51 protein-coding genes (2 of these 51 only partly in view) are annotated in these 57,236 nt (G+C 63.0%); 26 read left to right on the forward strand and 25 right to left on the reverse strand.

Annotated features, from left to right (window positions below; translation table 11 throughout):
- From KPG71_RS11650 to KPG71_RS11680, 7 genes are all read right to left on the reverse strand, one after another.
- Positions 1-573 carry the 5' portion of a hypothetical protein gene (locus KPG71_RS11650; protein WP_216338233.1) on the reverse strand. It extends 483 nt beyond the left edge of the window, so the window shows 573 of its 1,056 coding nt (coding positions 1-573); the start codon lies at positions 571-573; its stop codon lies off the left edge, out of view.
- A 106-nt stretch (positions 574-679) separates the two neighbouring features.
- Entirely contained in the window at positions 680-988 is a 309-nt protein-coding gene (locus KPG71_RS11655) for a type II toxin-antitoxin system RelE/ParE family toxin (protein ID WP_216338234.1), read from the reverse strand.
- Positions 985-1,242: a type II toxin-antitoxin system ParD family antitoxin gene (locus tag KPG71_RS11660; RefSeq protein WP_216338235.1), complete on the reverse strand. Its 258-nt coding sequence runs from the start codon at positions 1,240-1,242 to the stop codon at positions 985-987. The genes KPG71_RS11655 and KPG71_RS11660 overlap by 4 nt, the downstream gene beginning before the upstream one ends.
- 86 nt (positions 1,243-1,328) lie before the next feature.
- Entirely contained in the window at positions 1,329-1,748 is a 420-nt protein-coding gene (gene arfB, locus KPG71_RS11665) for an alternative ribosome rescue aminoacyl-tRNA hydrolase ArfB (protein WP_216338236.1), read from the reverse strand.
- A 366-nt stretch (positions 1,749-2,114) separates the two neighbouring features.
- Positions 2,115-3,044 carry a penicillin-insensitive murein endopeptidase gene (gene mepA, locus KPG71_RS11670; RefSeq protein WP_216338237.1) on the reverse strand — a complete coding sequence of 310 codons (930 nt, stop codon included), beginning with the start codon at positions 3,042-3,044 and terminating at the stop codon, positions 2,115-2,117.
- Positions 3,023-4,408: an MFS transporter gene (locus KPG71_RS11675; protein WP_216338238.1), complete on the reverse strand. Its 1,386-nt coding sequence runs from the start codon at positions 4,406-4,408 to the stop codon at positions 3,023-3,025. The genes mepA and KPG71_RS11675 overlap by 22 nt, the downstream gene beginning before the upstream one ends.
- Before the next feature lie 53 nt (positions 4,409-4,461).
- The gene (locus KPG71_RS11680) at positions 4,462-4,998 is read right to left on the reverse strand and encodes an acyl-CoA thioesterase (protein ID WP_216338239.1); all 537 of its coding nucleotides are present in this window, start codon (positions 4,996-4,998) and stop codon (positions 4,462-4,464) included.
- 129 nt (positions 4,999-5,127) lie between these two features.
- Between KPG71_RS11680 and KPG71_RS11685 the strand changes: the two genes are divergently transcribed.
- The 3 genes from KPG71_RS11685 (at position 5,128) to yaaA (ending at position 8,331) form a co-directional block, all read left to right on the forward strand.
- A complete protein-coding gene (locus tag KPG71_RS11685; RefSeq protein WP_216338240.1) occupies positions 5,128-5,415 on the forward strand; it encodes a YggT family protein in 288 nt (95 codons plus the stop codon).
- A gap of 81 nt (positions 5,416-5,496) precedes the next feature.
- Positions 5,497-7,536, forward strand: a complete 2,040-nt coding sequence (gene recQ / locus KPG71_RS11690; RefSeq protein WP_216338241.1) for a DNA helicase RecQ — start codon at positions 5,497-5,499, stop codon at positions 7,534-7,536.
- Positions 7,537-7,569: 33 nt separating this feature from the next.
- Complete coding sequence (gene yaaA, locus KPG71_RS11695) at positions 7,570-8,331, forward strand: peroxide stress protein YaaA (RefSeq protein WP_216338242.1); 762 nt, start codon at positions 7,570-7,572, stop codon at positions 8,329-8,331.
- Here the strand turns inward: yaaA and KPG71_RS11700 are convergent.
- The 5 genes from KPG71_RS11700 to KPG71_RS11720 all read right to left on the reverse strand — a co-directional run bounded on the left by KPG71_RS11700 (position 8,271) and on the right by KPG71_RS11720 (position 15,555).
- Positions 8,271-10,502: a response regulator gene (locus tag KPG71_RS11700; protein ID WP_216338243.1), complete on the reverse strand. Its 2,232-nt coding sequence runs from the start codon at positions 10,500-10,502 to the stop codon at positions 8,271-8,273. The two genes, yaaA and KPG71_RS11700, sit on opposite strands and share 61 nt — an antisense overlap.
- Positions 10,503-10,604: 102 nt before the next feature.
- Positions 10,605-11,780: an acetyl-CoA C-acyltransferase family protein gene (locus tag KPG71_RS11705; RefSeq protein ID WP_216338244.1), complete on the reverse strand. Its 1,176-nt coding sequence runs from the start codon at positions 11,778-11,780 to the stop codon at positions 10,605-10,607.
- A gap of 80 nt (positions 11,781-11,860) precedes the next feature.
- On the reverse strand, positions 11,861-12,586 hold the full coding sequence (locus KPG71_RS11710; RefSeq protein WP_216338245.1) for a metallophosphoesterase: 726 nt from the start codon (positions 12,584-12,586) through the stop codon (positions 11,861-11,863).
- A 120-nt stretch (positions 12,587-12,706) separates the two neighbouring features.
- The gene (gene serA / locus KPG71_RS11715; protein ID WP_216338246.1) at positions 12,707-14,302 is read right to left on the reverse strand and encodes a phosphoglycerate dehydrogenase; all 1,596 of its coding nucleotides are present in this window, start codon (positions 14,300-14,302) and stop codon (positions 12,707-12,709) included.
- A 98-nt stretch (positions 14,303-14,400) separates the two neighbouring features.
- Positions 14,401-15,555: a phosphoserine transaminase gene (locus tag KPG71_RS11720; protein WP_216338247.1), complete on the reverse strand. Its 1,155-nt coding sequence runs from the start codon at positions 15,553-15,555 to the stop codon at positions 14,401-14,403.
- Between the two features lie 158 nt (positions 15,556-15,713).
- Here KPG71_RS11720 and serB point away from each other — a divergent pair, with 158 nt between their 5' ends.
- The 3 genes from serB to KPG71_RS11735 all read left to right on the forward strand — a co-directional run bounded on the left by serB (position 15,714) and on the right by KPG71_RS11735 (position 18,584).
- Positions 15,714-16,586, forward strand: a complete 873-nt coding sequence (serB, locus tag KPG71_RS11725) for a phosphoserine phosphatase SerB (RefSeq protein ID WP_216338248.1) — start codon at positions 15,714-15,716, stop codon at positions 16,584-16,586.
- 90 nt (positions 16,587-16,676) lie between these two features.
- Positions 16,677-17,684: a Hint domain-containing protein gene (locus tag KPG71_RS19840; RefSeq protein WP_367397349.1), complete on the forward strand. Its 1,008-nt coding sequence runs from the start codon at positions 16,677-16,679 to the stop codon at positions 17,682-17,684.
- Between the two features lie 126 nt (positions 17,685-17,810).
- A complete protein-coding gene (locus tag KPG71_RS11735) occupies positions 17,811-18,584 on the forward strand; it encodes an ion transporter (RefSeq protein WP_216338362.1) in 774 nt (257 codons plus the stop codon).
- A 449-nt stretch (positions 18,585-19,033) separates the two neighbouring features.
- Here the strand turns inward: KPG71_RS11735 and KPG71_RS11740 are convergent, their stop codons facing one another.
- Complete coding sequence (locus KPG71_RS11740; protein ID WP_216338249.1) at positions 19,034-19,963, reverse strand: ABC transporter ATP-binding protein; 930 nt, start codon at positions 19,961-19,963, stop codon at positions 19,034-19,036.
- A gap of 74 nt (positions 19,964-20,037) precedes the next feature.
- On the opposite strand from KPG71_RS11740, the gene KPG71_RS11745 reads away from it, so the two are divergent.
- Positions 20,038-20,226, forward strand: coding sequence for a zinc-finger domain-containing protein (locus KPG71_RS11745; RefSeq protein WP_216338250.1), 189 nt, complete (start codon positions 20,038-20,040; stop codon positions 20,224-20,226).
- Positions 20,227-20,260: 34 nt separating this feature from the next.
- Positions 20,261-20,995, forward strand: coding sequence for a DsbA family protein (locus tag KPG71_RS11750; RefSeq protein ID WP_216338251.1), 735 nt, complete (start codon positions 20,261-20,263; stop codon positions 20,993-20,995).
- 4 nt (positions 20,996-20,999) lie between these two features.
- Here the strand turns inward: KPG71_RS11750 and KPG71_RS11755 are convergent, their stop codons facing one another.
- Complete coding sequence (locus KPG71_RS11755; protein WP_216338252.1) at positions 21,000-21,380, reverse strand: VOC family protein; 381 nt, start codon at positions 21,378-21,380, stop codon at positions 21,000-21,002.
- Positions 21,381-21,531: 151 nt separating this feature from the next.
- Here KPG71_RS11755 and polA point away from each other — a divergent pair, with 151 nt between their 5' ends.
- On the forward strand, positions 21,532-24,342 hold the full coding sequence (polA, locus tag KPG71_RS11760) for a DNA polymerase I (RefSeq protein ID WP_216338253.1): 2,811 nt from the start codon (positions 21,532-21,534) through the stop codon (positions 24,340-24,342).
- Positions 24,343-24,625: 283 nt separating this feature from the next.
- On the forward strand, positions 24,626-25,039 hold the full coding sequence (locus KPG71_RS11765; RefSeq protein ID WP_216338254.1) for a universal stress protein: 414 nt from the start codon (positions 24,626-24,628) through the stop codon (positions 25,037-25,039).
- Between the two features lie 34 nt (positions 25,040-25,073).
- Here KPG71_RS11765 and KPG71_RS11770 read toward each other — a convergent pair whose 3' ends face one another.
- Positions 25,074-25,823: a hydroxypyruvate isomerase family protein gene (locus tag KPG71_RS11770; RefSeq protein WP_216338255.1), complete on the reverse strand. Its 750-nt coding sequence runs from the start codon at positions 25,821-25,823 to the stop codon at positions 25,074-25,076.
- Positions 25,824-25,828: 5 nt separating this feature from the next.
- Entirely contained in the window at positions 25,829-26,410 is a 582-nt protein-coding gene (locus KPG71_RS11775; RefSeq protein WP_216338256.1) for a DUF1285 domain-containing protein, read from the reverse strand.
- Positions 26,411-26,480: 70 nt separating this feature from the next.
- Between KPG71_RS11775 and KPG71_RS11780 the strand changes: the two genes are divergently transcribed.
- From KPG71_RS11780 to KPG71_RS11795, 4 genes are read left to right on the forward strand one after another with little or no spacing between them, the layout of a single operon-like run.
- A complete protein-coding gene (locus KPG71_RS11780; protein WP_216338257.1) occupies positions 26,481-27,488 on the forward strand; it encodes a MoxR family ATPase in 1,008 nt (335 codons plus the stop codon).
- Positions 27,485-28,360: a DUF58 domain-containing protein gene (locus KPG71_RS11785; protein ID WP_367397350.1), complete on the forward strand. Its 876-nt coding sequence runs from the start codon at positions 27,485-27,487 to the stop codon at positions 28,358-28,360. The genes KPG71_RS11780 and KPG71_RS11785 overlap by 4 nt, the downstream gene beginning before the upstream one ends.
- Positions 28,360-31,116 carry a DUF4159 domain-containing protein gene (locus tag KPG71_RS11790; RefSeq protein ID WP_216338258.1) on the forward strand — a complete coding sequence of 919 codons (2,757 nt, stop codon included), beginning with the start codon at positions 28,360-28,362 and terminating at the stop codon, positions 31,114-31,116. Before KPG71_RS11785 ends, KPG71_RS11790 begins: the two co-directional genes overlap by 1 nt.
- Complete coding sequence (locus KPG71_RS11795; protein WP_216338259.1) at positions 31,113-33,161, forward strand: hypothetical protein; 2,049 nt, start codon at positions 31,113-31,115, stop codon at positions 33,159-33,161. Before KPG71_RS11790 ends, KPG71_RS11795 begins: the two co-directional genes overlap by 4 nt.
- 36 nt (positions 33,162-33,197) lie before the next feature.
- Here the strand turns inward: KPG71_RS11795 and KPG71_RS11800 are convergent, their stop codons facing one another.
- Positions 33,198-33,881, reverse strand: a complete 684-nt coding sequence (locus tag KPG71_RS11800) for a YafY family protein (RefSeq protein WP_216338260.1) — start codon at positions 33,879-33,881, stop codon at positions 33,198-33,200.
- A 106-nt stretch (positions 33,882-33,987) separates the two neighbouring features.
- On the opposite strand from KPG71_RS11800, the gene KPG71_RS11805 reads away from it, so the two are divergent.
- The 7 genes from KPG71_RS11805 to KPG71_RS11835 all read left to right on the forward strand — a co-directional run bounded on the left by KPG71_RS11805 (position 33,988) and on the right by KPG71_RS11835 (position 41,549).
- On the forward strand, positions 33,988-34,905 hold the full coding sequence (locus KPG71_RS11805; RefSeq protein WP_216338261.1) for a DMT family transporter: 918 nt from the start codon (positions 33,988-33,990) through the stop codon (positions 34,903-34,905).
- A 344-nt stretch (positions 34,906-35,249) separates the two neighbouring features.
- Positions 35,250-36,689, forward strand: coding sequence for an FAD-linked oxidase C-terminal domain-containing protein (locus KPG71_RS11810; RefSeq protein WP_216338262.1), 1,440 nt, complete (start codon positions 35,250-35,252; stop codon positions 36,687-36,689).
- A 63-nt stretch (positions 36,690-36,752) separates the two neighbouring features.
- Positions 36,753-37,886, forward strand: a complete 1,134-nt coding sequence (gene glcE, locus KPG71_RS11815) for a glycolate oxidase subunit GlcE (protein WP_216338364.1) — start codon at positions 36,753-36,755, stop codon at positions 37,884-37,886.
- A 59-nt stretch (positions 37,887-37,945) separates the two neighbouring features.
- Positions 37,946-39,277, forward strand: coding sequence for a glycolate oxidase subunit GlcF (gene glcF / locus KPG71_RS11820; protein WP_216338263.1), 1,332 nt, complete (start codon positions 37,946-37,948; stop codon positions 39,275-39,277).
- A gap of 48 nt (positions 39,278-39,325) precedes the next feature.
- On the forward strand, positions 39,326-40,123 hold the full coding sequence (locus KPG71_RS11825) for a serine protease (RefSeq protein ID WP_216338264.1): 798 nt from the start codon (positions 39,326-39,328) through the stop codon (positions 40,121-40,123).
- The gene (locus KPG71_RS11830) at positions 40,120-40,941 is read left to right on the forward strand and encodes a serine protease (RefSeq protein ID WP_216338265.1); all 822 of its coding nucleotides are present in this window, start codon (positions 40,120-40,122) and stop codon (positions 40,939-40,941) included. The genes KPG71_RS11825 and KPG71_RS11830 overlap by 4 nt, the downstream gene beginning before the upstream one ends.
- Positions 40,942-41,081: 140 nt before the next feature.
- Positions 41,082-41,549, forward strand: coding sequence for an Hsp20 family protein (locus KPG71_RS11835; RefSeq protein ID WP_216338266.1), 468 nt, complete (start codon positions 41,082-41,084; stop codon positions 41,547-41,549).
- 112 nt (positions 41,550-41,661) lie between these two features.
- Here the strand turns inward: KPG71_RS11835 and KPG71_RS11840 are convergent, their stop codons facing one another.
- Both KPG71_RS11840 and KPG71_RS11845 read right to left on the reverse strand, forming a co-directional pair.
- Positions 41,662-42,894 (reverse strand): META domain-containing protein, encoded by a 1,233-nt coding sequence (locus KPG71_RS11840; protein WP_216338267.1) that lies wholly within the window; start codon positions 42,892-42,894, stop codon positions 41,662-41,664.
- 210 nt (positions 42,895-43,104) lie between these two features.
- Positions 43,105-44,577 (reverse strand): NAD-dependent succinate-semialdehyde dehydrogenase, encoded by a 1,473-nt coding sequence (locus KPG71_RS11845; protein WP_216338268.1) that lies wholly within the window; start codon positions 44,575-44,577, stop codon positions 43,105-43,107.
- 92 nt (positions 44,578-44,669) lie between these two features.
- On the opposite strand from KPG71_RS11845, the gene KPG71_RS11850 reads away from it, so the two are divergent.
- Positions 44,670-45,458 carry an alpha/beta hydrolase gene (locus tag KPG71_RS11850; protein WP_216338269.1) on the forward strand — a complete coding sequence of 263 codons (789 nt, stop codon included), beginning with the start codon at positions 44,670-44,672 and terminating at the stop codon, positions 45,456-45,458.
- A 77-nt stretch (positions 45,459-45,535) separates the two neighbouring features.
- On the opposite strand, the gene KPG71_RS11855 is transcribed toward KPG71_RS11850, so the two are convergent.
- The gene (locus KPG71_RS11855) at positions 45,536-46,531 is read right to left on the reverse strand and encodes a P1 family peptidase (protein ID WP_216338270.1); all 996 of its coding nucleotides are present in this window, start codon (positions 46,529-46,531) and stop codon (positions 45,536-45,538) included.
- 152 nt (positions 46,532-46,683) lie between these two features.
- On the opposite strand from KPG71_RS11855, the gene KPG71_RS11860 reads away from it, so the two are divergent.
- From KPG71_RS11860 to KPG71_RS11870, 3 genes are all read left to right on the forward strand, one after another.
- Positions 46,684-47,892, forward strand: a complete 1,209-nt coding sequence (locus KPG71_RS11860; protein ID WP_216338271.1) for an aminopeptidase P family protein — start codon at positions 46,684-46,686, stop codon at positions 47,890-47,892.
- A 128-nt stretch (positions 47,893-48,020) separates the two neighbouring features.
- Positions 48,021-48,287, forward strand: a complete 267-nt coding sequence (locus KPG71_RS11865) for a hypothetical protein (protein ID WP_216338272.1) — start codon at positions 48,021-48,023, stop codon at positions 48,285-48,287.
- A gap of 14 nt (positions 48,288-48,301) precedes the next feature.
- The gene (locus tag KPG71_RS11870; protein ID WP_216338273.1) at positions 48,302-48,877 is read left to right on the forward strand and encodes a DUF1523 family protein; all 576 of its coding nucleotides are present in this window, start codon (positions 48,302-48,304) and stop codon (positions 48,875-48,877) included.
- Between the two features lie 29 nt (positions 48,878-48,906).
- Here KPG71_RS11870 and KPG71_RS11875 read toward each other — a convergent pair whose 3' ends face one another.
- The 3 genes from KPG71_RS11875 to KPG71_RS11885 are packed head-to-tail and all read right to left on the reverse strand — an operon-like array spanning position 48,907 to position 53,373.
- Positions 48,907-49,779 (reverse strand): DmsC/YnfH family molybdoenzyme membrane anchor subunit, encoded by an 873-nt coding sequence (locus KPG71_RS11875; protein ID WP_216338274.1) that lies wholly within the window; start codon positions 49,777-49,779, stop codon positions 48,907-48,909.
- A 1-nt stretch (position 49,780) separates the two neighbouring features.
- Positions 49,781-50,548: a 4Fe-4S dicluster domain-containing protein gene (locus KPG71_RS11880; protein ID WP_216338275.1), complete on the reverse strand. Its 768-nt coding sequence runs from the start codon at positions 50,546-50,548 to the stop codon at positions 49,781-49,783.
- Positions 50,545-53,373, reverse strand: a complete 2,829-nt coding sequence (locus KPG71_RS11885; RefSeq protein WP_216338276.1) for a molybdopterin oxidoreductase family protein — start codon at positions 53,371-53,373, stop codon at positions 50,545-50,547. The genes KPG71_RS11880 and KPG71_RS11885 overlap by 4 nt, the downstream gene beginning before the upstream one ends.
- A gap of 213 nt (positions 53,374-53,586) precedes the next feature.
- Between KPG71_RS11885 and KPG71_RS11890 the strand changes: the two genes are divergently transcribed.
- Positions 53,587-54,438, forward strand: coding sequence for a phosphate acyltransferase (locus KPG71_RS11890; RefSeq protein WP_216338277.1), 852 nt, complete (start codon positions 53,587-53,589; stop codon positions 54,436-54,438).
- Between the two features lie 55 nt (positions 54,439-54,493).
- Here KPG71_RS11890 and KPG71_RS11895 read toward each other — a convergent pair whose 3' ends face one another.
- Together KPG71_RS11895 and xsc are read right to left on the reverse strand one after the other, a co-directional pair.
- On the reverse strand, positions 54,494-55,660 hold the full coding sequence (locus KPG71_RS11895) for an acetate/propionate family kinase (protein WP_216338278.1): 1,167 nt from the start codon (positions 55,658-55,660) through the stop codon (positions 54,494-54,496).
- A gap of 3 nt (positions 55,661-55,663) precedes the next feature.
- Positions 55,664-57,236: the 3' portion of a sulfoacetaldehyde acetyltransferase gene (gene xsc / locus KPG71_RS11900; protein WP_216338279.1), read on the reverse strand. It continues 203 nt past the right edge of the window; the window shows 1,573 of its 1,776 coding nt (coding positions 204-1,776); its start codon lies off the right edge, out of view; its stop codon occupies positions 55,664-55,666.

Raw genomic sequence — 57,236 nt, forward strand, 5'->3', positions numbered from 1 at the left:
AGTCTCCCCTACCAAGAGTTCAGATAGATAGTTGGCCGCAAATGGAGGAGTGGAAATCGGAAAGTAGTGGGCCTCGGTGATATAGACGACGGCATTTATACTATCATACGGTGTTCGCTCTTCCTGTTCACTGCTTTTGAGTTCTGTCTGGACTGCATGCATTACCATTTCGGGCGATAACTCAAATATATCCTCATTGAGAAGGACAAGTATGCCAGAATATTGATGAAGATGTATTGCTCCATAGTCTCGTATTTGTTTGTTGGCTTTTTTCATATGGTCGCGTACGGACTTCTGAATCTTATTCCTAAGCTGTCTTTCTCTCTGCTTTAAGATTTCAGAATTCTTAAAGTGTTTTTCATTGAGCATACCATAAGCTATGGGCCAGTCTGGAGATTGTTTATCTGGCTCAAACAGGGTTTCGATCTTGTCTTGTGGCGAAACCTCCAGCGATTTCAGCTCAATTAGTAGAGAATCGCGAATAAAATCGGGCCGCCGTTCTACATCACCTTCCAAATCAAGGCTTTTGGCGCCAAAATCGTTCAATACAAAGTCGGCGAAATCCTCTGCCAAGGGGCGGATTCGGGGTTTTCTGGTCACATACATCAATCATACCTTTTCCAGTGCCACGCATTTCAAACCCACCGCCCCACTCCCACCCGCTGATGCACCACCCAACTCACCCTATTTCATCCGCGAATGTCAGAGCCGCCCAGTTCCGCGCCTCGTGCACGGTGCGCAGGATCACCGTGCGGCCTCCGATGGTTCGATAAAACACCAGATGCCGTCCGGCGCGCAGGCTTCGTGCATCTTGAACAAAGGCCGATCTGTCGCGCCCTGCCTCTGGTGTGGCAACCGCCCGGCCGAAACACGCGAACAGGTCGGCGATGTATCCGTCGGCCTGGTCCGGCCCCCAACGTGTGTTGGAATATTCCCAGATATCGTCCAGATCGGCAGCCGCCAATCGCGTCAGGCGGTATTGCGTCACGCCGATCTGTCACGCTTGGCGGCCAGAAAACTTTCCAGATCGACATCCCGCGTTTCGCCGGTCACGGCTTGTCTGTCCGCGTCTTCGAGGCTGGCTTTCAACCGGTTGAATTCCAGTTCCATTTCCTGTCGCTCCAACATCCGCAACCCCGCGCGCACCACGTCACTGGCCGAACTGTAGCGGCCACTTTCCACGGCCCTGGTTATGAAATCGTTAAAATGATCGCTCAGCACGACCGAGGTATTGCGCGGCATGGGCTGTCTCCTTCACACGGGAATATACCAATCCTTGGTACATTCATCAATCCGTAGGGTGCGCATTCACTGCGCACCGCCCCGGCTCACTCCTCCCGGTCCACCTTGCCGCGCAGCGCCTTCACCTCGCCGCGCACCTTCTTGGCCTTCAGCCGCCGTTTCTTCGATCCCAATGTCGGGCGCGTCGGGATGCGCCGTTTGGGTTTTTCGCAGGCCTTGCGGATCAGCTCGGCCAGACGGTCCCGCGCGATCTCGCGGTTGCGGGCCTGTGATCGCGTTTCCTCCACCTGGATCACCACCGCGCCGTCCTTGGTCCACCTCCGGCCCGCGATCTGTTCTAGCCGCCGTTTGACAGCATTTGGTAAATTGGGCGACCGCCCGGCCTCGAAGCGCAGTTCCACCGCCGTGCTGACCTTGTTCACGTTCTGCCCGCCGGGGCCCGAGGCGCGGATGAACTGCTCGGTCAGTTCCCAGTCCTCGATCTCGATCTGGTCGGTGATTTTCATGCCCGCTCCCCGGCTTTTGCGTCCCGGATGGACGCACAGTCGCCCGCGCCCCCGGATTTTCGTACAAAACACGCGTACACTTCGTACAAAACGTACGAAAATTCAAAGGGCCGTCCCGATCCCGGAACGGCCCCCTAAAGGTTTGCGGAGGTGGGGCCGGTTAGGCCGCACCAATTCGGGTGAATTCTGTCCCAGAGGCTGCTCTAGGCGCGATCCCTCCGAACTGTTCCGGCACCTCTCTCCAATCCCTTTATAGACACTGGACCACCTCCTTTCATTTGTTGAACTTACCCACAGCCTGCCACAGATTTTCTCGTTGTCAAAACAAAATACAGTGGTCGGTGCGATTTTTTCCTCAGCATATGGTCAGTTCGCCTGCAAAACAGACACACATTGGCGGGGCAGGTCATGCATCGTCAACTCGCGCTTTGGCTTGGGTTTGGGCGCGTTCGGATCGGGCGGCGGCGGGTTCAGGATGTTGTTGACCCACTGCTGCGCATCCGCACAGCCATCCCCCGGAGGCGGCGGGGTCTGGTTCACGCAACCCCTTGCATTATCAGGACATTTCAGCCGGACATGGAAATGGTAATGATGCCCGTACCACGGCCTGATCTTGCGCAGCCACGCCCGGTCGCCGGATTCGTCCTTGCACATCCGCACCTTGGCCCCCGGAAACACGAAGATCCGAGCCGTCCGCGAATCCTGCGCTGCCGCCTTGATGATCTCGTGATGCGCCCGCGTCCATTGATCGTTCGTGAACGCCCCTCTGGACCGCCGCATCGAGATCGACGAGATGCTCTCACGCTCGGCCCGGCTCAGGTTCAGCCGGTCCGCAGGCCGCATCCAGATGTCGATATCCATCCCGATCTGGTGGCTGGCATGCCCGGTCAGCATCGGCCCCCCTCGCGGCTGGCTGATATCCCCGACATACAGTCCGCTCCACCCCGGTTGCCGGGCAGCGGTGCGGGATAGTTTCTGAATGAAGTCAATGGCTTCCGGGTGCCCCCAATTGCGGTTCCGGCTCAGCCGCATGGCCTGCCAGGTGGGGCCCGTTTCGGGCAATTGCGCTCCTCCCGCCAGGCACCCTTTGGAGTATCCGCCAAACGGTTCGGCCCCCTGACGCGACCCGCCACCGGCCTTGCCGAACAACTGTTTGGCCTGCACCCCGACCATCGACGCCGGGATGTTCTGTGTGGATACGACTTGACGGGTTTTGCTTGTTTCGGGCGGAGGCGAAGCGGTATTGCACCCCGCCAGCATCAGGCCCAATGCGATCAATCCGAGGTAACGGCCCATTTTTCCCTGTCCCCTTCTGCTTTGACCCAGCGTAACAGCACGAGGCCGATCAGGAAAAGAACAATCACAGGGGAAACGCCGATCCGCGCACTCCCGCTCAGCGTCGTGACCGTGCCGATAAGGGCCGGCGCGATAAAGGCCGTTGCCCGCCCGGACAGACCATACAGCCCGAAACTTTCCGTCGGCGCGGTGGGGTCGGTATGACGCACCATCAGCGTCCGGCTGGCCGCCTGCAACGTACCCCCGAACCCGCCGATCAGGGCGCCGCAGCCAAAGAACACGATGTCTGGCAGCTTCGACCCTTCGGTCAGGGCCATGCCGAATATCTGCTGTCGGTCCATTCCAACGACCGTGACACAGACGGCGATCAGCGCCCAGATGGCCACGATGATCACCGGCTTGGGGCCAAAGACCTTGTCCGCCTGCCCGCCGATCCAGCTGAACAATGCCGCCGAAATGGCCCCGACAATGCCGAACACTCCAATAGACACGATGTTCCAGTTCAGCACCAATGCCGCATAGGTGCCGCCGAACCCATAAAGGCCGTTCAGGGCGTCGCGATACATCATGGACGATCCCAGATAGGCAGACAGGCTCAGCCGTTGACGCAAGCCCTTGACCGATTTGGCCAGCAGGCGCATCGCGTCGCCCACACCCTTGCCCTGCGGCTTTGGCCCAAGATCACGCACCCACAGGAAATAGGGGATCATGAACACCGCATACCATGTGGCGGTGAACGGCCCGACAAACCGCGTCCCCTCCCTGCTGGCAGCATCGAACCCAAAGGCCGGGTCCAGCCCGATCAGGGTCTTGCCCGAGGGTTGCTCTACGAACAGCAACAACATGACGATCAGCGCCAGCAATCCGCCCGCATAGCCAAAGGCGAAACCCGAACCCGACAGCGCGCCCACCTTGTCCTCGGAGCCGAGCGAGGGAAGCTGCGAGTTGATGAAAATCAGCGCATATTCCGCGCCGACAAACCCAATGCCGAAGGAAAACAGCGCCCACCACATGTTGGACCCGTCAGGCTGCGTCCACCACAGCCCTGCCGCCCCCAGAACGTAAAGCGCGGAAAACCCGACGATCCACGGCAACCGTCGCCCTGTCGTATCCGCCAGAGCGCCCATCAGGGGCGCCCCAAGGCCGATCACCAACCCCGTCACGGTCAGGCACAGCGACCACAGGCTTTGCGCGCGGGCGTCTGCGGCCTGTTCGCTCAGCCCGGCATTCATGAAGTATTCTGCAGCGATCGAGGCAAAGAACGGCCCAAAAATGAAAGTGACCAGAAGCGTGTGATACGGCTGGCTGGCCCAGTCGAAGAAAAGCCAGCCCCAGATTCGTTTGCGCTGCGATATGCCTGCCATGCTCAACCCCTGTTTGCGGGTCGATATGACAGGGCCGCATGGCCAGAGGCAAGCTATTCCTGCATCGGGGGCCACGGGCGTTGTGCGTCGGCAGCAACCCATGCCTGCACCCAGCCGGGGGCGTCGGGTGTCGCCAGGTCCTGCCCGACCTCGGCCATGACCTCTGCGGGCGGGACAATCCCGTTTTTGCCGGTCACGGCTGTGCGCAACAGGATATGATTGGCGCATTCGCCCGAGGCCTTCCACATCGACTGTTCGATATAGATGAACTTGTCATCCCACCAGACCGCGCGCGAGCGCATCTCGATTGTTTCGAAGGCCCGGATACGCCGCCGGTAGCGCACGGTGGAGCCCGCCACCGTCAATCCCCATTTCCGCCGCTTCAGCGCGCCGATCAGCCCCACCCGATGCGCCAGCGGGAAGCGCCCCAGATCGAACAGGGTCAGCGTGCGACCGTTGTTTAGCTCCATCCAAAGGTCGATATCCCAGGGCAGGCACATGTGGCGCGATACATGCGTGCCGGTCACCGGCAGGGGGGAATCCTTGCGGTGCTTGAACAGTTGCCAGATCATACGCACGAAGGGATACATGGGGGCTCTCCTTTTGTGGGGTTTTCGGGTGGTTGCAGGGCCGCGTCAACCACAACCCCGCGTCAGACTTGCGCTTTTGCCGCCGCGCGCATAGGTCTTGGGCTGTTTCGCGGTGAAAGGACGATGCCGATGCAATCCCTGTTCCAGATTCTGATGCTGCTGCTCGACGTGCTGTGGTTCTTTATCATCGCCCACGTCATCATGAGCTGGCTGATCAATTTCCAGGTTCTCAACCTGCGCCAGCAGTTCGTTGCCCAGGTCTGGCACATGCTGAACCGCATTCTCGAACCCATATACCAGCCCATTCGCCGCATTCTGCCGCCGATGTCGGGGGTCGATCTTGCGCCGCTGGTTCTGCTGATCGGTGTCTATGCGCTCCGTATCGTACTGGTGAACAACATCGCCGCCTTCTACTAGATCGCGCATCGGGGTATTGCCCCGCGACTCGGCCTGTGAAAGACTCTACCCAAGAGCAGACAGATAAATCACAGGACTTCCATGCCAGGCGCTGCCACGCTTTTGCGCGATGTGTTCGGATTCGATGCCTTCCGCCCCGGGCAGGAAGACATCGTGACCGCCGTTGCGCGTGGCGAAAACGTGCTGGCGATCATGCCGACGGGCGGCGGCAAATCCCTGTGCTTCCAGCTTCCGGCCCTGATGCGGGATGGGGTGACGGTGGTGATTTCCCCGCTGATTGCGCTGATGCGCGATCAGGTGCGCGCCCTGCGCGAAGCTGGCGTCGAGGCCGGCGCGCTGACCTCAGGTAACACCGACGAGGAAACCGCCGCCGTCTGGGATGCGCTTGATGCTGGTCGGCTCAAGCTGCTGTATATTGCGCCCGAACGTCTTGCCGCCGGGTCGGCCATGGGCATGCTGCGCCGAATTGGCGTATCGCTGATTGCCGTGGACGAGGCCCATTGCGTCAGCCAATGGGGCCATGATTTCCGCCCCGATTACCTGCGCATCGGCGAGTTGCGCCGCGCGCTGAATGTTCCGCTGGCGGCTTTTACCGCCACCGCCGATGCCGAAACACAGGCCGAGATCGTCGAAAAGCTGTTCGATGGCCAGCCGCCGCAAAGTTTCCTGCGCGGGTTCGACCGGCCCAACATTCACCTTGCCTTTGCCCCCAAGGACAGCCCGCGCCGCCAGATCATGGAGTTCGCCGCGGCCCGCAAGGGACAGTCCGGCATCGTCTATTGCGGCACCCGCGCCAAGACTGAAAGCCTTGCGCGCGCCCTGTGCGAAGGCGGGCACAACGCCTGTCACTACCACGGCGGGATGGAGGCCGGAGATCGTCGCATTGTCGAGAGCCGTTTCAATTCCGAAGACGGGCTGATCGTGGTGGCCACTGTGGCATTCGGTATGGGCGTGGACAAACCCGATATCCGTTGGGTCGCCCATGCTGACCTGCCCAAATCCATCGAGGCCTATTATCAGGAAATCGGCCGCGCAGGCCGCGATGGCGCTCCTGCCGAAACGCTCACGCTGTTCGGCCCCGACGACATCCGCCTGCGCCGTTCGCAGGTCGACGAGGGGCTGGCCCCGCCCGAACGGCGCATGGCCGATCACGGGCGGCTCAACGCGCTGCTTGGACTGGCCGAAGCGCTGGAATGCCGTCGCACGACCCTGCTGGGCTATTTCGGGGAACAGGCCGAACCCTGTGGCAATTGCGATCTGTGCGACACCCCGCCCGAAACCTTCGACGGGACGCAGCCGGTGCGCAAGGCGCTGTCGGCGATTCTGCGTACTGATGAACGGTTCGGCGCGGGCCACCTGATCGACATCCTGATCGGTAACGAAACCGACAAGGTTCGCGCACGCGGCCATGACCAGTTGCCCACCTACGGTGTGGGCCGTGATCTTGAACGGCGCACTTGGCAGGGCGTGTTCCGGCAGATGATGGGCCATGATCTGGTGCGCCCCGATCCCGATCGCTACGGCGCCCTGCGCATGACCGAAGCCGCCCGCCCGATCCTGCGCGACGAACAATCCATCACCCTGCGCCGCGACACGCTGGTGTCGAAATCGCGCCGCCCGGCGGCCAAGGCACTGGTGTCGGAAGAGGACGCGCCGCTGCTGTCCGCGCTCAAGGCCAAGCGCCGGGCGCTGGCCGAGGCCGCCAAGGTTCCGGCCTATGTGGTGTTCAACGACCGGACCCTGATCGAGATGGCCGAAAAGCGTCCCAATTCTCTGGACGAGATGGCCCGGATCAGCGGTGTTGGCGCGAAAAAGCTTGAGCGTTACGGCGACGAATTCCTGTCTGTCATCAATGGCGAGGCCGAAGCGATGCACCCCACCCGTCGCAAGCTGGCGGGGCGCGCGGCGGGGTCATTGTATGACCGCCTGCTGGAGGTGCAGGCCGATCTGGCGCGGGGCGAGGCGGGCATCGACAAACCGCTGAGTTGCCCGGCCTCGGCGCTGGCCAAGGTCGCATCGCTGCGCCCGCGCGATCTGGGTGAGTTGACCCGCATCCTTGGCGAACGCCGGGCCGAGCGCTTCGGCACCGCTTTTCTGGACGTTCTGCACACGGCGGATTAAATCCTCTGCAACGCCAAACATAGGAATTTCGGAATGCTTGTTGTTGTTTCCCCCGCGAAAAAGATGAACATGGACCCTGTCGAGGGGCTCGAACCCACGCGCCCCGCCTTTCAGGTACAGGCCGATGAGCTGGCCAAGGTGGCGCAGGGCCTGTCGGTGGACGACCTGCAGAAGCTGATGAAAATCAGCGAAAACCTGGCCAAGCTGAACCGCGACCGATTCAATGATTTCGGCGAGATGCAGGACAAACCCGCCGCGCTGGCCTTTGCCGGGGACACCTATCAAGGGCTGGAAGCCGCCTCGCTCGATGACGATGAAATGATGTGGGCGCAGGACCATTTCCGTATCCTGTCGGGCCTCTACGGGCTGTTGCGACCTCTTGATGCGATCCAGCCCTATCGTCTGGAAATGGGCAGCCGCCTGAAAACCGTCAAAGGCAAGACCCTGTATGATTACTGGGGCGATACCATCGCCAGGGCGCTGAACGAACAGGCGCAGGCAATCAAGGCCGAAGTGCTGGTCAACTGCGCCAGTCAGGAATATTTCGGCGCCGTCGATCTGAGTGCTTTGAACCTGCGGGTCGTCACGCCGGTGTTCATGGAGGAAAAACCGGGCGGTCCCAAGATCGTCAGCTTCTATGCCAAACGCGCCCGTGGCGCGATGGCGCGCTATATCATCCAGCGTCGTTTGACCGATCCCGAAGCGCTGACCGAGTTCGACACCGGCGGTTATCGCTACGTTCCGGACATCTCCGAGCCCGACAAACCGGTGTTCGTCCGCCCGCCCGAGGACTGATCGCCACCCATCGGGTCGCGCGTGCCTTGGGGCTGCGCGGCGGCGATCTGTTCTATAATGGCGGCCTTGCGCAATGGTTTGGTCAGATAGTGATCCAGCCCGGCGCTCAGGATTCCGTCCTCGTCCCCATCCATGGCATGCGCGGTCATCGCCACGATGGGCACCGCCGCGCCTTTATCCTCGAGGGTGCGGATGTGGCGCGTGGCCTCTTTGCCGTCCATGCCGGGCATGGAAATATCCATGAACACGATATCAGGTTTGAATGACCGGTATAACTCCACCGCCTGCGCGCCGTCCTCGGCGAACGTCAGTTCGATATCCAGCGCCTTGACCATCTTGGAAAACACCAGCCGGTTGGTCTTGTTGTCCTCGGCCGCCAATACACGCATGGCGCGGTCGGGCAGGGGGGCGAGTGATGCCACCACGCGGCCAGCAGAAGGTTGCAGAAAACCCTCGATCGACTGCAACGCCGCAAACAGATCCAGCCGGGATACCGGTTTTTGCACCACCGCCTGCACATGGCGGCGTTCCGGTTCCTGATTGGCATGGCCGCTGTTGGGACTGAGCAGGACAATCGGTATCCGGTGGCCCGCCTCACGCATCGCCTCGGCCAGTTCCATCCCGTCCATTCCGGACATGTGATGATCCGTCAGCACCACGTCGATATCGCCGGGGAGACAGTCCATCGCCTCGGAACCGCTTCTGCAAAGCAGGGTTTCGACTCCTGCTGCGCGCAATTGCTTGTCCAGAATCTCGCGGTTCAACGCGTGCGGTCCGACGATCAGAACCCGCCCCAACCCGTCCGGCAGGCGTAGCAACTCGGGGTTCGGCGGTATGTCCACGGGCAGGGCCATCGAGAAACCGAAGGTCGAGCCCTTGCCTTCTTTGGACTCCACCCAGATATCCCCGCCCATCAATCCGATCAGCTTCTTCGAGATCGCCAGCCCCAGTCCGGTGCCCTCGAACTTGCGGTTGCGTTCGTCATCGACCTGGTTGAACTCGCCGAACACATGCCCGACCTTGTCGGCGGGAATGCCGATGCCCGTATCCTCGACCGTGATGTGCAATCGCGCGGTGGTATCGTCGCTGTCGGGCAGGCCCACCACCCGCACCACGACATGCCCTTCCTGCGTGAACTTGACGGCGTTGCCCATCAGGTTGGTCATGACCTGCCGGATGCGCCCCGGATCGCCGGTAAACCGCGTCGGCAGGAACATGTCGTAATCCACCAGCAGTTCCAGCCCCTTGTCGCGGGCATTGACCTGCATCAGCATCACCAGTTCGTGCAGCGAATGTTCCAGATCGAAGGGTTCTTGGTGCAGCACCAACTTTCCGGCTTCGATCTTGGAATAGTCCAGTACGTCGTTGATGATCACCAACAGCGCTTCGCCGGAATTGCGGATCGTGTCGGCGTAAAGGCGTTGCTCCTCGGTCAGGTCGGTGTCGGCAAGCAATTCGGCCATACCCACCACGCCATTCATCGGTGTGCGGATTTCATGGCTCATATTGGCAAGAAACGACGATTTCGCCCGGCTGGCGGCTTCGGCCTTGCGGCGGGCGTCTTTCAGGTTTTTTTCATAGCGGATCGTGTCGGTGATGTTCAGTGCCAGGTTCACCAGGTCGCCGTCATGGCCGCGCTGGTCGATCAGCTTGATGTACTCCCCGTTCCACAGGCGGATCACCTCGGGGTCCGGGGCGGGGCTTTGCCAGCGGTCGAGCATCCGTTCGCGCCACGCGGCAGGACGATGCTCGCCGATATCGACGATACCTTCCTCCGTCATGAATTGCAGGATCTCGATATAGCTGATGCCGGGTTTAACGGCCTCCAGCCCGTCGAAAACCGACAGCCACGCCTTGTTGGCGGCGATCATCCGGCTGTCGGAATCGAAAAAGGCGAACCCGTCCTGAATGGTTTCGATGGAATGCCACAGGCGGCGCTCCGCGATTTCGACCTTCTGATTGGCCACCGTCAGGTCGGATTTGACGCGCCGGTTTTCGTCGCGGACGGTTTCCACCTCGGCGCGGGTTTCGACAATCTGATCCGAAAGCCGCGCGGCATGCTTTCCCAGCTTGCGGTTCGCGGCCTGCAACTCGGCCTGTTTCTGTTCCAGCAGCCGTTCGGCGGCAAGGCGTGCGCGCCGCTCTTCGGCCAGCTTGTTGGCAAGGCTCATGCCCCGTCCTCCGACACCCCTGTCCCTTGAGAGCTGTCACCATCCGCGATTGTGGTAAACAACTCCTTAAACGGACCGGGGTGTCAGGGCGGGACCGCGCCGTCAGATCCGTTCGAGCGCCAGCGCGATACCCTGCCCGCCGCCGATGCACATGGTCACGAGCGCGCGTTTGCCGCCGGTGCGCTCAAGCTCATAGAGCGCTTTGATGGTGATGATCGCGCCTGTGGCGCCTACCGGATGGCCAAGCGCGATGGCCCCGCCATTGGGATTCACCCTGGACGGGTCCAGCCCAAGCGCCTTGTTCACCGCCAGGGCCTGTGCGGCAAAGGCCTCGTTCGATTCGATCACGTCGAAATCGCCTGCCGACAGCCCGGTTTTCTCCAGCAACTTCTCAACTGCGGGCACCGGGCCGATCCCCATGACTTCGGGGCGCACACCGGCATGGGCATAGCCCAGAATACGCGCCTTGGGGGTCAGCCCCGCAGCCTCGGCCGCATCGGCACGCGCCAACACCATTGCGGCGGCGCCGTCGTTCAGCCCGCTGGCATTGCCCGCCGTGACGCTGCCGTCCTTCTGAAAGGCCGGGCGCAGGGCGGCAAGGCCCTCGGCGGTCGTCGGTTTGGGGTGTTCGTCGGTGTCGAAGGCGACCGTGTCGCGCTTGATCTTCACCTCGACCGGAACGATCTGATCCCTGAAATGCCCCGCCTCGATGGCCGCCGCCGCGCGGCGTTGGCTTTCAAGGGCAAACGCATCCTGTGACTCGCGGCTGATGTCGTGTTCGCCAGCGACATTCTCGGCCGTTACGCCCATATGGCCCGTGCCAAACGGGCAGTTGAGCGTGCCCAGCATCATGTCCAGAACCCGAACATCGCCCATCTTGGCCCCCCACCGCTGATCGGGCACGATAAAGGGCGAGCGGCTCATGCTTTCCGCGCCCCCGGCCAGGGCAAATTCGGCATCACCCAGCATCAGGGATTGCGCCGCCGAAACAATGGCCTGCGCGCCCGATCCGCACAGGCGGTTCACGTTCATTGCGGGCGCGGTATCCGGGATACCGGCATCCATCGCGGCGACCCGGCTCAGGTACATGTCCTTGGGTTCGGTATTGATCACCGTGCCGAATACCACATGGCCGATCTGCTCGGGCGCGACGCCCGAACGCTCCATCGCGGCGCGGGCCACGGTGGCCCCCAGTTGCGTGGGCGGTGTCGCCGCCAAGGCCCCGCCAAAGGTGCCGATAGCCGTGCGCGCGCCGTCGAGAATGACGATGTCGGTCATGTGATCCATCCCGTGTCTGAAAGTGTCGTGCCAAGTCTAGCGGCGCTGCTCTGCCGAAACAATCTGAACGTCCCGTCAGATCATGGCTCCAGCACTGCGCGCCCCGCATCGCTCAACAACCAGCTCTTGCCATCTTCGAACACCGCAGGGCGCAGGGGGCGGCCCCATCCCGCACCGCCATCGAGGTTCACGCGGTTGCCACAATGGCGGGGGGCGTCGATCGCGGTGTGACCGTGAACGACCAGCCACGGGAACGGGTCGGGATGGCTGAGAAACGGTTCGCGAATCCACATCATGTCTTTCGCCGTCTGATCGGCCAGCGGTACGCCGGGGCGAATGCCTGCGTGAACGAACAGCAATCCGTCTTCCTGATGCCAAAGCTTCAGCCCCGCCAGAAAATCGCGGTGGGCTTGTGGGATCGCGGCGCGGGCGTCCCGCAGAATGTCGACCATGTCGCGCCCGTCGATGTCCACGCCATAGCTGGTCATGGTGGCCTGCCCGCCAAGACGCGGGGAGAACCATGACAACTCGGGGTGATTCAGGCTGGCATGGGCATCGCCATGATCCAGAAACCGGGGCACATAATCGTCATGGTTGCCTTTCAGCACGATCCAGTCGCGGCCGCTGGCAATCCCGTCGATCAGGGTCTGGATCACGCCCCGGCTGTCTGGCCCGCGATCCACCAGATCGCCCAGAAACACCACCCGCGCATCGCCACCGCCATCGGCGTCGATCAACGAAAGGGCATGTTCAAGCATGGCACGCTGGCCGTGGATATCGGGCAGGGCATAGATCGGTTGGGTCATGGCCGGACAATGGCGCAACGGCCGCGCCCGTTCAAAAGAAAACGGCCCGGAAAACCGGAGTTTCCCGAGCCGCGACGTTCAAAGTCGGGGCAGGGCGCTTTCGTCCCGCCGACCGTCCTGTCAGACCACGTCGAATTCCAGCGGGCGAACCTGTTGGAACTTGCCTGTGGCTTCCAGCTTTTGGATGATCCCGGCATCGATTGGCGCATCGACGTAAAGCAGGGCAATCGCCTCGCCTCCGGCCGCCGAACGGCCAAGGGTGAAGTTGGCGATGTTCACGCCATGCTCACCCATCATCTGGCCAAGCGTGCCGATGATACCCGGCTCGTCATTATTGGTGGTGTAAAGCATATGCGAACCGATCTCGGCGTCGATATTGATGCCCTTGATCTGGATGAAACGCGGCTTGCCGTCGCTGAACACCGTGCCACCGATGGAGCGCTCGCGCTTGTCGGTAACGACTGTCAGCTTGACATAGCCCTCGAACGCGCCCGACTTGTCCTGCTTGGTGGTGCTGATCTTGACGCCGCGTTCCTTGGCCACCACGGGGGCCGAAACCATGTTCACCTCGGGATTGACCGATTTCATGATCCCGGCCACCGCGGCACAGGTCAGCGCCTCGAGGTTCATCTCGGACACCACACCGTCGTAAAGGATGTTGATGGCCTTGATCGGTTCGTCCGTCATCTGGCCGATGAAGTTGCCCAGATGATCCGACAGCTTGATCCACGGCCCCATGATCTTGGCCTCTTCGGCGGTGACGGATGGCATGTTCAGCGCGTTGGAAACGGCCCCCGTCAGAAGGTAATCCGACATCTGTTCGGCCACTTGCAGGGCGACGTTTTCCTGCGCCTCGGTCGTGGCCGCCCCAAGATGCGGCGTGCAGACCACGTTGGGCAGGTTGAACAGCGGGTTCTCGGTGGCGGGTTCCACGCTGAACACGTCGAACGCGGCCCCGGCCACATGGCCCGATTTCAACAGATCGGCCAGCGCCTCTTCGTCCACCAGACCGCCACGAGCACAGTTGATGATGCGCACGCCCTTCTTGGTTTTCTCAAGGTTTTCGCGACCCAGGATATTGCGGGTCTGATCGGTCAGCGGGACGTGCAGGGTGATGAAATCGGCGCGCGCCAGCAATTCGTCCAGCTCCACCTTTTCCACGCCCATCTGGTCGGCCTTTTCCTGACCGAGGAAGGGATCGTAGGCGATGACCTTCATCTTCAGGCCACGGGCGCGGTCGCAGACGATACCGCCGATATTGCCCGCGCCGATCACGCCAAGGGTCTTGCCGGTCAGTTCGACGCCCATGAACTTGGATTTCTCCCATTTGCCCGCATGGGTCGAGGCCGACGCTTCGGGGATCTGACGGGCGACGGAGAACATCATCGCGATGGCGTGTTCGGCGGTGGTGATCATGTTCCCGAAAGGCGTGTTCATCACGATCACACCCTTTTTCGACGCGGCTTCCTTGTCGACGTTGTCGGTGCCGATCCCGGCACGGCCCACGACCTTGAGATTGGTCGCCGCCTCAAGAATGGTCGGCGTCACCTTGGTGGCCGAGCGGATGGCAAGGCCATCGTAATTGCCGATGATCTCGGCCAGCTTTTCCTTGTCCTTGCCGAGGTCGGGCATGAAATCCACGTCGATTCCACGGTCGCGGAAGATCTGGACGGCGGTTTCCGACAGCTTGTCGGAGACGAGTACTTTGGGAGCCATGTTTCTGGTCCTTCAATGAAATGTGTTGGGGAGTCGGTGCGCGGAGACCGCGCACCCTACGGTATTGTCCGGTAGGATGTGCCCTTCGGGCGCACCGCTCAGGCGGTTTCCGCCAGCTCTGCGATCTCGGCCTCGAACGCCCATTTGATCCACGGCATCAGCGCGCTGACGTCGCCGGTTTCCACCGTGCCGCCGCACCAGATACGCAGGCCCGGAGGGGCATCGCGGTAGGCACCGATGTCATAGGCCACGCCCTCGGCATCCAGCCGCTTGACCACGGCCTTGGCAAATGCGCCCCCGTCGGTGATCCGCTCGTCGGTGAATTTCAGGCAAACCGAGGTGTTCGAGCGATACTCCGGCTGATCCACGAGGAATGCGATCCAGTCGTTTTCCGCCACGAAGGTCTGCACCGCGGCAAGGTTGGCATAGGCGCGCTCGCGCAGCCCCTCGAGGCCGCCGACATCGCGGGCCCAATCCAGCGCCAGCAGGTAATCCTCGACCGCCAGCATCGACGGGGTGTTGATCGTCGCGCCCTCGAAAATGCCGTCGATCAGCTTGCCGCCCTTGGTCAGGCGGAAAATCTTGGGCAGGGGCCATGCGGGGGTGTAGCTTTCCAGCCGCTCCACCGCGCGAGGTGAAAGAATGATCATGCCATGCGCGGCCTCGCCGCCCAGAACCTTCTGCCAGCTGAAGGTGGTCACATCCAGTTTGTCCCAAGGCAGGCGCTGCGCGAAGGCGGCACTGGTGGCGTCGCAGATGGTCAGGCCTTCGCGGTCGGATTTGATCCAGTCGCCATTGGGCACGCGCGCACCGCTGGTGGTGCCGTTCCAGGTGAACACCACGTCGTTGTCGGTATCGACGCTGTTCAGGTCGACGATTTGTCCATAAGGCGCTTCCTTGACCTCGGCATCCAGCTTGAGCTGCTTGACCACGTCAGTGACCCAGCCTGCGCCGAAACTTTCCCAGGCCAGCATCTCGACCTTGCGCGCGCCCAGGAGGTTCCACAGCGCCATTTCGACCGCCCCGGTATCCGAGGCCGGTACGATCCCGATCTTGTAATCGGCGGGGATGCCAAGCACTTCACGCGTGCCTTCGATGGCGGCCTTCAGCTTGGCCTTGCCCACGGCGGCGCGGTGGCTGCGACCCAACGGCGCGTCAGCGAGTTTGCTCAATTCGAAAACGGGGGGTTTGGCACAGGGGCCAGAAGAAAAACGCGGATTGGCCGGCCGCGTCGCCGGTTTTTGCATAGCCATTTCTGCTACCCTTCCAGATAAGCGCCCCTCGTTGGGGAGGGGTGTCCCACGGATTGGAATAGGGTCAGTCAGGGACTTTCGCAAGTGCAGAAATGACGCTAGAACGCCGCTTGAGCGATTAAATGCGACCCCTTTGACTACGATCGGAAACCTCCCCCATGTTCATCGCCACACTGATCGCGCCCTCGGGCGCTTTGGACCCTGCCCTTGTGGATGCTCTGCGCAACGCCTGGGGTGGGGGGGATGCGCAATGGTTGTCGCCCGACGAGGCGGCAGAGTTTTCGCTGGCCGAAATTCCCTCGAACCGCTGGGAGGTCTGGGCGGACCTGCAACAGCAAAAGGTCGATCTCGTCATCCAGCCCGCCGAGGGTCGGCGCAAGAAAATGCTGCTGGCCGACATGGACAGCACCATGATCCAGCAGGAATGCATCGACGAACTGGCCGAGGTCGCCGGTGTGGGCGAGCATGTCAGGGACATCACCGCGCGTGCGATGAACGGCGAGCTGGATTTCGAAGGCGCGCTGATCGAACGGGTGGCGCTGCTGAAAGGGCTGGACGAATCCGTGATCGCGCAGGTTCTGGCCTCGCGCATCACCTACATGCCCGGCGGCATGGCTCTGGTGTCGACGATGAAGGCGCATGGCGCGCGCTGCGTGCTGGTGTCGGGCGGGTTCACCGCCTTTACCGCCAGGGTCGCCGCCGATCTGGGCTTTGACGAAAACCGCGCCAACACCCTGTTGATCGAGGGCGGCAAACTGACCGGCGACGTGACCCGCCCGATCCTTGGCCGTGCCGCCAAGGTAGAGGCCCTGGAAGAGATCAGCGCCGGTCTGGGGATCACCGAAGCCGATGTGATCGCCGTGGGTGACGGAGCCAACGATCTGGGCATGCTGGGCCGGGCGGGCACCGGCGTGGCACTGCATGCCAAGCCCTCGGTTGCCGAACAATGCGACGTGCGGGTGAACCATGGTGATCTGACCGCGCTTTTGTACCTTCAGGGATACACTCGCGACAGCTTTGCCGCGACTTGAGCGAAACGCTTGATAAATCATTAACTTTCGGGCATCGTTCGGTTCATTCCAGCAGCAAATCCTGGGGGATGAGTTGTAAGGGAATCTGGCGTGGCCGAGATCGAGATTTTCGTGACCGGGGATGAGGTGGGGACCTTTTCCAGTGTCTCGACAACAGGCAACAGCAACGGGATGAAGGTAACCCTGACCGGCGTTCAGACGCTCGGCTCGGCGACCGATGTCTTTCGTGTCGTGATCCGGCAGGTCAATCCGGGCGACAACCTGTTCTCGAACGGGCAATTCGTCGATATTTACGCATGGCCCGAAAGCGATCCGCCCGCGCCGCCGATCTATTCCAGCCTGAATCCACAGCACGACCAGTTTCAGGGCCGTGCGTCCTCTGGTGAACATCAGATCTTCACCAGTCCCGCGAATATCGTGTTCGATGTGAATGGGCTGACCGCGGGAACCATGCAATACGGCCCCGGTCTGGACCCGCCCCGCGATCAGCAATTGTCGTTCGATACCTTTTCGCCCGAACCGCCGGTCTTCCCCTGCTTCGCCGCCGGAACGCTGATCGAAACCGATACCGGCCCGCTGCCGATCGAAATCATCCGCCCCGGCGATATGGTCCGGACTCTGGATCACGGGCTTCAGCCGGTGCGCTGGGCCGGTCGTCGCACGGTGCCGGGGCGCGGTCCGATGGCCCCTGTGGAAATTTCGGCGGGGGCCTTGGGCAACTGGCGCAAGCTGGTGGTCTCGCCGCAACACCGGATGCTGGTCGAAGACTGGCGCGCCGAGATGTATTTCGGCCAGCCGCAGGTGTTGGTCGCGGCGGTGCATCTGGTCAATGGCGATACCATCCGGCAGGTGCCCCGGCGGCGCGTGTGCTATGTGCATCTGGCCTTCGATCGGCACGAAGTGATCATGGCCGAAGGCATCCCGAGCGAAAGCCTGTATCTGGGCGCACTGGCGCAAGAGGCGCTCAGCACCGCCGAGCGCGCCGAAATTGCCGCCCTGTTCCCGGAACTGACCGGTTCGGCCAAACCCGCGCCAAAAGCCTTGGCTTGCGCGGCGCGGCGTTGCCTGCGCCGATGGGAAACCGCGCTGGTCGCCTGAAAGACCGGCAATCGGGTCGTATACCGCTCGGACGTCCCGGATTGATCGCGCGGCCGCTTGCAGGCCGCGCCGGGCTGCCCCATATCACGCTGCATGAGCGAACAGGCAAACACGGATCAATTTGTAATGCGGGCAAAAGTGGCGTCGGTCATCGACCGGCAGGCGGTGCAGAGTTTCATTCTTGGCGTTATCCTGTTCAACGCGGTGATCCTCGGTATGGAAACCTCTGACAGGCTGATGCAGGCCGCAGGCCCGTTGATCGTGATTCTGGATTCGATCTGCCTCGCCATTTTCGTGGTCGAAATCGCGGCCAAGCTCTATGCCCGTGGCGGCGGGTTTTTCCGCAGCGGGTGGAACATCTTCGATTTCGTGATCGTCGGCATTTCCCTGATCCCCGCCGCACAGGGCCTCAGCGTGCTGCGCGCCCTGCGTATCCTGCGTCTGTTGCGTGTGCTGTCGGTCACGCCGTCGCTGCGCCGCGTGGTCGAAGGGCTGATGAACGCGCTGCCGGGCATGGGCTCGGTGTTCCTGCTGATGGGGATCATCTTCTACATCGGCTCGGTGATGGCGACCAAGCTGTTCGGCGCCGCCTTTCCCGACTGGTTCGGCACGCTTGGCCTGTCGGCCTATTCGCTGTTCCAGATCATGACGCTGGAATCGTGGTCGATGGGAATCGTGCGCCCGGTGATGGAGGTATATCCCCACGCCTGGGCCTTCTTCGTGCCGTTCATTCTGGTCACCACCTTTGCCGTGGTGAACCTCGTGGTGGGCCTGATCGTGAACTCCATGCAGGACGCGCACCATGAAGAGGACGCCGAGAAAACCGATACCTACCGCGACGAGGTTTTCACCCGGCTGGACCGCATCGAAACCCTCCTGAACGAGCGCGCCGGGCGATAGCCGAAGGCCCGGCTGTCATGCCTGTATCGCCCTAAACGAAACCTTCGCCGTTGCAGATCGAACAGCGGGTGAATTTTCGCCCGAAACACCCTTGGCACGCGGTCGTTGTCGTTTTTCCGAAGATATCGCGGCCCGTCACGATCTGACCGGCGCCCAGGCAGATCTGGCAGGACGCATTGCCCGAACCGCGGCAGCGATGACAGCGCCGCGGGATGTGCCGGGTTTTCTGTTTTTGCGCAGCCGTATGGTTTTTCCTCATCGTTCAAACCAATCCGAAACGCCCCCGTCAGAGGCTGGCGTTCTGCGCCAGCGTCCAAGCCCAATCGACGGAGATTACTGTCAATCGGGGGTGATTCTGTGGCGAACAGCGGGCAGGGCTGTGGCGCGGAGAACCGCACAGGCAGAGCGCTGCGGCGCAATGCAGTGTTCCGGTTGCAAGGCCACCGGCCCTAGCGCGAGCGCGTCAGTTCAAGGAATACGTCCTGCAAATCGGCCTGCTCGGTTTTCACGTCGCGAATGCGGATGCCCGCACCGCGCACCGCCTCCAGCACCGCCTCGGCGGGTGTCTCGCGCGATTGATAGCTCAGCGCCAGAGAACCGTCGGGGCGCGTTTCCACCTCGATGCCGGGGGCCTCGGGCAGGGTGGCCGCCTCGTCTTCGGGGTGGATGATCATGGTCTTGCTGTCCAGCCGCCCCAGCAGGTTTGCCGTGCTGTCGCGCGCCACCACCTCGCCGAAATTGATGATCGCGATTTCGTCGCACATCTCTTCGGCCTCTTCCAGATAATGGGTGGTCAGGATCACCGTCATGCCCTGTTGGTTGAGGCGGCGCACGTTTTCCCACAGCATCTGGCGCAGTTCGATATCCACGCCCGCCGTCGGTTCGTCCAGCACCAGAACATGAGGCTGATGCACCAGCGCCTTGGCCAGCAACAGCCGCCGCCGCATGCCCCCCGACAGGGTGCGCGCATAGGCTTCGGCCTTGTCTTCCAGCCCGACCAGCCGCAGGATTTCATCGCTGCGGCGCTGCGATTTCGGCACCCCGTACAGGCCCGCCTGCACCTCGAGCGCGGCGCGCGGGGTAAAGAACGGATCAAGGTTCAGCTCCTGCGGCATCACCCCGATCGAGGCGCGGCTTTGCCGTGGATTCACATCTTGGTCAAAGCCCCAGATCGTCACCTGCCCGGCGGTTTTCACCACCAGCCCGGCCAGAATGTTGATCAGCGTCGATTTCCCTGCACCGTTGGGGCCGAGCAGGCCAAAGACCGATCCGGCGGGGATGTCCAGATCGACCCCTTTCAACGCCTGTTTCGCAGGTGCGCCACGCCCGGCGGCATAGGTTTTCTGCAAGCCCCGGATTTCGATGGCGTTCTGGCTCATTGCTCCCCTTGCCCCTGAGTGTCGGATCAATCATATTCGGACCTAGTGGAATTGCAGGCAAAAGGAAATGCCAGATGGTAACGAAAGCCCCCGAGACCCGGATCGTTGACAGCTATCGTATTGCCTGTGACGGCGGCGAAGGCGCATTGGGCCATCCGCGCGTCTGGCTGTCGGTATCGCATGAAACGGGCTATGTCGAATGCCCTTACTGCGATTGCAGATACATCCATAAGGACTTCGAAGGTGAAGCCTCGGCCGCCTGAACCGGACCCTGTTCCCGACCGGCGTTCGTTCTTGATGACGGGTGTCACGATACTTGCCATGGTGGGGCTCGGAATTTCCTCATGGCGTTTCCTCGACAAGCTGCGCACCCCAGATTTCGATTTCAAACCCTATCCCGACCTGCCGGGGTTCCGTCAGCTTGAGGGCGGTCCCGTGTCGCGCGGGGTTCCGGCGCTGGTCGGGCTTGACCCGTCGGAGCGGCCGCAAATCGTTTCCGGCGAAACGCTCTGTGCCGCGCTATTTTCCGCGCCGCGCCAGACGGGCGAACTGCCGATCGCTTATTTTTCGGATTATCGCTGCAGTATCTGCCGTCAGGTCAGCCCACGGCTGCACGCGCTGCAGGACAGCGCGCCGGTGGCGATCACTTGGCACGAGCTTCCGCTGTTGGGGGCGGCGTCGCTGCGGGCCGCCCGTGCCGCGCTGGCCGCACGGAAACAAGGGGCCTACGATGCGTTCCACAACAAGTTGATGGATTCGCCCTTCCTGCCCAACGATGCCTATCTGCGCGCCATGGCCGATGAAGAAGGGGCGAACTCCGACCGACTGATCGCCGATATGGAAGACCCGGACGTGAGCCGGCAACTCGGCACGACGGCGGCCCTTGCGTCGCGCTTCGGGTTCTTCGGAACACCCGCGCTGGTGGTCGGGCGCACGGCCTTCATGGGGGATATCGGCCAGCGTCAGCTCGAGGCCCTGATCGAGATCGAGCAACAGAATGCCGCCACCTTGCCCTGCCCGGCAACGGGGTGATCGGTCACCGGCTGCCAAAATCACTTTCCGATCTCAGGGCGCACCGGTTGCCGTCCGGGTCGTGAAACTCGGCCGTCATGCCCCAATCGTGCTTGCGAACGCGCACCTCCATACCTTTGGCGACAAGCTCCGCCGCCGCGGCCTCGACATCGCGCACATTGAAACGAAACTTGGCCGGGCAGGTTTCGGGCGTTTTCCCCTCGGGCCGGGCGGTGCCGCCCGGTTCCACCATCAGGTACGCTCCACCCATGTCGAAACAGGTCAATCGCTCGTCCGGGCGATCGAATTCGAACAGCAGGGGCAGGCCCAGAACCTCGCCATAAAAGGTCACGCAGGCGCGATAGTTTTCAGTGTTCAGAATGACGCCGGTCCTGTCGATTTCCATGATGCGGTCCCATGCGGCTGGTCTCGGAAGTTGTCGGCAAGGTAGCGCCGCGCGACACCCGCGACCACACCGAATACGCAGGAACCCGCTGGAAGCGCGCGTCACTTCATGGCAATACCAAGACCGCAGGACAATCCAAACGGGGGCGATCATGGGCAATTCATTCGGCAAGGGGTGCCACCTGCACCTGATCGACGGCTCGGCCTTCATCTTCCGGGCCTATCACGCCCTGCCGCCGCTGACGCGCAAATCCGACGGGCTTCCCATCGGGGCGGTCTCGGGCTTCTGCAACATGTTGCAGCGCTATATCGACGGCAACAATACCAACGACGACGCCCCCACCCATATCGCCGTGATCTTCGACAAGGGCAGCCACACCTTCCGCAACGATCTTTACGATCAGTACAAGGCCAACCGCGAGGCCATGCCCGAAGACCTGCGTCCGCAAATCCCGCTGACCCGCCGCGCGACCGAGGCGTTCAACATCGCCTGCAAGGAACTGGAAGGGTACGAGGCCGACGACATCATCGCCACCCTGTCCTGCCAGGCGCGCGAGGCCGGTGGGCGCGTCACGATCATCTCATCCGACAAGGACCTGATGCAACTGGTCGGCGGCGGCGTCGAAATGCTGGATGCCATGAAAAACCGCCGCATCGACGTTGACGGCGTCGAGGAAAAATTCGGCGTCGGCCCGGATCGCGTGGTCGATGTGCAGGCCCTCGCGGGCGACAGCGTCGATAACGTGCCGGGCGCGCCGGGCATCGGCATCAAGACCGCCGCGTTGCTGATCAACGAATACGGCAGCCTCGAGGAACTGCTCGACCGGGCCGAAGAAATCAAACAGCCCAAGCGCCGCCAGACCCTGATCGACAAGCGCGAACAGATCGAACTGTCCAAGAAGCTGGTGCAGCTCGATTGCGACACCCCTCTCGATTTCACCCTCGACGATCTGGAACTGCGTGAGCCCAACACCGAAACCCTGCTGGGGTTCCTGGCCGAAATGGAATTCCGCACGCTTTCCAAACGCATTGCCGACTCCCTGGGCGTCGAGGCCCCGGTGATCCCCGATACCAACCCCGCAGGCGCCGACCCGGTCGAGGAAGCCCCCGAATGGCCCGCTATCGATCCCGACACTTACGAACACGTCTCGACGATGGAGGCGCTGAACGCGTGGATCGACCGTATCCGCGCCCGTGGCTACGTGGCGGTAGACACCGAAACCACCTCGCTCAACGAAATGCAGGCCGATCTGGTGGGCATCTCCCTGTCGGTCGATCCGGGGCAGGCCTGTTATATCCCGCTCACGCATCGCGACGGGGCGTCCGACGACCTGTTCAGCACCGATACGCTGGCCGAAGGGCAGTTGCCGCCCGGCGATGTGCTGGCCGCGCTCAAGCCGGTGCTCGAGGACGACGCGATCCTCAAGATCGGCCAGAACATGAAATACGACGCCAAGATCTTCGCCCGCCACGACATCACCGTCGCGCCGTTCGACGACACCATGCTGATGTCCTACGCGCTGAACGCGGGCATTCACGGGCATGGCATGGATACGCTGTCGGAACGCTATCTCAGCCACACGCCGATCCCCATCAAGACCCTGCTGGGCAGCGGCAAATCGGCCATCACCTTTGACCGCGTGCCCGTGGCCGAGGCCGTGAAATACGCCGCCGAGGATGCCGACATCACCCTGCGCCTCTGGCTGACCTTCAAACCGCAACTGCATGTCGAAAAAGTCACCACCGTCTACGAAACGCTGGAACGTCCCCTGTCGCCCGTCCTCGCCCGGATGGAGCGCAACGGCATCAAGGTGGATCGCGAGACCCTGTCGCGCATGTCCGGCAAGTTCGCCCAGAAAATGGCCGAACTCGAAGAGGAAATTCACGAACTGGCAGGCCGCAAGTTCAACGTAGGATCGCCCAAGCAACTGGGCGAAATCCTGTTCGACGAAATGGGCCTCGAAGGCGGCAAGAAGGGCAAGACCGGCGCCTATGCCACCGGCGCCGACGTGCTCGAGGATCTGGCCACCGAACACGATCTGCCCGCCCGCGTGCTGGACTGGCGCGCGCTGTCGAAACTGAAATCCACCTATACCGACGCGCTACAGGATCACATCGACCCGGACACGGGCCGCGTGCACACCTCCTATGTGCAGACCGGCGCGAATACCGGGCGTCTGGCCTCGACCGATCCGAACCTGCAAAACATCCCCGTGCGCAGCGAAGAAGGCCGCCGCATCCGCGAGGCCTTCGTGGCCGAACCGGGCAATGTTCTGGTCAGCCTCGACTATTCCCAGATCGAACTGCGGATTCTCGCCCACGTCGCCGACCTTCCGGCGATGAAACAGGCCTTCAGGGACGGGCAGGACATTCACGCCATGACCGCCAGCGAAATGTTCGACGTGCCGCTGGATGAGATGACCCCGGACATCCGCCGTCAGGCCAAGGCGATCAATTTCGGAGTGATCTACGGCATCTCGGGCTTTGGGCTTGCCCGCAACCTGCGCATCCCCCGCTCTGAGGCGCAGGGCTTCATCGACCGCTATTTCGAGCGCTTCCCCGGCATCAAGACCTACATGGACGACACGGTGGGGTTCGCCAAAGAGCACGGCTTTGTCCAAACGCTCTTTGGACGGAAAATCCACACGCCCGAGATTTCCGCCAAGGGCCCGCGCGCCGGGTTCGCCAGACGCGCCGCGATCAACGCGCCCATTCAGGGCACCGCCGCCGACATCATCCGCCGCGCCATGATCCGCATGCCTGACGCCATTCAGGGCCAGCCCGCGAAGATGCTGTTGCAGGTGCATGACGAACTGATCTTCGAAGTGGCCGAAGACGCCACGGGCAAACTGATCGACACCGCCCGCGAGGTGATGGAAGGGGCCGCGCTGCCGGCAGTCAAGGTCGACGTGCCCATGATCGTGGATGCCGGGCAGGGGGCCAACTGGGCCGAGGCGCACTGACCGGCAAGGCCCCTGGCGGTTTCTCCCATGCGCGGAACAGCGGCCACAGGTCGCCGCGCATCTCCGCAAGAGGCCTAAGCCCTGTCGCATCTTTCCCGACCCCGCCCGTTGCCTGCCTCAAGGAAGCGTTGCACAGGCCAAGCCCTGCGTTTTCTGCAGTCCCGTTATGCCCCGGCCCTGATGACGTTCCCGGACCATTCCCTGCCGTTTCTGCAATGCGGCAATTTGGCGAATCGGTTAGGTGCGTGCATTCTTGCCACCTGACTTCGCCAAAAGGTATCCCATGGCCCGCGAAACCAAACTGATCCTCTGCCCCGTCAACCTGCGCCACGTGAAACTCGAATACAACGCCTATACCGAGGCTGTTGAGATGGCCCAACGGCGCGGTGCGAAGCTGATCGTCGCCACCGTCGCCCCCGAGATCGAGCGCAATCTGAACATCTACGATTCCGACAAGTACTGGACCGAGGAATTGAAGAAATTCATCGCCGCCCACCCCGCCGAAGGGGTCGAGGTGGAAACCGTGGTCCGCAAAGGCGCGACGCACCGCCAGATCGTCAAACTGGCCGATGAGCGGAATGTCGATGTGATCGTGATGGAATCGGCCAACCCCAAAGTGTCCGATTACCTGCTGGGCACCACTGCCAGCCATGTCGTCACCCATGCCGAATGCTCGGTTTACGTGGTGCGCAACTAGGCCGCCGTCACGCCTGACCGGTTGGCCCCGTCGGTCAGGCGATCCAGCCGATCCCGTCCCCGGTGCGCCCTTCGGGGGTGTATTCCCCGCTGACATACCCGGCATAGCCATCCGCATCGAGCCGCGCAAAGAATGCCGGGTAATCTATCTCTCCGCCCGCCGGTTCGTGCCGCCCCGGATACCCCGCCACCTGCACATGCGCCGCCCGGTGGCCATGCGCGGCCCATGTGCCCATCACGTCGCCGGTGATGCGATGCGCATGGTAGGCGTCGAATTGCAGCGCCAGATTGGGCGCGCCCACGGTGTCCAGCACCTCGGCGGCCAGATCGAAATCGTCCAGGAAATAACCCGGCATGTCATGGGTGTTGATCGGCTCGATGGTCAACGGCTGTTCGGGCGCGGTGGCGGCGGCCCAGGCGAGGTTGCGAATGAAGGTATCGCGTGCCTCCGGCCCCTCGGCGACACCGGCCATCACATGGATATGCCGCGCCCCCAATACCTGCGCATAGCGCAGCGCACGGCGGAAATCGTGGCGAAACCTCTCCTCGCCGCCGGGAATCGCGGCAAAGCCCCTGTCGCCCCCCGTCCAGTTGGGCGGCGGCGTGTTGATCAGGATCAGAGGCAGGCCCGCCCGGTCCAGCGCCTGCCGGATCAGATGCCCCGGCTCGTCATAGGGAAACAGGATTTCCACCCCCGCAAACCCCGCATCCCGCGCCGCCGAGGGACGCTCCAGCACCGGAAATTCGCGAAACAGCATCGACAGGTTGGCGGCAAAACGGGGCATCGCGGTCAGGTCTCCGGCAAGTCGTCTTCGGGGATCACCGGAAAGAACTCGCCGCCCGACCACAGCCCGAACCAGCCGTCCTGCCGCGCGCCCAACTCGATCAGGCGATAGAAACTCTTGCGGTCGATCAGCGCCTCCAGCCCCGCGCGGATCATCACATAGGGCGAAGGTTCGCCGGTTTCGCCATCGCGCTCCACCCGGATCGGGTTTTCTGCCCCGGCCACCACGCGATCCCCCACATTGGTCTCGAAAATCAGCTCCTGCGCGGGGCCGTCGCCCTCGGCCTCGACATCCACGGCGACAAACGGCGCGTCCTCGACGGTGATTCCCACCTTTTCCACCGGCGTGACTAGGAAAAACCTGTCGCCCTCGCGCTTGAGGATGGTGGAAAACAGCTGGACCAGCTCGGGCCGGTTGATGGGCGACCCCTCGTGAAACCACGTTCCGTCCCGCGCGATGCGAATGTCCAGATCGCCCATGAACGGCGGGTTCCAGCGATCTACCGGCGGCAGCCCCTTGCCCTGCGCCGCCCGCGCCGAGGCCGCAAGGCTCTCTGTTGACAGGGTCGTGATCCGGTCTTTGCTCATTGCTTTTGCCATTTCATCTGTGCGCGATACACTCTTAGATGAACGATATAGCCTGACAGGGAGTTTTGCCATGACCGATGACGCCGATCTGCTGGCCGGGATCGAAGCACTCGAAGACAAGCTGGCGCAGGCGCGCGCCTCGATCACCCGCCGCTTCATCGGGCAGGAGAGGGTTGTCGATCTGTCGCTTTCGGCGCTGCTCAGTGGCGGGCACGGGCTTTTGATCGGTTTGCCGGGGCTGGGCAAGACGCGGCTGGTCGAAACACTGTCCACCGTGATGGGCCTGAACGCCAACCGGGTGCAGTTCACCCCCGATCTGATGCCCGCCGACATTCTGGGCTCCGAGGTGCTGGAAACCGGCGCCGACGGCACACGCACGTTCAAGTTCATTCCCGGTCCGATCTTCTGCCAGCTTCTGATGGCCGACGAAATCAACCGCGCCAGCCCGCGCACCCAGTCGGCACTGTTGCAGGCGATGCAGGAACGACAGGTCACCGTCGCCGGGCAGGACCGCCCGCTCGATCCGCCGTTCCACGTTCTGGCCACGCAGAACCCCATCGAACAGGAAGGCACCTATCCCTTGCCCGAGGCCCAGCTTGACCGTTTCCTCGTGCAGATCGACGTGCCCTATCCCGACCGCGATACCGAGCGTGACATCCTGCTGGCCACCACCGGCGCCGAAGAGGCGGCATCGCATCAGGTGTTCACCCCTGCCGAGCTGATCGCGGCGCAAACCCTGCTGCGCCGCATGCCGGTGGGCGAATCCGTGGTCGAATGCATCCTCGACCTGGTCCGCGCCTGCCGCCCCGAAGACGACAGCGCCTCCGAGGCCGTGCGCCGGGACGTGGCCTGGGGGCCGGGGCCGCGCGCCGCGCAGGCCCTGATGCTGACCGTTCGGGCGCGCGCCATGCTGCAGGGCCGCCTTGCCCCCGATACCGACGATGTCGCCGCCATGGCGCAGCCGGTTCTGGTTCACCGCATGGCGCTGAACTTCGCCGCGCGGGCTCGGGGCGAACGCCTCGACGGCCTGATCGCCGACACCGTCGCACAGGTCACGCGGATCGAGGCCGCAGCGTGACCCGATCCGCCCATCTTCGTGCCCGGTCCGAGGCCGAGGCAGCCGCGCTGCCCCCGCTCATGGCGCGGGCCGAGCATCTGGCCGGCACCGTCCTTCTGGGCGAACATGGCCGGCGGCGTTCGGGGATGGGCGACGATTTCTGGCAATACCGCCCGGTCATGGCAGGCGATGCGCTGCGCGATATCGACTGGCGGCGTTCGGGCAAATCCGACGCGCAGTTCGTGCGGCAACGCGAATGGCAGATCGCCCAAAGCGTGATGATCTGGGCCGATGACGCGGCCTCGATGCGCTTTGCCTCTGACCAGAAGCTGCCCGAGAAATCCGACCGCGCCCGCTTGCTGGCTCTGGCCGTCGCGATCCTGCTGAATCGCGCGGGCGAGCGTGTGGGCCTGACCGGCCATACCCTGCCGCCCCGTCGCGGCGCCGCTCAGATCGCGCGACTGGCCGAGGCGCTCACGCAGGACGGCGACGAGGAATACGGCACGCCCGATCTGCGCGGGTTGCTGCCGCATGGCCGCGCGCTGTTCCTGTCGGATTTCATGGGCGAGATCGACGGCGTCAGCGCCGCCCTGACCAAGGCCGCCGACCGTGGCGTTCAGGGCGTCCTGCTGCATATCCTCGACCCCGCGGAAGAGGCCTTTCCCTATCGCGGACGCACCATTTTCGAAAGCGTCGGCGGAACGCTCTCGCATGAAACGCTCAAGGCCTCCGATCTGCGCACCCGCTATCTGGATCGCCTCGCCGCCCGCAAGGCCGAGCTGCAAACGCTGTGCCTCGCCACCGGCTGGCAATACGGGCTGCACCACACCTCGGACAGCGCGCAATCGGCCCTGTTGTGGCTCTATCGCGCCTTTGACGGGGGGCACGCCTGATGCTGGGGCCTGTCGCCTTTACCGCGCCCTGGCTGTTGCTGGCGCTGGCCGCGCTGCCGATCCTGTGGATCTTGCTGCGTGCCGTGCCGCCCGCGCCGATCCGCCGCCGCTTTCCCGGCGTGGCGCTCCTTCTGGGGCTCAAGGACGACGATACCGTGACCGACCGAACGCCGTGGTGGCTGCTCTTGCTGCGGATGCTGGCCGTGGCCGCCGTGATCGTCGGGCTGGCCGGTCCGGTGCTCAATCCGCGCGCGCAGGGCGAACAGGCGCAGACCGGCCCGCTCCTGATCGTGCTTGACGCCAGTTGGGCCAGCGCCCGCGACTGGCCCGCGCAATCGGCGCTGCTCGACGACATGCTGGCCGAGGCCGGGCGCAACGCGCGTCCCGTCGCCATCCTGCGCCTGACCGATCCGCAGCCCGCCGCCTTTCGCGCCGCCGAGAACTGGCGCAGCCGCCTGTCGGGGCTGGTGCCGCAGGCATGGCCCGCCACCCCCGCGATGATGGAACGCGCCCTTGCCGCGCTGCCCGAGGGCGATTTCGAAACCCGCTGGATGTCCGACGGGCTGGCCCGCGAGACACGCGCAGCGCTGCTGGCCGCACTCGAAACGCGCGGCCCCGTCACCGTCTACGAAAGCCCCGCCCCGATCCTTGCCCTTGCCCCGGCTGAAATCGAGGATGGCGCCGTCAGGCTGACTGCACAGCGCGCCCGCACGGGCGCGGTGCGCGACATCACGATCGAGGCGCATGGCCGCGATCCACAGGGCCTGCCGCGCCTTCTGGCCACGCTTCCGCTGCGCTTCGATGCGGATGCCACCACCGCCACCGGCGACCTGTCCCTGCCGGCCGAGTTGCGCGCCCGCCTCACGCGATTCGAAATCATGGGCCAGAACACCGCCGGGGCCGTCACCCTGACCGATGACAGCCTCAAGCGGCGCGAGGTCGCCCTGATCGCGGGCCGCGAAAACCGCGAAGGTCTGGAGCTGCTCTCGCCGCTGCATTACCTTGAACAGGCGCTCATTCCCTCCGCCGACCTGCTGGACGGTGCGCTGATGGACGTTCTGCCAGCCAATCCCGATGTCATCGTGCTGGCCGATGTGGCCACCCTGTCCGCCGCCGAACAGGACGCGCTTCTGGACTGGATGGATCAGGGCGGGCTGCTCTTGCGCTTTGCCGGATCGCGCCTTGCCGCCTCGGATGTGTCGCGCTCCGATGAATCGCCGCTCCTGCCGGTGCGCCTGCGCGCCGGGGGGCGTACCGTCGGCGGCGCGATGAGCTGGGGAGAGCCGAAAACCCTCGCCCCGTTCGACGATGACAGCCCCTTCGCGGGCCTGCCAGTGCCCAATGATGTCACCGTTTCCGCGCAGGTCATGGCGCAACCCGATCCCACGCTGGCAGACCGCGTGATCGCGCAGCTGACCGATGGCACACCGCTGGTCACGCGCAAACGCGTCGGGGCAGGGCAGGTGGTGCTGTTTCATGTCACGGCCAATGCCGAATGGTCCACGCTGCCGCTGTCGGGCCTGTTCGTGCAGATGCTCGAACGCCTCGCCGTGTCCTCTGCCGTGGCCTTGCCCGACATGGCCGAACTGCAAGGCACCACATGGCAACCCGCTCAGGTGCTCGACGGTTTCGGCAAGCTGCGCGATGCCGGAACCCTGCCGGGCATCGCCGGGGAACGGCTGATAACCGATGCGCTCGGCCCCGACCTGCAGCCGGGGCTCTACGATGGGCCGGACCGCCGCTTTGCCCTCAACGTGACGCGCGCCGATACCGCGCTGGCCCCCGCCGCATGGCCCGCCCGCGTTCCCGTAATGGGGCTGGCCCGCGCGCCGGAAACCCCGCTTGGCGGCTGGCTTCTGGCGTTGTCGATGCTGCTTTTGATGGGCGATATCGTCGCCTCGCTGGCGCTGTCCGGGCGGCTCTGGCCCGCGCGCGCCGCCGCGCTGATCCTCGCCGCGCTGCTCCTGCCGCTGCCGGACACCGCACAGGCGCAACAGGATATCGACAAGGAACTCGCCGCCGCTTCCGAAGTCGTCCTTGCCCATGTGCTCACCGGCGACCCCCGGCTTGACGACACCGCCCGCGCCGGTCTGTCGGGACTCAGCGAAACCCTGTTCTTCCGCACCTCTGTCGAACCCGCCACGCCCATCGGCGTCGATCTGGAAACCGACGACCTAGCGCTTTACCCGCTGCTCTACTGGCCCGTCACCCCGGATCAGCCGATCCCCTCGCACGAGGCCTATGCAAGGCTCAACGCCTACCTGCGGACCGGCGGCATGATCCTGTTCGACACGCGCGATGCCAATGTGGCGGGCTTCGGCGCGTCCTCGCCCAACGGTCAGATGTTGCAACGGCTGGCGCGTCCGCTGGACATCCCGCCGCTCGAACCCATCCCCGAGGATCACGTCCTGACCCGCACCTTCTACCTGCTACAGGATTTTCCGGGCCGCCACTCCGGCCGCCCCGTCTGGGTCGAAGCCGCCCCGCCCGATGCCGAACAGGTCGAAGGCATGCCGTTTCGCAACCTCAACGACAACGTGACGCCGGTGGTGATCGGCGGCAACGACTGGGCCGCCGCATGGGCGATGGACGAACGCGGCAACGCGTTGTTTCCCGTGGGCCGTGGCTATGCCGGGGAACGCCAGCGTGAAATGGCGTTCCGCTTTGGCGTGAACCTCGTGATGCACGTGCTGACCGGCAATTACAAATCCGATCAGGTGCATGTGCCCGCGCTTCTCGACAGGTTGGGCCAATGACCGGATCGGTGCTGTTCGACCCCCTCCTGCCGTGGCCGCTGATTGCGGCGCTCGGCGTGGCCCTGGCCGCCGGGATCGCCCTTGCGCTGTGGCGCGGGCTGTCGGGCTGGCCGCTCCGGGCGCTGGCCGGTCTGGCGATCCTCGCCGCGCTGTCCGGCCCGGTCTATCAGGTCGAGAACCGCGAACCGCTCAGCGATATCGTCCTGCTGCTCGAAGACCGCAGCGCCAGCCAGCAACTCGCCGACCGCGCCGCCACCACCGCACAGGCCGCCGAAGACCTCGCCGCGCGCCTTGCCGCCCGCCCCAATACCGAGGTCCGGCGCATCCCCATTCCCGACGGGGCCGACAATACCGGCACACAGGCCATGACCGCCCTCGCCGAAGCCCTGGCCGAAGAACCGCGCGGGCGCATTGCCGGCGCGATCCTGCTCTCCGATGGCCGCGTCCACGACACCGACCGCGCCCCCGACCTGCCCGCGCCGCTGCACCTGCTGCACACCGGGCGCGAGTCCGACTGGGACCGCCGCCTGACCATCACCAACGCCCCGGCCTTCGCCATCCTGGGCGAAGAGGTCACCCTGACCCTGACCGTCACCGATGACGGCGCCGCCCCCGAAGGCGTGACCAACGTGCCGCTCGACATTTCCATCGACGGCGAAGAGCCACGCCGCTTCAACGTGCCCTTGGGCCGCGATATCGACCTGCCCCTGACCCTGCCGCATGGCGGGCGCAACGTGCTGCAATTCACCACGCCCGAAGCGCCGGGCGAACTGACCGACCGCAACAACACCGCGCTCGTGCAGATCAACGGCGTGCGCGACCGCCTGTCGGTGCTGCTGGTTTCCGGCGAGCCGCACGCCGGCGGGCGCACATGGCGCAACCTTCTGAAATCCGATAGTTCGGTCGATCTGGTGCATTTCACCATCCTGCGTCCCCCGGCCAAGCAGGACGGCGTGCCGGTGCGGGAACTGTCGCTCATCGCCTTTCCCACGCGCGAGCTGTTCCTTGAAAAGATCGACGATTTCGACCTGATCATTTTCGACCGCTACAAGCGGCGCGGCATCCTGCCCTCGCTCTATCTCGACAACGTGCGCGCCTATGTCGAACAGGGCGGTGCGGTCCTGTTCGCCGCCGGGCCGGATTTCGCCAGCGCCGACAGTCTCTATCGCACGCCGATCAAATCCATCGTGCCCGGCCGCCCCACCGCCCGCGTGATCGAACAGCGTTTCCGCCCCACGGTCACCGATCTGGGCCAGCGCCACCCGGTCACGGCGGGGCTCGAACGCGAATTCGACGGTGAATGGGGCCGCTGGATGCGCCAGATCGACGTCGAACAAACCTCGGGCGACATGGTGATGACCGGGCAGGGCGACCGCCCGCTCCTGGTGCTGGACCGCGTCGGCGAAGGGCGCGTCGCGCTTCTGGCCTCCGATCACGCCTGGCTGTGGAATCGCGGCTACGAGGGCGGCGGCCCGCAACTGGAACTGCTGCGCCGACTCGCGCACTGGATGATGAAGGAACCCGAACTCGAGGAAGAGGCCCTATGGGCCGAGGCCACGGGCCAGAAAATGCGCATCATCCGCCGGTCTCTGTCCGATACCGTGGGGCCGGTGATCATCACCACCCCGTCGGGCGATACGGTCGAGCGCGAGTTGACCGAGGTCAGCCCCGGCAGGTTCGAAACCCTTTTCGACGGTCCCGAAATCGGGCTCTACCGGCTGGAAAACGGCGATCAGACCGCCGTGATCGGCCTTGGCCCCGCCGCCCCGGTCGAGTTCGAACACACCATCGCCAGCGCCGCGCCGCTGCAGCCCATGCTCGAACGCACCGGTGGCGGCGCCACGGCGCTCGAGGACGGTCTGCCCCGCATCCGCGACGTGCGCGCGGGCCGCCCCGCCTCGGGACGCGGCTGGATCGGCCTGACCCCGCGCAACGCGTTCGAAACCCTGTCCGTCACCCAAACCCCGTTGCTGCCGGTCTGGGCCGTGCTGGCCCTGATCGCCGCGTTGACGGTCGGCGGCTGGCTGCGCGAAGGGCGGCGATAGCCCGCGCCACAGGTTGCAGGGCGCGCGCCGCCCCGGTCACAGCTCTTTTGTCGAAACGGTTTCCTGTTTCCGGGTGTCCTCCCAACGCGCCACCAATGCCGCGCCAAGCCCCGCAAACCCGTCCTCCAGCGGGGTGCAATCCACCATGCGATCCACCCGGAAATGCCGCAGGTCGCGGCGCAATTCGCACCACCCGACCAGCATTGCGGTATCGAAATAATAAATCAGAACCAGCGGCCAGACGGTGCGTGCGGTGCGCTCTTCCCTGGCGTCCTCATAGGTCAGCCTGATCTTGCGCTCGTCGCGGATCAACTGGCGCAGGGCCGATAAATCGATCGCGGGCGTGGCCTCGACGCCCCAGCTCGACGCCACGAGCCGCCGTGTTCCGGGCGAGGTTTCGCTCAGCTTGCGCGAGGCGCGCCGCGCCGCCCGCCACAACCCCGGATCGCCGGTGCGCGCCACCATGCTCAGCCCCACGGCGACGGCGTCCGCTTCGTCGATGTCGAAATTGATCGGCGGCAGATCGTATCCCTTGCGCATCACGTATCCGACTCCGGCCTCGCCAAGGATCGGGGTCTGCATGGCCTGCAACGTGGCGATATCGCGATAGATCGTGCGCCGGGACACTTCCAGTTCCTCGGCCATTTCGCGGGCCAGAAGCGGGCGTTTGGCCCGCCTCAAAAGCTGGATGATCTCGAAGAACCTGTCGCTCTTGCTCATGGCGCACCCGTCGGTTTCCTGTGCACCTATCAGATCACTGCTGACACATATATGGCAACAGGCATCGGATATTCCGGTCTCCGGCAAACCAGACCGGAGTCCCGCCATGACCCTTTCCCGACCGGCTTCACCAACCTCCCCGGTCCGCAGCGCGGGCGTCATCCTCGTGACCGTTTCCGCCATCGTGTTCAGCACCGCAGGCATCTTTACCAACGGCGTGGCGACCGGGGCCTGGGGCATCATCTTCTGGCGGGGACTGGCCGCCGCCGCCTTCACGCTGATCTACCTCGCCGTTCGGGGGCGCCTTGCCACGGAAATCCGGGCGTTCGGCAGGCCCGCTTGTCTCGTCACCGTCCTGATGGCTGCCGGGACCGCCGCGTTCATTCCCGCATTCAAACTCAGCAGCGTCGCGAATGTCGCCCTGATCTACGCCGCCGCGCCGTTCATGGCGGCCGGATTGTCCTGGCTTCTGATTAAGGAGGCCCCGACCCGCACCGTGATCATTGCAAGCGCCACGGCGTTCATCGGCGTTCTGGTGATCGTATCCGGGTCTCTGGGCCGGGCGAGTCTTGCCGGCGATGCCCTTGCCCTTGTCATGACATGCATGATGGCCGGAACCATGGTGGTGTACCGCGCGTATCCCGACACCACCGCGGCGCTTCCCGCCGCCCTGTCGTCCGTCCTGTTGCTGCCGGTTGCCGCGGTGTTCGGCCAGCCCTTCGGCACCGCCCTCGGCGAGCTTCCGATTTTGGCGGGGTTCGGTTTCGTGTTCGCCGTAGCCTCCGTCACGCTGTCCGAAGGCGCAAGGCGGCTGCCCTCGGCTGAAACGGCGCTGCTGTCCACGCTCGAAGTGCCCCTTGCGCCGGTGCTGGCATGGGTGGTCCTGTCCGAAAGCCCCTCACCGCGCGCCCTTTGCGGTGGCGCGTTGATCGTATTCGCTGTCGTCTGGTCGCAAACCCGCAAGATTCAGTCTCCACTTTCAGGCAAGGCACCCGTCGCCGGGCCGCCGCGAAATGGCCTGTAGGGTGTCACGGCGTCAGCCGGATTGATCTGCGCCCCCGCCTCGCGGTTTTGCCGCGTGGCGGGGGCTGACCGCGATGACAGAGGGCCCGTTTGCGCGGCCATGATCGGCCTGAGACACCTGCCGTCACCGTGCCCTGAAAAGGTTGCGAAACGGTTACTGCCGGGCGGAAAAGCCGGATTGCGTACGCAAAGTTTCCGAACCGGCCCGATTTTCGTACAAAACCCGTGTACGCTTTGTACGAAACGTACGAAACTCCGGCCGGCCCATGCCTGCGGCGATGCGGTGGGAAGGTCTTGCCAGAATCTTAAATTGGTTATATTTTGTTACCAATAGGAGGGTCAGATATGGAAATGCCACGCCCCAACCCGGATATTCTGGCCCGCAAACCCCAACTGCTTGCGCGCCTGTCCGGCGTCTTGCCGTCCGATGCCCTGATCTCCGACCCCGCCGAAACCCGCGCCTATGAATGCGACGCCCTGACCGCCTATAAATGCCCACCCCTCGCTGCCGTTTTGCCGTCCTCGACGCAACAGGTGTCGGACGTGCTGCGCATCTGTCACGAGATGGGTGTGCCGGTGGTGCCGCGCGGCTCGGGCACGTCGCTGGCCGGTGGGGCCCTGCCGACCGAAGACAGCGTGATCCTCGGGGTGGCGCGACTGAACGAAGTGCTTGAAACAGATTACGAAAATCGCTTTATCCGCGTGCAATCGGGGCGCACGAACCTGTCGGTGACCGGCGCCGTGGAGGCCGATGGATTCTTCTATGCACCCGACCCCTCCAGCCAGTTGGCCTGCGCGATTGCGGGCAACGTGGCGATGAATTCCGGCGGGGCGCATTGCCTGAAATACGGCGTGACCACCAACAATCTGATGGGGGTCACCTTGGTGCTGATGGACGGCACCGTGATCGAACTTGGCGGCGCGCATCTGGACTCTGCGGGGTACGATCTTCTGGGCCTTGTCTGCGGCTCCGAAGGCCAACTCGGCGTCGTGACCGAAGCCACCCTGCGCATCCTGCACAAACCCGAGGGCGCCCGCCCCGTCCTGATGGGATTCGACAGCAACGAAGTGGCCGGCCAATGCGTATCCGACATCATCAAGGCCGGTGTCCTGCCCGTGGCGATCGAATTCATGGATCGCCCCTGTATCCGCGCCTGCGAGGCCTTTGCCAAGGCAGGCTATCCCGATTGCGAGGCGCTGCTGATCGTCGAGGTCGAGGGATCGGATGCGGAAATCGACGAACAGCTTGAAACCATTATGGAAATCGCCCGCAGCCACAACCCGGTCGAACTGCGCGAGAGCAGCTCGGCAGAGGAAAGCGCGCGTATTTGGCTGGGGCGCAAATCGGCCTTCGGGGCCATGGGGCAGATCAACGATTACATGTGCCTCGATGGCACGATCCCGGTGACCGAACTGCCCTATGTGCTGCGGCGCATTGGCGAGATGTCCGGGGAATTCGGGCTGGATGTGGCCAATGTGTTCCACGCGGGCGATGGCAATATGCACCCGCTGATCCTGTTCGATGCCAACAAACCCGGCGATCTGGAACGGTGCGAGGCGCTCGGGGCGGAAATCCTGAAGCTCTGCGTCGAGGTCGGGGGATGCCTGACGGGCGAACATGGCGTGGGCATCGAAAAACGTGACCTGATGACGGATCAATACGCCCCCGAAGATCTCGAGATCCAGATGGCGGTAAAGGATGTGTTCGATCCGAAATGGTTGCTCAACCCGGCCAAGGTTTTCCCCCTGGCCGCCAGCGAGGCGCACAGGATCGCCGCCGAATAGGGGGCGCTGCCCCCGTCGCCCGGCGGGCGACTCCCCCGGAGTATTTTGAGAAAGATGAAAATGCTGATCCCCCAGACCGAGGCCGAACTGGCCACCATCGTGGCCGAGGCCGAGGGGCCGCTTCATGTTCAGGGCGGGGGAACGCGCCCGATTGGCGGGCCGGTGGCGGGCGTGCCGCTCAGCACCTCGGGCCTGTCGGGGATCGAGCTTTACGAACCCGGTGCGCTGACGCTGGTGGCCGGGGCGGGCACCCCGCTGACCGAGATCGAAGAGGTATTGGCCGCCGAAGGTCAGCGGCTGGCGTTCGAGCCGATGGATCATCGTGGTTTGTTGGGAACAGAGGGGGTGCCGACCATTGGCGGTGTGTTCGCCGCCAATGTCTCGGGGCCACGGCGAATTCAGGCGGGCGCGGCACGGGATTTCCTGTTGGGTGTGCGCTTTGTCAACGGGCGCGGGCAGGTGGTGCGCAATGGCGGGCGGGTGATGAAGAATGTCACCGGCTACGATCTGGTCAAGCTGATGGCGGGCAGTTACGGAACCCTTGGCGTGTTGACAGAGGTGGCGCTGAAGGTCCTGCCCGATACCGCCACGGCGGCCACGCTCACGCTGACCGGACTGGACGATGGGGCCGCGATCAGGGCCATGGCGCGCGCGCTCGGTTCGCCGTTCGAGGTGACGGGCGCAGCGCACCGGCCTGACGGGCCGGAGGGTGCGCCGCTGACATCGTTGCGGTTGGAAGGCACGGAGCGATCGGTCGCCTATCGGGCTGACGAGGTGGCCAGATTGTTGGCCGCGTTCGGGGAGGTGCAGATTGATCATGACACGGCGCGGACAAGGCAAATCTGGCAAGACATCCGGGATGTAAAGCCCTTCCACGGGATTTCTGGCGATGTCTGGCGGCTGTCGGTCAAACCGTCGGATGCGCCGGGCGTGGTGGCGGGAATTTCCGGCGCCAGGGCATTGTATGACTGGGCCGGGGGGCTGATCTGGGTGCTGGTGCCGGAGGGGACGGCAGCCGGGGAAGTGCGCGCAGCACTGTCCGGGGTCGGCGGGCATGCAACGCTGATCCGTGGGGGCGAACGCGATGCAACATTCCATCCGCTTGATCCGACGATCGAGGCCCTGCAACGCGGCCTGCGCCAACGGTTCGATCCGCGCGGTCTGTTCAATTCCGGCCTGATGGGAGTGGCGGCTTGATGGTGGCGGCGATCTTGCCCCGGTCCGGGCGTTATACGGCACAAGCGATGAGCGTTTAGATGAAGACCGAGTTTACACCAGAGCAGTTGACCGACCCGGCGATCCAGCGCTCGAACGAGATTTTGCGCGCCTGTGTGCATTGCGGGTTCTGCACCGCGACCTGTCCGACCTATCAGGTTTTGGGAGACGAACTGGACAGCCCCCGGGGCCGCATCTACCTGATCAAGGACATGCTGGAAAACGACCGGGTGCCCGATGCGAAGACCGTCCGGCATATCGACCGCTGCCTGTCCTGTCTGGCCTGCATGACGACCTGCCCGTCGGGGGTGCATTACATGCATCTTGTCGATCATGCGCGAGAGTATATCGAACAACGCTACAAGCGCCCCTTGGGTGAGCGCGCCCTGCGCTGGATGCTGGCGAAAATCCTGCCCTATCCGGGGCGTTTCCGGCTGGCTCTGCTGGGGGCGAAACTTGGCCGCCCTCTGGTCCGGTTCATGCCCGATCCGCGCCTCAGGGCGATGCTGGAAATGGCCCCGAAACAGGTGCCTCCGGTCAGCCGCAATGACGACCCGCAGTCCTTCACGGCGCAAGGCGCGCGCAGGATGCGCGTAGCCCTGATGACGGGCTGCGCGCAAAAGGCGCTGAACACCGATATCAACGATGCCACCATTCGCTTGTTGACCAGGCTGGGATGCGAGGTTGTCGTCGTAAACGGTGCGGGCTGTTGCGGGGCGCTGACCCATCATATGGGCAAGACGGATGAAAGCCACCGCGCGGCAGCGCGCAATATCCGTGCGTGGCATTCCGAAATGCATAACGAGGGGCTGGACGCCATCGTGATCAACACCAGCGGTTGCGGCACGACGGTCAAGGATTATGGCCACATGTTCCGCAACGACCCGCTGGCCGAACAGGCCGCGGCGGTGTCGGGCATCGCCATGGATGTCAGCGAGGTGCTGATGAAGCTCGACCTTCCCGAGGGCGAGGCCAGGGGTCTGACCGTGGCCTATCACGCCGCCTGTTCGCTCCAGCATGGGCAGCAGATCAAGACCTATCCCAAGGACTTGCTGAAACGCGCGGGCTTTACCGTGGTGGAACCCGCCGACAGCCATCTGTGCTGCGGCTCGGCTGGAACATACAACCTGATACAGCCCGAAATTTCAGGCCAGCTCAAGGCGCGCAAGGTCCGCACGCTTGAGGCCAGAAACCCGGATGTGATCGTCGCAGGAAATATCGGCTGCATGATGCAGATCGGATCGGGGACGGACACGCCTGTGGTGCATACCGTCGAGTTGCTGGATTGGGCCACGGGCGGCCCCCGGCCACCCGCGATGCGTCCCGGCCACAACACCGGTCCGCAAGTGCCAAACCTGCGCAATGCGCCCTAATTTGGCCCTAAACCCATGCTAGCCCGCATTAAAACCGTTGGAGGGCTCATGCTGAAATATTTGCTGCTGTCATTTGTCATGGGTCTGGCCGGTATGGCCGCCGCCGAAGACAGCCGCCTCCAGCGTCTGGATACCGGGGACGAGGGCCGCGCGTGGGAGGCCGTGGGCCGTCTCGATCTGGCAGGTCGCGGGTTTTGCACCGGTGCGCTGATCGCCCCCGATCTTGTGCTGACCGCCGCGCATTGCCTGTTCGATCGCGAGACCGGTGCGCGTCTGGACTACGAAAAGATCGAATTCCTGGCCGGGTGGCGCAATGGCCGCGCTTCGGCTTATCGGTGGGTGCGCCGCGCGGTGATTCATCCCGACTATGAATTCGACCGCAAGGAACCCGCCGAGCGTGTGCGCAACGATCTGGCCCTGCTGGAACTGCACCACCCGGTGCGCAATACCCGCGTCATCCCGTTCAAGACCGACCACCAGCCGCGCAAGGGCCAGCAGATCGGTGTGGTCAGCTATGCGCGCGGACGGGCCGATGCGCCCTCGCTTCAGGAAATATGCGATGTGATGGCGCGGCGTCAGGGCGTGCTGATCATGTCCTGCGAGGTCGATTTCGGGGCCTCTGGGGCGCCGATTTTCACGTTCGAGGCGGGCGTGCCCCGTGTCGTTTCCGTAGTGTCGGCGATGGCGGAGATGGACGGGCGCAAGGTCTCGCTCGGCACCCAGTTGGAAGGCCCGCTGCAAGACCTGATGGCCGCCTATGAAAGCGGTGCGGGCGAAGACGGCGCGCGGCGCATGTTCTCGACCGGCGCGAACCGCCCGGAAAGCGCGAAATTCGCCCGGCCATGAAAAATCCACGCCACATCCTGGGTGGCCTGCTATGTGCTCTTGCGATTGCCGGTCCGGTCTTGGCCGACAACACGGGGCTGACCCGGCTGAACGATCGTGACGACCTGTTCGGATGGGAGGCCGTGGGGCGCGTCGATCTGGGGAAAACGGGCTATTGTACCGGCATCCTGATCGCGCCCGACCTCGTGTTGACCGCCGCGCATTGCCTGTACAATGCACAGGACAAACTGCGCCCGGCGGACAGTATCACGTTCCGGGCGGGCTTGCGTCATGGCCGCGCGATTGCCGAGCGCGGAGTGGCCCGCCATGTCGCCCCCAAGGGGTATGATCCGACGATCGGCGTGACCGCCGACAATGTCCGCAACGATGTAGCGATCCTGCAACTGGCCAATCCGATCCCGGCCCATGTGGCCGATCCTTTTGTCCTCTATGGTCCCGTCAGGGACGGTCAGCGCGTCAGTGTTGTCTCTTACGGGCGTGATCGGGATGCCTCGCCCTCGTGGCAGCGCGAATGCGGGCTGACCTGGCAGCACAAGGGGCTGATGGCGTTCGATTGCGACGTGACGTTCGGCTCCTCCGGGGCGCCCGTTTTTGCCCGTAACGGAGAACGCGCGCGCATCCTGTCGCTGGTCAGCGGCGGCAACAGTGAAGACGGGCAGCACGTTGCCTATGGCATGGACCTTCCCGCGATTGTGCAGGATCTCAAGCGCAACCTGCGCACCATGCCGGCCCCTCGCGCGACCGCTGCCGAGGGGTTTCGCCGGGTGCAGGTGGGCAATGGGCATCGCGCTTCGGGCGCCAAATTCGCCCGTCCCTGAGACCGCCAAAGCGGTCTTGAAATCCCGAACGACGCTTCCCAAATCTGCAGAGTCCCGGTGCCGCAAAGGCGGGCCGGGCATCAACAGCCTGTCCCCATGGGAAGGCAATACATCAGGTATCGCTCAACGGAGGATGACCAATGCGTAACTTTGATCTCGCGCCCCTGTACCGGGCCACTGTCGGGTTCGACCAGATCGCGGACATGATGGACCGTGTCCTGTCCAGCGACATGGGACAGCCCACCTATCCCCCTTACAATATCGAAAAGACCGCCGATGACGCCTATCGGATTTCGATCGCCGTAGCCGGTTTCGCCGACAGCGATCTGTCGGTCGAGGTGAAAGACGGTGCTTTGATCGTGTCGGCCCGCAAGGCCGAGGACGACAGCGACCGTACCTTCCTGCATCGCGGCATCGCAACCCGCGCTTTTGAACGCAAGTTCCAACTGGCCGATCACGTCAAGGTGACGGGTGCCAGCCATGCCGACGGCATGCTGCATATCGACCTTGTGCGTGAAGTGCCCGAGGCGCTGAAGCCCCGCCGGATCGAGATCGCCAGCGGCGACGCGACCGAGAAGGACGTTGTCGAGGGTACGACCGTCAACTGAGGTCACGGCCTCTTTGAAAGAAACGTGCCCGGCCAGTCTGACTGGCCGGGCTTTTGTTTGTCGTGATGTAAGGTATCCAAAACCGTACTCGCCGTGAATGCCGCCTAACCCGTCAGGGCCGACGCCCGGTCAGCAGGGGCGCGTCCTCTGGCCCGCCGATCAACAACAATGCGCCGGTGTCGTCGATATCGAACCGCCGGACCTGTTTCAGCGCGTCGAGGACCCGCTGCTCCTGTTTCATCAACGCTTCCGGGCAGGCCATCATCGTGGCCCCCATCTGGCCAAGGTTCAGCCCCTCGCCTGTCAACTCGTATCCGCCCATGAAACGATTGCAGCCGGTACTGCCCGACACCCGTTTGTTTCTGTCGAACAGGATCGTGATGTTGGACGCGTCCACGATGCCCTGGCCCGCCACGTCTTCGATTCGCCATTCACTTCCTGTCAGCAGGCTGGCCGGGTCGCCGCCGCATCCATGCAGGCTGCGCTCGTCCAGGTTCAGCGTGGCGCGATGCGGATACGGCATGCCGGTGGCGTCGTCGTGACACATCCGGTCTTCGATCGTCAGCCGCGTGCGGATATCGGGCATGTCAAAGACATACGCGCCGGGCATCACCTGTACGTCGGGCCGTTGGGTGCTGCGGGTCAATTCGCCATAATCCGCCACCACGTCGATCTCGGACTCGCCGATACTTACGTGCCAGCCCGGTTCGTTCCCGCCTGCGCGATAGGGCGCGGCATCATCGTCGATCCGAGTGCATTCGGGCATCTCTTCGCCCGCAACGGTCAGCATGGCCATGTCGCCCTTGGACCAGAATTCGGTGCTCTCGTCCCCTTTGCTGACATACCGCGAGCCCGAAGCCGAGATTGCAGGGACCATCTCGAAATCCTGCCCGTTCACCCGCAACGTGGCGCGGTCTTCCGCTACGCCGAACTGCACCTCGGTTCCGCCGCAATCGAAACGGGTGGCAAAGGCCAGCGGCGTGAACCGCTCCAGCCGCAGATCGCCCAGATCGACGGGGGTATTGCCTGCGCCAAAGGGGATGTCCTGCACAATCCACCAAGGTTGATCTTTCATGCGGATGACCGCGCTGACCTCACCCGACAGATCGTTGGGCACGGTCAGCTCGAACGGGAGCGGCACCTGCTGCCCGGTGGTTTCAAACCGGGCAAGGTCCAGCTCGGTGCCGAACGCGCCTTGCGCGGCCACCGTTACTTCGGCTCCCGGCGGCAAGGCGATCTTTTGCAGGTAGATCAACTGCCCGGTGATCTGGCGCGTATCCTCCTGCGCAAGCGCGGCGGACGTCACGCCCAGGGTCAGGGCGGCGGACAGGGCAAGGCGAAACATGGATAACCTCCGGGACCAGATTGTTCAGTTCACATATTTGTATCCTATCAGTGAAATCGAAATATGCCGTCGCGTCACCCATAAAAAACCGCGCGCCCTGTTAACCGGGCGCGCGGCTGTGTGGAATACCGACGCGATACCGACGTGTTACAGACGCGATACCGAGCCGGGTTTTGCCTTGTTAACCATGGGCTTGCGCCCGATTCGGCCTCAGACGCTCATGCAGATGTATTTCATCTCCAGGAATTCATCGATTCCGTGATGGCTCCCCTCGCGGCCAAGGCCCGATTGCTTGACCCCGCCGAACGGTGCGACCTCGGTCGAGATGATTCCGGTGTTCACGCCGACGATCCCGTATTCCAGTGCTTCGGCCACCTTGTAGACCCGGCTGAGATCCTTGGCATAGAAATAGCTGGCCAGACCGAAGATCGTGTCATTGGCCATGGCGATCACGTCATCCACATCCTCGAACTTGAACAGCGGAGCGAGCGGGCCAAAGGTTTCGTCCGTGGCGAACTGCATGTCCTGCGTCGCGCCGGTCACGATGGTCGGCGGCAGGAAATAGCCCGGCCCCTGTACGGGCTCACCGCCACCCAAGATCACCTTGGCCCCCTTGGCGGTCGCGTCGGCCACATGTTCCTGAACCTTTTCAATGGCATCCGGGTTGATGAGCGGGCCAAGCGCAACACCTTCCTCCAGACCGTCGCCCATCTTCAGCTTGCTCACCGCGTCCTTCAGCTTTTCGGCGAAGGCGTCATAGACACCGGCCTGCACATAGATGCGGTTGGCGCAGACACAGGTCTGGCCGTTGTTGCGGAACTTGCACATAATCGCGCCTTCCACGGCGGCGTCCAGATCGGCGTCGTCGAACACGATGAATGGCGCGTTGCCGCCCAGTTCCATCGAGCATTTCATCACGCTGTCGGCGGCCTGACGCAGCAGGATGCGGCCAACTTCGGTCGAACCGGTGAAGGTCAGCTTGCGCACAACGGGGTTTTCGCAGAATTCCTTGCCGATCTCGCTGGACCGCGACGAGGTGACGATGCTGAACACCCCCTTCGGGATGCCTGCGCGCTCGGCCAGAACGCCCAGAACCGTGGCCGACAGCGGCGTTTCCGCCGCCGGGCGCCCGACAAAGGCACAACCCGCCGCCAGGGCCGGCGCGGCCTTGCGGGTGATCATGGCATTCGGGAAGTTCCACGGCGTGATCGACGCGGCGACGCCGATGGGCTGCTTGATCACGGTGATCCGTTTGTCCCGCTGGTGGCCGGGGATGGTTTCACCGTAAATGCGCTTGGCCTCTTCGGCGAAAAATTCAACGAAACTGGCGCCATAGGCGATTTCACCCTTGGCTTCGGCCAGCGGTTTGCCTTGCTCGGCGGTCAGGATGGTGCCCAGATCGTCCTGGTTTTCCATCATCAGGTCGAACCACTTGCGCAACACGGCGGCGCGTTCCTTGCCTGTCCAGCTGGCCCACTCCTTTTGCGCGGCTTCGGCCTCGGCGATGGCCTTGGCCACCTGTGCGCGGCTCAGGTCGGCGACATTGGCGATCACGTCGCCCCGTGCGGGGTTGGTCACCTCGTAGGTGCCGTTGTCGCCATCCACCCACTCACCGGCCAGATAGGATTGCTCGGCCAGAAGGCTGGGATCCTTCAGCAATGATTTCAGATCGGTTTTGGTCATGGCGTTTTCCTTTCTCGGACGTTTCGGATTGGTCTCGCAAAGGCAAAGCATCTTGCGCTACGCTTGTCCAGATAAACAGGCAGGAAGTTACTATGGAACTGGATGATGCTTATGCGAATGCGGCCCATATTCCGGGGGCCGAGGGGTATCCGCCCCGGTGGGCACAACAGGCCGTCGCCTTTCGTGAAGCGCTGAGCAGTGCCGGACGCGCCAGCCTGGCGATCCCTTATGGCGATAGCCCGCGCCAAAAGCTCGACCTGTTTCTTCCCGAAGGTGTCCCCAACGGCGTGTGCGTCTTTGTTCACGGGGGGTATTGGTTACGGTTCGACAACTCGTACTGGTCGCATCTGTCCGTCGGTCCCTTGGCGCGGGGATGGGCTGTGGCCATGCCGTCCTATGATTTGTGTCCCGACGTGACGATTGCCGGGATCACGCTACAGATTGCTCGCGCTGTTACCGTGGTTGCCGAACAGGTGGCAGGCCCCATTGCGCTGAGCGGCCATTCCGCAGGCGGGCATCTGGTGGCGCGAATGGCTGTCCCCGGCGTGTTGCCGCCCGAGGTGGCGCAACGCCTGCACAGTATCGTGCCGATCTCGCCCGTTGCCGACTTGCGCCCGATGCTCAAGACCTCGATGAATGCGCAGTTCGGTCTGGATCTGGCTGCCGCCGAGGCCGAGAGCCCGGTTCTCATGCGTCCCATGGACGTGCCTGTCACCGTTTGGGTGGGGGCGGATGAGCGCCCTGCATTTCTGGATCAGGCGCGGTGGTTGGCCGAGGCCTGGGGCTGTGGCCATGTCGTGGCCGAAGGCAGGCACCATTTCGATGTGATCGACGGGCTGGCCAGTCCCGATGGTGCGATGGTTGCCGCCTTGGCGGACTGATCTTCGTTGTTCGCCCAATATTCAACCTACTACACCCGAAGCGAGTGCAGAGCTCGAGCACATTCGAAACAGTGACATCATGTGTGGCGTGTGGCCCAGCAAGGCAAGGTATCTCCGTCGACCGGCGTGGCCAGATACACCGCGCGGGCGATGGCACGGGCCATGCAGGTTGCCGCCGCGTGACCAAGATAGAGCGTATCGGCTATCTGATCCTCAAGCGGTCGGGCCCCCGTTGCCGCGGCAAAGATCAGGTCGCCATCCATCGGGGTGTGTGATGGTACAAGGGCGCGGGCGAACCCATCGTGCGCGGCCGTCGCCAGACGTGTGCATTGTGGTTTCGTCAGTGCGGCGTCGGTGGCTACAATGCCGATGGTGGTGTTGGCGTGCTGCGACAGCTTGGTGTGCGGGATGCGTGAAACCGGATAGCTTTGTGCGGGTCCAAACCCGCCGAACTCATCCCCGATTTCGAACGGCGCGGCCCAGAAATGCGGGCTGTCGCCAACCGTGGCCGAACCAAGCGCGTTGACCACGACCAATGCCCCCACCGTATGGCCAGACGGGAGCACGACCGAGGCAGATCCAAGCCCGCCTTTCAGATTGGCGGTGGTGGCCCCGGTTCCTGCACCAACAGAGCCAAGGGCGAACTCCGGGCTGGCGTCGTCAAGGGCTTCCATGCCCAATCGTTTGTAAGGGTTGGTTTGCCAATCCTTCGCCCCGCCATTCAGGAGGTCGAAAATGATTGCACCGGGCACGATAGGCACCCGCTGATCTCCCACCGCGAAACCGCGCCCCGCAGAGCGCAGTGCATCTGCCACGCCCGAGGCCGCATCCAGGCCAAAGGCCGAGCCACCCGACAATACCAGCGCGTCCACTTGCCCGACCGTCTTGTCCGGGGCCAGCAGGTCGGTTTCGCGTGTGCCCGGTGCACCGCCCATCACATGGACCCCAGCCGTAAAGGGGATGTCCCCCACAAGAGTTGTCACACCAGTCTTGATGGTGCCATCATGTGCATGTCCGACCAACAGGCCGGGCACGTCTGTGATCAGGTTCCTTGGTCCCGGTCGGACTGTCATTGCATGAAATCCCTTGAATGCGTCGCAAACCATCTTGCCAGATCGCGCAGGATCGGCAAGGAAAGGGATGGCCGGGGCGATGGCGTCGCCTCATGGGGGCCGAAATCCAAAAGTCCTGAACGCCGGGGCCTTTCTTTGATAGGAGGGTCGTTATGACTGAACGTCCTGAAATGTATCGCTTTCACAATGGCGAAAAGGCTGTGCTGCCATTTGCCGATTCCGAATACGAAGAGCGGTTGAAATGGCTGCGCGAGATCATGGAAGATGCCGGTGTGCAGGCGGTTGTCTTCACCTCGATGCACAACATCGCCTACTACAGCGGGTTCCTGTATTGCGCCTTTGGCCGCCCCTACGCCTTGGTCGTGACAGACACAGACAGCGTGACGATCAGCGCAGGCATCGACGCGGGTCAGCCGTGGCGGCGATGCTTTGGCGACAACATCACCTATACCGACTGGCAGCGCGACAATTACTGGCGGGCCATCCGGTCGGTCACGGGTGAAGGCAAGGTCATCGGCTACGAAGGCGATCACCTGACGTTGCAGGGCCGTGACAAGATGGAAGATTTCCTGATGCCCCTGACCATGGTCGATCTGGCCCCGGCCACGATGCGGCAGCGGATGTGGAAATCGCCTGCGGAAATCGCGCTGATCCGCGAAGGCGCAAGGGTGGCGGATGCCGGAGGTTACGCGATCCGCGATGCGGTCAAGGTGGGCGCGCGGGAAATCGACATCGCCGTGGCGGGTCGGGATGCGATGGAGTTGGAAATCGCCAAATCCTTTCCCGATGCCGAATATCGCGATACCTGGGTCTGGTTCCAGTCGGGGTTGAACACTGACGGGGCGCATAACCCGGTTACATCGCGACAGGTGCAGCACGGGGATATCCTGAGCCTCAATACCTTCCCGATGATTTCGGGCTATTACACCGCGTTGGAACGGACCATGTTCGTCGGTGAGGTCGATGATGCCTCGCTGAAAATATGGGAGGCGAATGTGGCCGCCCATGAATACGGCATGTCTCTGCTCAAACCGAATGTCAGCTGTGCCGAGGTCACGCAGGCGATCAACGCGTTCTTCGAGGAACGCGATCTGCTGCAATATCGCACCTTCGGCTATGGGCATTCTTTCGGTTTGCTCAGCCATTACTATGGCCGCGAGGCCGGGCTGGAGCTGCGTGAAGATATCGACACGGTTCTGCAACCCGGAATGGTCATCAGCATGGAGCCGATGCTGACCCTGCCGCAGGGTATGCCGGGCGCGGGCGGATACCGGGAACATGATATTCTCGTCATTACCGAGGACGGCAACGAGAACATCACAGGCTATCCCTATGGCCCCGGGTTCAACGTCGTCGGTTGAGGGTGATTCCTGAGCATATCTGCGCGGCCCCAGCCGGGGGCCGCCTTTTTGGTACATGAGGCGGTCATTGCCCTGATCGCCGCAGCACCTTATGCAGAATACAGTACGCATCGTGAAAAGGGCGCCCCATGCTGGCATTCCTGCGACTTGTGGTTTTCGGCTTTCTGATCCTGTCGGTGATCTATGTCGCCGTTTCTTTCTGGTCCCGTGCGACGCGACGGCGCAAACTGGAACGGGAATGGGAGGCCACGGGCCGCCCCGGCGACAAGGAAACCTACATGACCGAAGGTATGGAGCAGTATGACCGTTCCTTGCGCCGCAAGCTGATCGTGCTGATCTATGTCGTGCCGGTTGTCGCGATTGCGGCGATCATCTATGTGACGAACTTCATGTAAGAGGGTGGGCTGCGATGGTTTATGTCAAATGGGTATTCTGGGCGCTATTCTGGTTGATCGTGGCCGGATTCCTGCACTACACATTACCTCAGCGCGACATCGTCCGTATCGTGAATACCTACGAAGAACGGCAGGACGTGACCGGCTGGACGCGCATGTTCTGGGCGGCGTCCGATGAATCACAAGCCAAACTGGAAAGCTGGGACGTGCAGTTCATTCAGGCTGTGCAGCCCGATGGCGATCCGATGGTCTACCGTAACGAGGATACTGGCTGGGGCTGGCCGCCGTATTTCAAGTTCGATACCGCGAACCTTTATACCGATGCCAATGACGCAGTCTCCAGCAAGGACGCCCCCGAGTGGTATGCTGTCACGCATTATGGCTGGCGCAATGAATTCCTGTCGATTTTTCCCAATGCCGTGTCGGTCAAGCCGGTCGCGGGCCCGGATGTCCGGTTGATTCCGTGGTTCAACATCATCGTTTTGACGGTTCTGGCCGCTTTTGCGTGGGGTATATGGGTGCGGTGGAAACGGTTCCGCAAGAACCGTATCGAGCCGACCATTGATGAATGGACCGACGGCTGGGGGTAAACAGCGCGCCGATCCTTTCATCAGGTCATTCAGCGTTTCCCGTAGTAAAGGCCCACGACATGCTCGGCCTCGGCGAAGAACAGCCAGCGTGAGGCCGCGATACCCGCCAGATGTGCCAGAATCGCCAGCACGGCGATCAGATGGCCGAAGGGTAACAGCAGAAGCAGTACAGGCAGGGCATAGCCAAGCCCAAGCGCAATGATGCGCAGCTTGATCGCGTGCTTGCGGCCTACCTCATGCACGAATTCCCGCAGCAGGTAGTTGGTGCCGGTGTGTGGCGGTTCGAATGCGCGAACGCGCCCGATGTGCCCCAGGCCGGTTGCGCTTTCCATGGTCGTGCCGCTGTCCTGTAACGCGTTGTCGCCGCGGACCCACCATAGCACTTGCAACACCGCGGCGATTGGCAACAGGATCAGCGCAGCGGTGATTTGTCCGGCCAGCAACGCGCCACCAGCCAGCGAGATTGCCAGCAACAGCGCGGGCGTCAGCGGCGTTTTCCATCGCGGTACGGTTTTCAATTGGCCATAGATCATCGAGGTGGAGTAAACCGTTAGCAGGGACAGGACCGCGCCCAACCATCCCAGAACAGCCCATTGCGTGCCGAAAAACACCAGCCCCGCGCCGTAAATTGCCATCGCGATCAGGGCGGCGACACTGGTCCATGCTTCGCGGCTCAGCCAACTGGTCCGCCATTGGGTGAATGCCTTGAGCGCCCGTTCGGGATGACCCAGATGAAAGGTCGAAGCCAGAAGTCCGCCAACCGCCAGAGCATAGGCAATGGCGAAAAAGACAAACGCCACCCAGCCTGTCACGGGCGGCAGGCCAAGGCCAAGCCAGAACAACAGGCCAAAACCCAGGCCCGACAATGTAGTGAAGATAATAACGGACGGTGCCGGATGCATTTCAGAGTTTCTCCAATGCCTTGTCGAGCCAGCCGATAAAGCCTTTCGGTTCTTCCGCAACTGGTTTCAGGAGCGGGGCGAGCACATCAATTTCCCCGGCTGTGGCAGGTATGTGATCCATCTCGTCCTTGGGGCGGGGCGGCAAGTACTTGTTGACCGGCTTCGTGCCCTGTTCCGGCATCAGGTCCATTCCGCCACGCTCGGCCACGAGTTGGCTGACCTCGCTGCCCGGATCGCCCAGGTCCCCGAAATGCCGAGCCCCGGCAGGGCAGGTGCGCACGCAGGCGGGCAGGCGATCCTCTTCGGGCAGGTTCTCGTTATAAATCCGGTCCACGCACAACGTGCATTTCTTCATCACGCCCTCGGCGGCATCCAGTTCGCGCGCGCCATAAGGGCAGGCCCAGGCACACAGGCCGCAGCCGATACAGTCGGTCTCGTTCACAAGAACGATTCCGTCTTCGGTGCGCTTGTAGCTGGCCCCGGTGGGGCAGACCGTGACGCAAGGGGCGTCTTCGCAATGCAGGCAGGATTTCGGGAAGTGGATCAACTGCGCCGCACCCTGATCGGGTTGCGCCTCGTAGCTGTGGACGCGGTTCAGGAACGTGCCCGACGGATCGGCACCATAAGGCGATTGATCCGACAGAGGCGCGCCATAATTCTCGGTGTTCCAGCCCTTGCAGGACACCACACAGGCGTGACAGCCAACGCAGGTATCCAGATCAATCACCAGCCCAAGTTTCTTTTCGGTCCGCTCCGGTAGCTGAGTCATGTGCCCACCTTCCATTCCAGATGGTCGGGGCCATGGCCGACCGGTGATTTGATCGGTGCAAAGCTTGGCTGGGCCTCGGATGGAGCATCGGCTTTCTCGATCTTTACGCGCAGGTCGAACCACGCTGCCTGCCCCGTTACGGGATCTGAGTTGGCCCACCGCAGCCCATCGCCTTTGGGTGGCAATAATTCGTGGATCAGGTGGTTGAGCAGAAAGCCCTTGGTCGTCTCCGGCGCGTCTTTGTCGAGCGCCCATGCCCCCTTGCGCTTGCCGATGGCGTTCCATGTCCAGACGGTGTTTTCGTTTAGCGCGGCCATATGTGCCACTGGCACGGTGATCTCTCCGTGGGCCGAGGTGACTCGGGCCCAATCGCCTTCGGAAAACCCGTTCGCCTCCCACAGTTTCGTCGGCAGATACAGCGGATTGTGCCCGTGGATCTGCCGCAACCACGCGTTCTGACTGCCCCAACTGTGATACATCGCCATCGGTCGTTGGGTCAGGGCATGTATGGTGAAATCACCCGTATTCACCCGCTCCTCCTCGAAGGGTGGATACCAGATCGGCAGCGGATCCAGCGTGGATTTGATCCTCTCGCGCAGGTGGTCGGGGGGTTGGCGCTCGCCGTGCCCTTCGGCGGCCAGTTGGAAACGGCGCAGGGGTTCGACATACAGGTCGAAGATGTAGTGTTGCGGGCTGTCGAAAATGCCCAGGCCAACGGCCCACTCCTGATAGGCTACGTTCCACGGTTTGTAATACGTGGCGGCATCCGGGATATGCTGAACGCAGAACCCGCCGTTCTCGATGTATTGATCCAGTTGTGCGGCATTTGGCGCGCCGCGGCCATGGGTCAGACCGTTATCGCCCATACGCCAACCCGTCAGAGGGCCGATGCCGGGCTTGCGTTCGTGATTGGTGATATAGTCGGCATAGTCCGTATACTTCTGGCTGCCGTCCCCGTTCACGAAGCCCGGAAGGTTCAGCCGCGCACCCAACTCGCACAGCACCGACTGAAAACCGCGCACGTTGCGGTCAGGTTCCACCACGGGCCAGCGGATCGCATCGGCCGCGGCGTCGGCCTCGCAAATCGGGCGATCCAGCAGGCTGATGCAGTCATGCCTCTCAAGATAGGTGGTGTCGGGGAAAATCAGGTCGGCATAGGCCACCATTTCCGAACTGTACGCATCCGAATAGATGATATGCGGGATCACGTAGTCGCCGTTCTCATCCGTGTCGGTCAGCATGTCGATCACGCCACGCGTGTTCATCGTCGAATTCCACGCCATGTTCGCCATGTACATGAACAGCGTGTCGATCTTGTAGGGGTCACCGGCATGGGCGTTCGAGATCACCATATGCATCAGCCCGTGGGCCGACATCGGGTTGTCCCAGGTAAACGCCTTGTCGATCCGCGCCGGGCTGCCATCGTCCTTGAGCGCCAGATCGTCCGGTCCCTGCACGAATCCCAGATGCGGACCATCCAGCGGTTTGCCGGGCGTGACCTTGCAATGCGGCTTGGGATGGGCGCTGACCGGCTTGGGGTAGGGCGGCTTGAAGCGGAAGCCCCCCGGCACCTCGACCGACCCCAGAAGGATTTGCAGCATGTGTAGCGCGCGGCAGGTCTGAAAGCCGTTGGAATGTGCGGAAATTCCGCGCATCGCGTGAAAGGCGACGGGGCGGCCCTTCATCACCTTGTGGGTTTCGCCACGGAAATCGGTCCATTCCTTCTCCAGAACGATTTCTTCGTCAAAGGCGACGCGGGCCAGTTCCGCAGCGATGATGCGGATTTTATCAGCGGTGATGCCACAGCGTTCGGCCACCGCTTCGGGGGCATATTGCGGATCGAGGTAGCGTTCCGCGATCAGGTGCATGACGGGTTTATGCGTGATGCCCGCATGGCGGTGACTGGCGGCCAGATCGGGCTGCACACCGGGCTGATCGAACGGAGTCAGCTTGCCGGTCTTGCGGTCGATCACCAGTGTCTTGCCATCCGCATCACGCATCAACAGCCCATATTCCGGCGATTTGGGGTCCATGTTCACCAGAACCGGCGCGTTGGTGTAGCGCGCCAGATAATCCAGGTCGATGCGCCCGGATCGCAGCAACTCATGCACCAGAGACAGGATGAACAACCCGTCTGTGCCCGGCGTGATACCCACCCATTCATCGGCCACCGCGTTATAGCCCGAGCGGATCGGGTTCACGCCGATCACCTTGGCGCCGCGTGCCTTGATCTTGCCGATACCCATCTTGATCGGATTGCTGTCATGATCCTCGGCCACGCCGAAGATCATGAACAGTTTCGTATGGTCCCAGTCCGGTTGCCCGAACTCCCAGAACGCGCCGCCCATCGTGTAAATACCCGCCGCCGCCATGTTGACCGAGCAGAACCCGCCATGCGCCGCATAGTTCGGCGTGCCGAAATTCTGTGCCCAATAGCTGGTGAAGCTTTGCGATTGATCCCGCCCGGTGAAAAAGGCCAGCTTCTCGGGATTCTCGGCGCGGATCGGGGCCAACCAGTCAGTGGCGATCTGCAACGCTTCATCCCAACTGATTTCCTCGAATTCGCCCGACCCGCGCGGCCCGACCCGTTTCAGGGGGGCCCGCAGGCGCGAGGGAGCGTTGTGTTGCATGATGCCCGCACTGCCCTTGGCGCACAGAACGCCGCGATTCACCGGGTGGTCGCGGTTGCCCTCGATATAGGCCACCTTGCCGTCCTTCATATGAACATTGATCCCACAACGGCAGGCGCACATGTAGCAGGTGGTCTTACGCACCTCGTCCGACACCTTTGGCGACGTGTCGATCTTTGGCTGACGATGGTTCATCGGTCCTCCCCCGGCTTGTCGGATCGAACGGTAGGACAGAATTGCTGTCCTTGCGACATTTTTCTAAAGACTTTGTGCTTCTTGAAACTTTGTCCCTGATTTTCTGAATCAGGACAGGGGCCGCCCGAGCCGTTTGAGGCGCAGGCCGTGTTCAAAAGGCTTGACCCGTTCAGGTGGCTGCGGCTCTTGTGCCTGCCAAGGAGGGCTGAGGACATGACGGTTCTTGATGCGATTTTCGAGCGGGCAAAAATGCGCCCGGGCCGGGTGGTGTTCCCCGAATGGGAGGAACCACGTATCGCACAGGCCCGTGCCCGGCTGAGCGAGCTGCGTCTTTGCACACCCGTTCCCGTCGATCCTGTGGACGACGATTTGATCGAGACGCTGGTGCAGGCGCGCGGCATCAAGCCGGTATTGGCCCGGCGAATGCTCGACAAACCCTTGATCCGCGCCGCCGCTATGGTGGCGGCGGGACGGGCGGATGCAATGGTTGCCGGGGCCGAAGCGCCGACGCGTCGCGTGATCGAGGCGGCGGGGCTGGCCATCGGGTTGGCCGATGGCATCTCCGCGCCGTCATCGTTTTTCCTGATGGTTTTTCCCGATGGACGAGAGATGATCTTTGCCGACTGCGCCGTAACGGTTGCCCCGTCGGCGCAGGAACTTGCTGGTATCGCGCAGGCCTCGGCGGTCTCTGCGAACGCCTTGTTGGGCGACGCCCGCGTGGCGCTTTTGTCGTATTCCACGGGCACATCGGGCGCGGGTGAAAGCGTGGATCGTGTGCGTGCCGCCGCCGAGATGACGGGGTTCGCCGGTCCGGTACAGGCCGATGCCGCGCTGAACGGGAGTATCGCCCGGCTCAAAGGGGTCGAAGCGGTTGATGCCAATGTTCTGGTTTTTCCGTCGCTGGATGCCGGTAATATCGCGTACAAACTGGCACAGGAACTTGCCGGTGCGCAGGCCATCGGCCCCTTCCTGCAAGGGTTTCGCAAGCCGGTCTGTGACCTCAGCCGGGGCACGACGGTTGATGACATCGTGGCCGCCACCGCCGTGACGCTGGCGCTGGTATGATATGAGTGGCGCAGAAAGCAGATATTCTCCGTGACGTATGCGACAGTGAAATGGATCATGCGCCCTCTTGCTGCATAAGTTGCAAGGCATCGGCGGCAATCATGCGTTCCTCTTGTGCGGGTATGATCCAGGCAGCCACTGATGACGTACTGGTGTGTAGTGCGGTGCTGTTGTTCTCATTCGCGGCGTGATCGACCTTCAGGCCCAGCCAGGCCAGCCCTTCCATGATCTTCCCGCGAATTGGCGCCGCGTTTTCACCGATCCCGCCGGTAAAGGCGATGGCGTCACAGCCTTGCATCGCGGCGATCAGTGCTCCGGCGTGCCGAACCGCGTGATAGCAAAAATGCTCGACCGCAAAACGGCAGTCGGGTGTTTCGCAATCCAACAAGGCGCGCATGTCCGAAATCCCGCCGGACAATCCCCGCAGGCCGCTTTGCCGGTTCAACAGGGTAGCTGTGGCCGCGATCCCGTCTTCGCGGGCCAGACGCAACACCGCGTTCGCGTCGATATCGCCGGTCCGGGTGCCCATGGTCAGCCCTTCCAGCGGTGAATACCCCATGGTCGTGGCAATTGAATGGCCTTTGCGGATCGCGCAGGCGGATACGCCATTGCCAAGGTGAAAGGCCAACAGTCGATCGGGCAATGGCGCACCTGACAATTCTGGCAGCAGCCGTACCAGAGAGGCATAGGAAATCCCGTGAAACCCATAGCGCCGAAGACCCAGAGCAGTGATTGCGGCGGGCAGGGCATAAGCGGTTTCGACCTCGGGCATGGTCGCGTGAAACCCGGTGTCGAAACTGGCAAATTGGGCAAGGTCCGGGGCCAGACCGGCCAGCGTGTCGATGGCTGACAGATGATGCGGATTGTGTAGCGGTGCCAACGGCGTGCAGTTCGCGATGGCCAGGCGCGTTTTGGATGTGATCCGTACTGGAGTCGTCAGTTCGCTGCCGCCGTGGACAACCCTGTGCGCGGCCATCCTGAAGCCCGATATCGGCAGATCGCACGCTTCTAACCCGTGAAGAATGGCTTGTAGCGCCGTGACATGATCGGGAAGGTCGACGTCCTGTTTCTCGGAACCGATCTTCAACGATGCAGCCCCGCCGATCCCATCGGCGATTCCGGCCAGCCGTTCATTCAGATCGCTGCCGAAAACGGCAAACTTGATCGAGGACGACCCGGCATTCACAACCAGTATCGGTTCATCAATGCCGGGTGTACTCACGAGTCAGACCTTTTGGGCGCGCATGTCGTTCGGGTCGATGCCTGCGACCTTGACGGGTTTTTTCATGGCATCGCGGCGGAACGGTTCGCCCAGTTCCTGATTGATCAGGGCTTCGATCAGGGTCGTCTTGCCGTTTTGCATCTGGTCGGTGATCGCGGTGTTCAGGGCCTCGGTCAGTTCGTCCATGTTCCGAGCGACGACGCCTTGCAGGCCGCAGGCCTTGGCGATTCCGGCATAGGTGACATTGTCGTCCAGCTCGGTGCCGACGAAATTGTCATCATACCACAGGGTCGAATTCCGCTTTTCCGCGCCCCACTGGTAGTTGCGGAAAACGACCATGGTGATGGGCGGCCATTCTTCGCGGCCGATGGCCGTCAGTTCCGTGACCGCAATGCCGAACGCGCCATCCCCGGCAAAGCCGACAACGGGTGTATCCGGGCAGCCGATCTTGGCACCGACGATAGCGGGCAGGCCATAACCGCAGGGGCCAAACAGGCCAGGCGCCAGATATTTGCGCCCCGCCTCGAACGCGGGGTAGGCGTTGCCGATGGCGCAGTTGTTGCCGATATCCGAGGTGATGATCGCCTCGCGCGGCAGGGCGCTCTGGATAGCGCGCCAGGCCATGCGGGGGCTCATCCAGTCGGGCTTGTCGGCGCGGGCGCGTTCGTTCCAGGTGGTGCCGGGATCGTCGTCTTCGTGGTCCATGCTGGACAGTTGCTGTGCCCAGGCCGATTTTGTCTTTGCAATCAGCGCCTTGCGCGCGTCGCGGCCCGCATCGCCCGCACTGTCCGACAGGTTGCCGAGGATGGAGCGTGCCACCTTGCCCGCGTCGCCCACGATGCCAACGCTGACTTTCTTGGTCAGGCCGATCCGGTCGGGATTGATGTCAACCTGGATGATGTCTGCGTCCTTGGGCCAATAGTCGATCCCATAGCCCGGCAGGGTCGAGAACGGGTTCAGACGTGTGCCAAGGCACAGCACCACATCGGCCTGCGCGATCAACTCCATCCCTGCCTTCGAGCCGTTATAGCCAAGCGGCCCGGCAAACAGCGGATGCGATCCGGGGAATGCATCGTTGTGCTGATAGCCCACGCAAACCGGCGCATCCAGCCGCTCGGCCAGGGCCATGCTGTCAGGGATCGCTCCAGCCAGGACCACCCCCGCGCCGTTCAGGATCACCGGGAATTTGGCGTCTGACAACAGATCGGCGGCTTTCTGAAGGGCGTCCTCGCCGCCACCAGGGCGTTCGAATTCGACCATCGCGGGCAGGTCAATGTCGATCACCTGCGTCCAGTAATCGCGCGGCATGTTGATCTGGGCCGGCGCGCTGGCCCGGTGAGCGTTCTGTATCACCCGGTTCAGCACCTCGGCAACGCGGGACGGATCGCGAACCTCCTCCTGATAGGCGACCATGTCCTTGAACAGCGCCATCTGTTCAACTTCCTGAAACCCGCCTTGACCGATAGTCTTGTTCGCGGCTTGCGGTGTGACCAGCAGCAACGGTGTATGGTTCCAGTAGGCAGTTTTGACGGCGGTCACGAAATTGGTAATGCCAGGGCCGTTCTGGGCGATCATC

Origin of the sequence: Roseovarius sp. PS-C2 (assembly GCF_018862045.1) — a bacterium.
In the GTDB taxonomy this organism is placed as follows: Bacteria; Pseudomonadota; Alphaproteobacteria; order Rhodobacterales; family Rhodobacteraceae; genus Roseovarius.

Coding starts and splice junctions, on each gene's coding strand:
- KPG71_RS11845 (WP_216338268.1), bottom strand. CDS start 44,577: ATGACCAAAACCGATCTGAAATCATTGCTGAAGGATCCCAGCCTTCTG.
- KPG71_RS11875 (WP_216338274.1), bottom strand. CDS start 49,779: ATGCATCCGGCACCGTCCGTTATTATCTTCACTACATTGTCGGGCCTG.
- KPG71_RS11755 (WP_216338252.1), bottom strand. CDS start 21,380: ATGGAAATCGACAGGACCGGCGTCATTCTGAACACTGAAAACTATCGC.
- KPG71_RS11770 (WP_216338255.1), bottom strand. CDS start 25,823: ATGCCCCGTTTTGCCGCCAACCTGTCGATGCTGTTTCGCGAATTTCCG.
- KPG71_RS11685 (WP_216338240.1), top strand. CDS start 5,128: ATGCAATCCCTGTTCCAGATTCTGATGCTGCTGCTCGACGTGCTGTGG.
- KPG71_RS11890 (WP_216338277.1), top strand. CDS start 53,587: ATGACGGTTCTTGATGCGATTTTCGAGCGGGCAAAAATGCGCCCGGGC.
- KPG71_RS11740 (WP_216338249.1), bottom strand. CDS start 19,963: ATGAGCCAGAACGCCATCGAAATCCGGGGCTTGCAGAAAACCTATGCC.
- KPG71_RS11735 (WP_216338362.1), top strand. CDS start 17,811: ATGCGGGCAAAAGTGGCGTCGGTCATCGACCGGCAGGCGGTGCAGAGT.
- KPG71_RS11705 (WP_216338244.1), bottom strand. CDS start 11,780: ATGACCGACATCGTCATTCTCGACGGCGCGCGCACGGCTATCGGCACC.
- KPG71_RS11855 (WP_216338270.1), bottom strand. CDS start 46,531: ATGACAGTCCGACCGGGACCAAGGAACCTGATCACAGACGTGCCCGGC.
- KPG71_RS11840 (WP_216338267.1), bottom strand. CDS start 42,894: ATGTTTCGCCTTGCCCTGTCCGCCGCCCTGACCCTGGGCGTGACGTCC.
- polA (WP_216338253.1), top strand. CDS start 21,532: ATGGGCAATTCATTCGGCAAGGGGTGCCACCTGCACCTGATCGACGGC.
- KPG71_RS11885 (WP_216338276.1), bottom strand. CDS start 53,373: ATGAACCATCGTCAGCCAAAGATCGACACGTCGCCAAAGGTGTCGGAC.
- KPG71_RS11750 (WP_216338251.1), top strand. CDS start 20,261: ATGACGGGTGTCACGATACTTGCCATGGTGGGGCTCGGAATTTCCTCA.
- recQ (WP_216338241.1), top strand. CDS start 5,497: ATGCCAGGCGCTGCCACGCTTTTGCGCGATGTGTTCGGATTCGATGCC.
- KPG71_RS11870 (WP_216338273.1), top strand. CDS start 48,302: ATGGTTTATGTCAAATGGGTATTCTGGGCGCTATTCTGGTTGATCGTG.
- KPG71_RS11775 (WP_216338256.1), bottom strand. CDS start 26,410: ATGAGCAAAGACCGGATCACGACCCTGTCAACAGAGAGCCTTGCGGCC.
- KPG71_RS11680 (WP_216338239.1), bottom strand. CDS start 4,998: ATGTATCCCTTCGTGCGTATGATCTGGCAACTGTTCAAGCACCGCAAG.
- KPG71_RS11745 (WP_216338250.1), top strand. CDS start 20,038: ATGGTAACGAAAGCCCCCGAGACCCGGATCGTTGACAGCTATCGTATT.
- KPG71_RS11700 (WP_216338243.1), bottom strand. CDS start 10,502: ATGAGCCTTGCCAACAAGCTGGCCGAAGAGCGGCGCGCACGCCTTGCC.
- KPG71_RS11805 (WP_216338261.1), top strand. CDS start 33,988: ATGACCCTTTCCCGACCGGCTTCACCAACCTCCCCGGTCCGCAGCGCG.
- KPG71_RS11825 (WP_216338264.1), top strand. CDS start 39,326: ATGCTGAAATATTTGCTGCTGTCATTTGTCATGGGTCTGGCCGGTATG.
- arfB (WP_216338236.1), bottom strand. CDS start 1,748: ATGAAAATCACCGACCAGATCGAGATCGAGGACTGGGAACTGACCGAG.
- KPG71_RS11810 (WP_216338262.1), top strand. CDS start 35,250: ATGGAAATGCCACGCCCCAACCCGGATATTCTGGCCCGCAAACCCCAA.
- KPG71_RS11720 (WP_216338247.1), bottom strand. CDS start 15,555: ATGGCTATGCAAAAACCGGCGACGCGGCCGGCCAATCCGCGTTTTTCT.
- KPG71_RS11800 (WP_216338260.1), bottom strand. CDS start 33,881: ATGAGCAAGAGCGACAGGTTCTTCGAGATCATCCAGCTTTTGAGGCGG.
- yaaA (WP_216338242.1), top strand. CDS start 7,570: ATGCTTGTTGTTGTTTCCCCCGCGAAAAAGATGAACATGGACCCTGTC.
- KPG71_RS11675 (WP_216338238.1), bottom strand. CDS start 4,408: ATGGCAGGCATATCGCAGCGCAAACGAATCTGGGGCTGGCTTTTCTTC.
- KPG71_RS11660 (WP_216338235.1), bottom strand. CDS start 1,242: ATGCCGCGCAATACCTCGGTCGTGCTGAGCGATCATTTTAACGATTTC.
- KPG71_RS11865 (WP_216338272.1), top strand. CDS start 48,021: ATGCTGGCATTCCTGCGACTTGTGGTTTTCGGCTTTCTGATCCTGTCG.
- KPG71_RS11765 (WP_216338254.1), top strand. CDS start 24,626: ATGGCCCGCGAAACCAAACTGATCCTCTGCCCCGTCAACCTGCGCCAC.
- mepA (WP_216338237.1), bottom strand. CDS start 3,044: ATGGGCCGTTACCTCGGATTGATCGCATTGGGCCTGATGCTGGCGGGG.
- KPG71_RS11790 (WP_216338258.1), top strand. CDS start 28,360: ATGCTGGGGCCTGTCGCCTTTACCGCGCCCTGGCTGTTGCTGGCGCTG.
- KPG71_RS11880 (WP_216338275.1), bottom strand. CDS start 50,548: ATGACTCAGCTACCGGAGCGGACCGAAAAGAAACTTGGGCTGGTGATT.
- serA (WP_216338246.1), bottom strand. CDS start 14,302: ATGGCTCCCAAAGTACTCGTCTCCGACAAGCTGTCGGAAACCGCCGTC.
- KPG71_RS11830 (WP_216338265.1), top strand. CDS start 40,120: ATGAAAAATCCACGCCACATCCTGGGTGGCCTGCTATGTGCTCTTGCG.
- KPG71_RS11710 (WP_216338245.1), bottom strand. CDS start 12,586: ATGACCCAACCGATCTATGCCCTGCCCGATATCCACGGCCAGCGTGCC.
- serB (WP_216338248.1), top strand. CDS start 15,714: ATGTTCATCGCCACACTGATCGCGCCCTCGGGCGCTTTGGACCCTGCC.
- KPG71_RS11860 (WP_216338271.1), top strand. CDS start 46,684: ATGACTGAACGTCCTGAAATGTATCGCTTTCACAATGGCGAAAAGGCT.
- KPG71_RS11795 (WP_216338259.1), top strand. CDS start 31,113: ATGACCGGATCGGTGCTGTTCGACCCCCTCCTGCCGTGGCCGCTGATT.
- KPG71_RS11835 (WP_216338266.1), top strand. CDS start 41,082: ATGCGTAACTTTGATCTCGCGCCCCTGTACCGGGCCACTGTCGGGTTC.
- glcF (WP_216338263.1), top strand. CDS start 37,946: ATGAAGACCGAGTTTACACCAGAGCAGTTGACCGACCCGGCGATCCAG.
- KPG71_RS11850 (WP_216338269.1), top strand. CDS start 44,670: ATGGAACTGGATGATGCTTATGCGAATGCGGCCCATATTCCGGGGGCC.
- KPG71_RS11780 (WP_216338257.1), top strand. CDS start 26,481: ATGACCGATGACGCCGATCTGCTGGCCGGGATCGAAGCACTCGAAGAC.